Consider the following 55,430-nt stretch of genomic DNA (forward strand, 5'->3'; position numbering starts at 1 on the left):
ACTCTGTGGGAGAGTAGGACGCCGCCGAACAATTTTTACGCTCCGGTCCCCGGAAACCAGTGATGGTTTCCGGGGACCGGAGCATTTTTGCGTTCAGGGTCCGGATTTCGCTGGTCTGCGGGGGCGGGCGCTGCGATGCTGAGGCGATGGCGTACCTGATCAGGCCGGTGACGGCGGACGAGTGGAAGCGGCTCAAAGAGCTGAGGCTGGCGGCGCTGGCTGATCCCGCGGCGCGGATGGCGTTTCACCAGACGTTCGAGGAGGCGGCGGCGCAGCCGGAGGAGTACTGGCGGCGGCACACCGCACGTAACGACGAGAGCGGGAGCACGCGGACGCTCATCGGCGAGGGGCCGGACGGCAGCTGGGGCGGGATGGTCGTGGTGCGGCTGGTCGAGGGGGCCGAGGTGCCGCAGACGGAGGTCGTCGCGGTGTACGTACGGCCCGAGCACCGGGGGACGGGGCTGTCGCGGGAGCTGTTCGAGGCGGCGCTCGGCTGGTCGTGGAGTCTGTCGGAGCCGGTCGTGGCCCGCGTACGGGTGTGGGTGCACGAGGAGAACGCTTCGGCGGAGGGGCTGTACCGGGCGCTGGGGTTCGCGCCGACGGGGCGGACCGCGGCGGATCCGAGGAATCCGGCGGCCGTCGAGCGGGAGATGGCGCTGACCCGGCTGTAGGCGGGTGCCCGCTCGCCGGGGCCGTATGGCTCAGAGGGGCAGGTCGGCGTGGGGCCAGCGGGCGCGGGCCTGTTCCGGGGAGCGCATCGTGGCGAGGGTGAGCAGGCCGCGGGCCGGGTCCGTGCGGAGCAGGTCCGGCAGGGCGGGCAGCGGGGCCAGGGCGGCGATGTCGTCCAGTACGAGGGTGAGCGGCGGGTCGAGGCGGCCGGTGGCGGTGCGGGCGGCGAGCCGACGGGCGTGTTCGACGACGTGTGTCAGGAGCGCGGTGAGCAGGGGCATCGCGCCCGGGTCGGTGCGCGGGTCCTCCAGCGCGTCGCCGACGACGTAGAGGGTGCCGCCCTCGTCGAGGAAGGCGTCGAGGGCGAGGGTGTCGGGGCGCTGGGCGTTGCAGGCGTCGCGGATGTGGACCGAGCCGAGGGCGGACAGGGCGCGGCCCGCCAAGTCCTTCGCGCGGTCGCGGCGTTCGGGGTGGGCGGTCAGCACCGATTCCAGTTCGCCTGCCTGACCGGCGGCGCACTTCGGGTCGGTGCGCAGGATGCGGACCGGTTCCTGGGCGCCGCCGGTGGCGTGCGCCCAGCGGTGCAGCTGGCGGAAGGGGCGTCCGTCCACCGCGGCGGCGTGCAGCCAGCAGCGGAGCAGCGTCCGGGCGGCGTCGGCGACGGCCGCGTCCAGGGTGCTGTGCGGCTGTACGGGGGCGAGCAGCGCGGCGGCGCGGGTGGTGGCGGTGGCGAGGTCCTCGCAGCCGGTCGTCGGGGACCAGCGGAGCCGGGACGGGGTGTCGAGGCGGTGCGCCGGGTCGTAGGCGAGGACCGGGCCGAGCTTGGCGCGGGTGTCCTTGGTGGCCGACCAGAGCGACGGGTCGGTGGTCGCGAGGACGACGGGGCCCGGCGCGGCGGTGACGGTGGTCAGCGCGGCGGCGGTGGCGGCGGACCGGTCGGCGCCGAAGTGCAGGCGGGGGAGGGCGGGTTCGGTGGCCGCGGTGGTGAGGGGCGCCGCGGTGGCCGCGGTGGCGGCCAGGGCGACGGCGGGGGCTTCGGCGGTGCCGGTGCCGGTGGGCGTGCTCGTGCCGGGAGTGGTGCCCGTAGGGGCGCTGAGGGCGGCTGTGGTCGGGCCGGGGAGCGTGGTGGTGGCGAGGGCGGTCGCGGCGGTGCCGGGGGTCGCGGTGCCCGTGGCGCCAAGGGCGGTGCCCGTGACGGCGGGGGCCGATTCGGCGAGGGAAGCCGGGTCGGTGGGGGCGCCGGGAGCCGTACCCGTACGGGTATCTGAGCCTGGGTCAGGGGTCGACGCGGGCCCCGGGGTCGTACCCGGAGACGGGTCAGGGATCGACGCGGGCCCCGGGGCGACAGGGGCCGGTTGTGCGGCCGGGCCCGTAGGGGGTTGTTTCGACGGGCCCGGGAGGGTTCCTGCGCGGCGGGCCCGGCGGAGGGCGCGGTAGCGGGTGAGGGTGCCCAGGGTGAAGAGGGTCAGGACCAGGAGGACCATCAGCTGGCCGACGAGGAGGCCCCAGAAGAGGCCGTAGCCGGAGAGTTGGGCCTTGGGGGTGCCGGGCCAGGCGCCGGGGAGGTCGTGGGGGTCGGTGACGAGGTGGCGCAGGGCCGTGGGGGTGCCGGAGTAGGTGACGCCGTCGGGCCAGGCGCCGTGGCTGAGGAGTCCGGCGAGGCCGGTCGCGGTCCAGATCAGGACGCTCAGACCGAGGAGGAAGAGGAGCAGCCCGATGAGCAGGGAGTCCGGGACGCCGCCGTGCTGGCGTGGGCCGCGGCCGGGCCGGGGGCCGCGTGGGCCGGGGGCGTACCGGTCGTCGTACGCCCCGGACCGCTCGTCGTACGCGCCCGGTTGGCCGCCGCGTGGGTCGTGGCCGTACGGGCCGCCGGGGGGCGCGTAGCCGTTGTCGTACGCCCCCGGGTGGCCGGTCGGGTCGGGGGGCGGGGTCACGCCACCGTCTCGCTCGACTCGCCGTGGAGCTGGCGGGCCAGGGCCAGCGCTTCGGCGCGCTGTTCCGCCTCGGCGTCGGCGGCGGCCTCCAGGGCGCGGGCCTCGTCGGTGGGGAGGGCGGAGGCGGCGGAGACCTCGGACGCCTCGGTCATCGCGCGGTCGGTGTAGACCAGCGGGCGTTCCGCCTCGGTGATGAGGTGTTTGACGACCTGGACGTTGCCGTTGACGTCCCAGACGGCGATGCCGGGGGTCAGGGTCGGGATGATCTCGACGGCCCAGCGGGGCAGGCCGAGGACCTGGCCGGTGGCGCGGGCCTCGTCGGCTTTCTGGGCGTAGATCGTGCGGGTGGAGGCCATCTTGAGGATGGCGGCGGCCTCGCGGGCGGCGGCGCCGTCGACGACGTCGCTGAGGTGGTGGACGACGGCGACGAAGGAGAGGCCGAGGCGGCGGCCGAACTTCAGCAGGCGCTGGAAGAGCTGCGCGACGAAGGGGGAGTTGATGATGTGCCACGCCTCCTCCACCAGGAAGATGCGCTTCTTGCGGTCCGGGCGGATCCAGGTGTGCTCCAGCCACACGCCGACGATTGCCATGAGGATCGGCATGGCGATGGAGTTGCGGTCGATGTGCGAGAGGTCGAAGACGATCAGCGGGGCGTCGAGGTCGATGCCGGCGGTCGTCGGGCCGTCGAACATGCCGCGCAGGTCACCGTCGACGAGGCGGTCGAGGACGAGGGCGACGTCCAGGCCCCATGCCCGGACATCGTCTATGTCGACATTCATCGCCTCGGCGGCCTCGGCCTCCGGGTGGCGCAGCTGCTCGACGATGTCGGTGAGGACGGGCTGGCGGGGCGCGCCGGAGTCGTCGCCTCCGTCGCCGAACTCGCCGAGGACGGTGGAGTGGGCGACCTTGAGGGCGAAGCCGGAGCGCTCGTCCAGACCGCGGCCCATCGCGACCTCGATGATCGTCCGCAGCAGCGCGAGCTGGCCGGTGGTGGTGATCGACGGGTCGAGCGGGTTGAGGCGGATGCCGCCGTTGAGGGCGGCGGTCGGGTCGAGGCGGATGGGGGTGATGCCGAGCTGTTCGGCGATGAGATTCCACTCGCCGACGCCGTCCTCGCCCTGTGCGTCGAGGACGACGACCTGCCGGTCGCGGAAGCGGAGCTGGCGCAGTACGTACGTCTTCTCCAGCGCGGACTTGCCGTTGCCGGACTCGCCGAGGACCAGCCAGTGCGGGGCCGGGAGCTGCTGGCCGTAGAGCTGGAAGGGGTCGTAGATGTAGCCCTTGCCGCTGTAGACCTCGCGGCCGATGATGACGCCGGAGTCACCGAGGCCGGGGGCGGCGGTGGGCAGGTAGACGGCCTGCGCCTGCCCGGTGGAGGTGCGTACGGGCAGCCGCGTCGTCTCCACCTTCCCGAACAGGAAGGTGGTGAAGGCGTCGGTGAGCGCTCCGAGCGGATCGAGCATGGCCATGACGTACGCGCCTCCCAGCGGCTTAGCGGCGGATTCCGGTCGCGAACGGCAGGGTGTTGACGAACGCCCGGTGGTGCTCGCGGTCGCACCACTCCAGCTTGAGATAGGACTTTCCGGCCGAGGCGCGGATGGTGCGCTTGTCGCGGGCGAGCGCCTCGGGCGAGCGGGAGGAGACCGTCAGATAGCCGACGAGGTTGACCCCGGCGGCTCCGGAGGCGAGGTCCTCGCCGCGCTGGTCGACGCGGCCGTGGTGGGCGACGTCGCGGGGGTCGACGACGCGGTTCATCTTCGCGGCGCGGCTGGCCTCGGCGTCGTCGTTGGTCTTCTCCGTCAGCATCCGCTCGATGGCGATCTCGGTGGGCTCCAGGTCCATGCAGACCGCGACGGTGCGGATGACGTCGGGGGTGTGGACCAGCAGCGGGGCGAGGAAGTTGACGCCGACCGGGGTCAGCGGCCACTCCTTGATCCAGGCGGTGGCGTGGCACCAGGGGGCGCGGGTGGTCGACTCGCGGGTCTTGGCCTGGAGGTACGTCGGCTCCACCGCGTCCAGCTCGGCGGGCCAGGCGTTGCGCTTGCTCATCGCCTGGATGTGGTCGATGGGGTGGTCCGGGTCGTACATGGAGTGCACGAGGGAGGCGAGGCGGGCCTGGCCGAGCGGTTGGCGGACGCGGATGTCGGCCTCGGCGAGGCGGGCGCAGATGTCGGTCAGCTCGCGGGCCATGACGACGGCGAGACCGGCGTCGCGGTCGAGCTTGCCGCGGCCCGGACCGCCGCGCTGGGCGGCCGCGGCGCGGGCCATCGTCATCGCCTCGGCGGCCAGCTCGCGGTCGTAGTGCATACAGGCGACGAGGTAGGCGCGGTGCTGCTCGGAGGAGGTGGAGACCATCGACTGGAGCTGGTCGTACGACTCCTGGAGCCAGGCGGGGGAGGCGGTGTCGCCGCGCTGGGCGACGTCCTTGGCGTGCGCGTCCGGGTCGGCGGGCAGGGTGCGGGCCAGCATCTGGAGGCGGGTGACGAAGCCGTCACCGTTGGCGACGTGCTTGAGCAGCGTGCCGAAGCGGTCGACCAGTGCTTCCTGGTCCTCGCTGTCGCGCAGCCCGACGCCGGGGCCCTCGATCTCGATGGCGGCGGTGACGGTGCGGCGGTCGGCGTGGAGGAGGACGGCGATCTCGTCGGGGCCGAAGGGGGCGGCGAGCCAGTTGATACGGCCGATGCCGGGCGGCGGGCCGATCTCCACCTCGCGTCCGTCGAGCCGGGTGCCCGCCTCGGCGGCGGTGGAACGGTAGGCGGTGCCGCGGCGGAGGGTGCGGCGGTAGCTGCGCCGGATCTCGAACCACTTGTAGAACGTGCGGCCCTTGTACGGGACGTACACGGCGGCCAGGCCCAGCATCGGGAAGGCGGTGAGGGCGATGATCCGCATCGCCAGGACCTTGATCGCCAGGCCGCCGACCATGCCGAGGAAGGCGCAGACGATGATCAGGGCGATCTCGCCGGTCTCGCGGTTCTTGCCGATGACGGCGTTGGGCCGGGCGCGGCCGATCAGGTACGTCCTGCGGGGCGCGATCGGATGGGGGGTGGTCACCGCCCCTCACCTCCTGCTGACTTGCCGGTGCGGGAGCCGCCGGGGGCGCCGGAGCCGGGGTTGGTACGGGGGGCCGGTGGGGCGGTGCGGGAGCTGTGGGCGGCGACGCCGCCGGCCACGCCGCCCGCCGGGGACTGGCCGCCGCCGCTCTGGGACTGGCCGCCGCCGTCGGACTTGCGGCTGCTGTGGGTCTTGATGCCCTGGGAGACGAGGGCGGCGGGGGAGGAGACCATGGCGGCCGCCTGACTGCCGTCGGTGGCGCGCCCCTTGTTCGTCCGCGCGGAGACCATCTCGTCGCCGAAGCCGGGGACGAAGCGGTAGATCACCGCGCTGGCGAAGATCGCGAGGACGATGATGGCGAGGCCGGAGACGACGGCGGAGAAGGCGTTGGGGCCCTCGTCGGAGGAGAGCGCACCGGCGATGCCGAGGACGATCACGATCACCGGTTTCACCATGATCACCGCGATCATGATCCCGGCCCAGCGGCGGACGTGGCCCCACATGTTCTTGTCGACGAGCCCGGCGTAGACGACGGTGCCGAGCAGCGCGCCGACGTACAGCAGCGCGGCGCGGATCACCAACTCCAGCCAGAGCACACCGGCGGCGAGCACCGAGACCAGCGAGACGACGATCAGCATGATCGGGCCGCCGCCGATGTCGGTGCCCTTGGTCAGCGCCGCGGAGAACGCCCCGAAGAAGGTGTCGGTCTTCGCCCCGGTGCCCTTCGCGATGATCTCGGTGATGCTGTCGGTCGCGGAGACCACGGTGTAGAGGATCAGCGGCGTGAACGCGGAGGCGAGCACGGTCAGCCAGAGGAACCCGACCGCCTCGCTGATCGCCTCCGTCAGCCGGACACCCCGCACGGCGCGCTTGGCGACGGCGAGCAGCCACAGGACGAGGGTGAGGACGGTCGAGGCGGCGAAGACGACGGCGTACTGGCGCAGGAACGCGGAGTTGGTGAAGTCGACCTGCGAGGTCGCCTTCACGGCGTCGGCCAGCTTGTCGACGATCCAGGCGGCGGCCTTGGCACAGCCCTTGGCGAGGGAGGTGAGGGGGTCCAGGGGGTTGTTGTCGAACGGGGTGCTCGGTGTCGTGCTGCCGCTGCCCGGTGCGTTCTGTTCGCAGTTCTCCTTGGCAGGGCCGCTGAGGATGCTGCAGCGTTCCCTTGTCGGTGACGGATCGGGGCCGGGGGCGGCCATGACGCGGGTGGCGCACATGAACACCGCGGTCTGAACCGCGGCGAGAACCGAGACGACCGAGAACGCGCGGCGGCTGTTACCGGGCATAGGTGAACCCTCCAAACCCTTCGACCGCACCTGCGATCTCCTTCGCTCCGGATGCGGGGACGTCCCCACTGACCGGTGCCGGGCCGTTCTTCTGCGTCTGGGAAACGGCCTTCCAGTCCTTGCCGGTCCAGGTCAGCTTCATCGTGACGGTGAACCACGTGGTGGTCACCGGCTTGGTGGAGCCGCTGCCCGCCATGCCGAGGAGCCCCGTGCACCACACGTCGACGGTGGCCCCGTCGTCGGCGTAGGCCGTGGCCTTGGTGCCGATGGGGATGGTGCGGGAGATGAAGGTCATGCCCGAGGGGACGCTGCCGTCCGGCTTCAGGCCGACGGCCTTGCGGGCGTCGGACGTGTAGGCGTGGTCGAGATCCTTCTGGAACGTGCCGACGACGGAAGGCGCCATGACCGCGCTGACGATCTGGTGGCGCTTCTGGTCGTCGAACATGTCGGAGGATCCCAGCGCCACCGCATAATTCGCCGCCGCCGACTGCGCCCCCTGCTGGGTCTTGGCGAAGCCCTTGGCGATGGTGCCGTTCTTGTCCGTCACCGGGTCGGTGCCGGTGGGGGCGGTGGGTTGGGCGGCGGGGCCGTTCTTGGGGGCGCCGTCCGCGGTGTCGGTGGCGGGGTCGGAGCCGGAGCCGCGGTTGGCGAAGGCGATGGCGGCGATGAGGAGGACCACCACACCGACGACGGCGACGAGGTTGCGGCTGGAGAGCCCGGAGCGGGAGCGGCGCCCCGATCCGTAGGTGTCGCCCTCGCTCTCCGGAAGTCTGGTGCGGGTCTGGCCGGTGGGACTCGTGTAGTCGCCGCCGTAGCCGTCGTCGCTGGTACTCATCGCGTACGTGCCCCCTCAACCGCCATTGCCGTCTCCGCCGTCGTCGCCGTCCCCGCCGTTGTGGGGCCGCCCTCGTATGACCGTAGCCGCGCGGTTGGCGGCTCGGGTGAAGTGGTACGAGTACATCTCACCGTGACGGGTCCTCAGCTGCTGGGCGGTGTGGGTGAATGGGAGACTGTGCGGCTTTTATCCCCTTGGTGTGCACCCGCTTCACCGCCTCCCGCCGTGGCCTTCTTCCTTCCGGACGGACCTGTCCCCACGGGGTGGCCGCCCCAACCGGTCCGCTGGTCGCGGGCGTGCCGGGGTGGACCGGGAGTCCGGCCGTGCAGGGGTGAGCGGACGTCAGCATGGGGCCTCGGCGCGGGAGGTGGGGCCGTCGGGGGGTGGATGGAGGCACAGGGGCGGCGGACGGGGCGCATGCGGTGGGCGCCGGTGGCGGTCCGGCCCGGGGCGCGGCGCGCGGCGGGGGCCGCGGGGCCTGCGCGGTGGGGGAGGTGACGGCCCGTCGGCCGCCGGGAGGGGCGGCCGACGGGCGTCGAGGGCGCGCTACACGGCCATGCCGTAGACGATCGTGAAGAGGGTGCCGAGGGAGCCGATGATGAAGACGCCGGTGAGACCGGCGACGATCAGGCCCTTGCCCTGCTCGGCGCTGAAGGTGTCGCGGAGCGCGGTGGCGCCGATCCGCTGCTTGGCGGCGCCCCAGAAGGCGATGCCCAGGCAGATCAGGATCGCGACGGCCATGATGACCTCGACCATCACGCGCGCCTCGTGGCCCAGCGTGCCGAACGGGCCCCAGTCCGGGGCGATTCCACCGATGATGGTGCTGATGTCGCCCTTGTCGGCCGCAATGAACATTGAACTCACCGCCCCTTTATGGGTAGTTGTGGTCCCCTGAATATCTGACAGGGGTCAGTCTCCATCTTCGCCGACAAAGACACCACCGGATGTCGACTTGGCGGCATTCTTGCGCGGATCTCGTAGGGGTGGGGTGAGGATCGGCCCTGCGACGACCGGCGTCACCCGGGAAACCCGTGTGATGTCACTGTGTGTATCACGTATGATAACCGTGAGCAATGATGGAGTGAAGTCCATCGATGCGTCCATCGATGCGTCCATCAAATGCGTCCATCAATGCGTCTATCGATACGGGGTGTCCGGTGTGCTCGGCGCGGGGGGCCGTGGGTGGGCCGGGTGGGAGCCGAGGTGGGGGCGTCGGGGCAGGTCCGGGGGTGTGCGTCCCTCCCGGGAGGAGGGACGCGGGGCGGGACCGGGTGGTTCCGTTTCGCACCGTCAGGGATCCGGCCGTCGGCGGCTGTCGACCGGCGGGCGTCCGGGCCGTGGGGCGGCGCCCGGGGCTCAGGCGGTGCCGGGTGCGCCGGTAGCCTCTCGGCCGTACGCCGCTCCCCGGTGAGCGCCCCCTGCGCCGAGGTGTGCGCCGCCGTGCGGTGGGAACTTCCAGGGGTGGCGGGGAATCGGCGGCGAAGTGGGCCCGGATGGGGGAGGGTTGAGGCGTGCGGAAACTCTGGATTGCAGGCGGTATCGGGGCGGGGCTGATGCTCGGCCTGATCGCGCTGCTCGTGATCGGCACGTACACCGCGGCCGCCGGGCTGGTCGGTGGGGCCGGCGGGCGGGCGCTCGGGCTGGCCAAGGGCGCGGTGCCCGCCGAGTACCAGGCGCTGGTGCAGAAGTGGGGTCAGCTCTGCCCGGCGATAAGCCCCTCGTTGCTGGCCGCGCAGCTCTACCAGGAGAGCGGCTGGAACCCCAAGGCGCAGAGCCCGGCGAACGCGCTGGGCATGGCGCAGTTCATCCCCGGCACCTGGGCCACCCACGGCATCGACGGCAACGGCGACGGCAAGAAGGACATCTGGGATCCGGCGGACGCCATCGCGTCGGCCGCGTCGTACGACTGTGAGCTGGCGCAGTACGTGAAGGACGCCCCGGGCGACGCCACGCACAACATGCTCGCCGCGTACAACGCCGGTGCCTACCGCGTCATCCAGTACAGCGGCGTGCCGCCCTACGGTGAGACGCAGAACTACGTCAAGACGATCACCACGCTCGCCAAGAGCTTCGAGGCGCCGACCGCGCCGGTCGCCCCGTCGAAGCAGGCCGCCGCGGCGATCTACTACGCGCAGGCGAAGCTCGGCACGCCGTATCTGTGGGGCGGTACGGGCACCGCGGCGCAGAACGGCCGGTTCGACTGCTCCGGGCTGACACAGGCCGCGTACCGCTCGGTCGGCATAGAGCTGCCGCGGGTGGCGAACGACCAGTGGAACGCCGGTCCGCACCCCAAGCGCGATGAGCTGCTCCCCGGCGATCTGGTCTTCTTCGCCAACGATCTGACGGACCCGCGGTCGATCCACCACGTCGGGATCTACGTCGGCGGCGGCTACATGGTCAACGCGCCGCACACCGGCGCGCTGATCCGCTTCGACAAGATCGATGTGCCGGACTACATCGGCGCCACCCGCGTCACCTCCGATGGCGCGAAAGCGCTGCCCGCTGCGAACACCGCGTGAACATGAGGCGCCCGGCGCCCGGGGTGGGTCACGCTGGGACAACAGGCTGGTGATCTTCCGGTGGAGAGCGGAACGACCACAGTGACGAGCGCGTTCTTCTGGCGTCGGGCGGTCCGGACGTGGGGGCGCGCCCGGTGTGGCGGTACGGCGGCACAGGACGACCACGGGGGTCGGCAGCACATACACGGCGCTCGCGCGCGCGGAAGATAAGGGGTCGCAGCAGATGGCTGGACTCGCACTGGTGGGGCCGGACCCGGATGCCGACGTGCTCGGCGGCATCAACGGCCTCGCGAAGGATGCTCCCCGGTGGGTCAACCACACGGTGGAGTATCTCGGCGAATACGGCGTCCTCGCCGCGCTCGCCGTGCTGTGCGTGCTCGCCTGGTGGTCCGTGCGGCGCCGCGCCGGGGCGCCCGCGGCGGTCGCCGGGCTGGTGTGGGCGCCGCTCGCGGGCGGCCTCGCCCTGCTCGCCAACATCCCGATCCGGACCATCGTCGGCCGCCCCCGCCCGTTCCACGACCAGACCGGGCTGGCGGTCCTCGTCCCGGGGAAGACCGACTTCTCGTTCGTCAGCGACCACGCGACGCTCGCCATGGCGGTCGGCGCCGGACTCTTCCTCGTCCGCCGCTCCTACGGCCTGATCGGGATCGGGCTGGCGCTGCTCGAAGGGTTCTGCCGGATCTATCTGGGCGTGCACTACCCGACGGACGTCGTCGGCGGGTTCGCGCTGGGCACCGCCGTGGTGCTGCTGCTCGCACCGCTCGCGCAGGCGGTGCTGGTGCCGCTGATGACGCGGCTGGGCCGCTCGCGCGCGGGGCGGCTGGTGCGGGCGCCCGGGGTGCCGGAGACGGTGCGGACGCCCGACGCGGAGGCGGCGGTCGAGGCGGCGTACGCGCGGACGTTCGCGGAGACCTACGGCGAGCGGTACGCGCCGCAGGACGCGGGCGACGACCTGGCGCTTCCGGCCGGTGCGGCGCTGCCCGGCGGCAAGGGACCGGAACGCGACCTGGCGGCCTGACGGCGGGGCGGCCGGACCCCGGGGCCCGGCCGCGTCCCGTGCCTCGCTCAGAGCGCCTGCGGGAACGTGCTGAACAGCCGCTGCGGATCGTACGTCCGCTTGACCTTGTCCAGACGGCCGGTGGCCGGTCCGTAGTAGGCGGACTTCCAGTCGGTCAGGGACGGGTCGGTGTAGTTCTGGTACGCGGCGCCGGAGGCGTGGCGGCGCATCGCGCCGTGGAAGGAATCGAGCCAGGCGGTGCGGTTGGCGGACGGACCGCCCGCCGGCCAGGACGCCAGGTACTGCGCGAGGAAACGCGAACCGCGGTGGACGAACGCGGTGTCGGTGGCGCCGACGCGGTTGATCGCGCCGCCCAGCGCGGTGAAGGCGACATTGCCGGTCACGCCCTTGTGGCCGCCGTTCTCGATCTGCGCCAGGGCCGTCTGGACACCGGAGGCGGAGAGCGGCCGGTCGTAGAAGTGCGAGCGTGCCGCGTACGTTTCGCGGCCCAGCTGGCCCGGGGCGGTCTGGCCGGGCAGTGCGCCCGGGGCGTGGCACTGGGCCGTTGTCTTGGAGGAGCAGCCCGCGTACGCCTCCATCGCGTCCAGATGGTCGATGGGGGTGAGCCGGACGGTGGCCGCGGGGCCCGGGCCGCCGGGCTGGTCGGCGAGCCGGTCGACGGCGTTCTGCAGGTCGCGGTAGCCGCCCATGGAGAACGCGGCGACGGAGACGGCGGGGGTGTTGCCGGGGCGGGCGTCCAGATGGCAGGCGGACCATATCTCGTCCGCCTGCGAGGGGCCCCACTTCTGCCAGGAGCCCAGCACCTTGGCCGCCTTCGCCCACGGCCACGTCATGTACGCCATGACCGAACGCGGCGCGGGGTGCGTACGGAAGCGGAGGTCGGTGACGACGCCGAAGTTGCCGTTGCCGGCGCCGCGCAGCGCCCAGAAGAGGTCGGGGTGGTGCGAGGCGTCGCACTCGACGGTCTTGCCGTCGGCCGTGACGACCGTCGCGCCGACGAGGGAGTCGCAGGTCAGGCCGTACGCACGGGAGGTGACGCCGTGTCCGCCACCCAGGGTGAGGCCGGATATCGCGACGGTCGGGCAGGAGCCGCCGGGCAGGGTGACGCCGTGCGCGCCGAGCCCGGTGTAGATGTCGATGAGCTTGGCGCCCGCGCCGATCGTGACCTCGCCGCCGGAGGGCGCGCCGACCTTGTCGAGCTTGGAGACGTCGATGACGAGCTTGCCGTCGCCGCTGGAGTAGCCCGCGTAGGAGTGGCCACCGCTGCGGATGGCGACGGGGGTGCGGTAGCGGCGCGCGAAGGAGAGGCACTCGGCGATGTCCGAGGGGTGCGCGACATAGGCGACCGCCGACGGCTTCAGGGAGTCGTAACGGGTGTTGTAGAGCCGTCCGGCCGAGGCGTACGCGGCGTCGGAGGGGCGGATGAGGGTGCCGTCGAGGCTCTTGGCGAGGGCGCTCCAACCGGCCTTGGTGGCGGCCGGTTTCGCGGCCGAGGTGGTGGTGGCGGTGAGCGCTCCGCCGGGCGTCGTCGCGGAGGCGGAGGAGCCGGTGGCCGCGCCGTTCGTGGTGCAGCCGGTGGCCCAGGCGACCGAGGTGGCCGCGAGACCGCCACCGGTTTGCAGGAGTGTGCGGCGCTTCATGGGTGAATGTCCCCTCGTGGTGATCCGGCGTCCCCGTACGGCCACGGGTCCGGCCGGTGGCCGAGGGGTGCGGCGCCGGGCGTCCGGCGCCGCCGTGGGGGCGGCGCTCCGGTGGCGCGGACAGGTCCCGAAGGGCCGTCAGGTCGGCGCGCCGCCGGTGCCCGGTGCCGTCGTTCTCTCCCTACCCAGATGCGGCCGGGGGGTGGACGGTTCCCGGGCGGCGGATCATTCCGGTCGGGCGGCGGCCGTCAGATGGCGTTCGGCGTCCGTACGGGCCTGGGAGCGGGCGCGGCGGGCGGCGCCGCGCCAGCCGCAGGTGCAGCCCGCCGAGATGAAGGAGCCGCGTTCGGAGGTGGAGGTGTGGTGGGCGGCCGTGTCGTCGGCGGCGGGCGCGGGGCCGGGGACGGAGGGGCCCGACGGGTGGGGGTGCGGGGCGCGATCGGTCACCCCGCCACGCTACGCGCCCCGGGTGGCGGGGCGTGACGGGCCCCGGGAACGGTCGTTGAACGGGGCGGTCGGTGGGAATCCGGCCGTCCGGAACGGGCCGCTCGATGCGGGCCGCCGGTGCGCGGAGCGTCCGATCGGCGGCTCCGTACCGGCTGTTCCGGGTCCGCCCAGGGGAAGCGGCCGAAGGGGCTCGTAGGCGATGGTGGCGCAGGTCGGACGGGAGACGGGCGCGGTCGTCGCGGCGCTGGTGTGCGGGGCGGGGCTGCTGACGGCGGGGTGTTCGGCGGTCGGGGCGTCGGCCGACGGGTTGCCGGGAGCGAACTCCCCGGCGGCCGGGCGGGCGGTGCGGGCCAGCGCCGATGCGCTGCTGCGGGCCGGTGGGGCGCGGGTCACCTCGACGATGGAGACGGTCAGCGGCGGCACCCGGGTGGCGATCCGGGGGAGCGGTGAGTACGACTTCCGGCGCGGGACGGGGCGGCTGCGGCTGACGTTGCCGGACGCGGCGGGCGAGGGGCGTGGGCCGCGGCCGCCGGTCACCGAGATCCTGGTGCCGGGCGCGCTCTACATGAAGAACCGCGGCGCCGGGGTGCCCGCGGACAAGTGGGTGCGGATCGATGCGACGGGGCTCGCGGACGGCAATCTCGTCACCGGCGGGGCCACCGATCCGCTGGCCGCGGCCGAACTGCTGCGGGGGGCGCGGGAGGTGACGTACCGGGGCGAGGCGCGGGTCGACGGGGTCGCGGTGCGGCACTACAGCGGGACGGCGGATCTGGTGGCGGCTGCCGGGGCGGCGTCGGCGCGGACCCGGCCGGTGCTGACGGCGGCGGAAAAAGGGTTCACCACGCGGCGGGTGCCGTTCGACGTCTATCTGGACGAGGCGGGGCGGCTGCGCCGGGTCAGTCAGCACTACCGCTTCGCCAACGGGTCGCGGCGCGGTGCGGCGGTGACGTCGACGACCGAACTGGACCACTTCGGCCGTCGCCCGGAGGTGGCGCTGCCGCCGCGGGAGGCGATCTACACGGGGCGGATCGCGGCTTCGGGGGCGTGACGGGGGAGACGCGGGCCGTGAGGTGACGCGCTGTCAGGGCGGCGCGTGCGTACGGGCGTCGGGGTCGGTGGTGCGGGGGCCGGGTCCGTCCGTCGTGTTGGTCGCCGGGGTGGCTTCCGGGGTGGCTCCTCGGGGGCCGTCGGCCCGGGGGATCGGGTTTTTGACCGTCGGTTTTCGGCCGTCTCCGGAACGGTCCGGGGGAGGGCCCGCCACCCGGGCGGGGGTGGCGGAAATGGTCCTTCCGTGCCATGGGCGGCGGGGCGCGCCGTCCCTACGCTGGGCGGTGTCCGCCTCGGAGGGGGAGGCGCGCGAAGGAAGGTGTCGTCCGTGACCGTGACCTGCGACGCGACGGTTCAGGACCGCGTGGCCCTCGTCGAGATCGAGCTGATCGGCGAGCTGATGATCGCCGCGGCGGCCGCGAGCGAGGAGCGGCTGAGCCCGGACCGGATCGATGAGCTGCTGGATGTCGACGGACGGCGGCGGGAGCGGTCCGCCGAGCGGTGACCCGGCGGTCGCGGCGCCGGGCGGTTCAGGTGCGGAGCATCCGCTCGATCGCCTTGGTGGCTTCCTGGACCTTGGCGTCGATGGCCTCGGGACCGTGCACCGCGGCGTCGGCGACGCAGTGGCGCAGGTGCTCCTCCAGGAGCTGGAGCCCGAAGGACTGCAGGCCCTTCGTGCTCGCCGAGACCTGCGTGAGTATGTCGATGCAGTAGACGTCCTCCTCCAGCATGCGCTGGAGGCCGCGGATCTGGCCCTCGATCCGGCGCAATCTCTTGAGGTGGGCGTCCTTCTGGTGGGCGTAGCCGTGGATGCCGCGGTCGTGGTCGGTGACGGCGTTCGGGTCGCCCTGGGGGGCGGTTTTCGGCGCGGGCGCGGGGGTGGCCGGGGCGGTTTCGGTGGTGCCGTCCGTACCGGCGTCCGTGGTCGTCATGGCCGTCTCCCGTGGTATCCCGTCGATCCATATACCCCTGGTGGGTATATGGTACCGAATTTTCCGGGTACCGGAGGTACCCCGTGCAGAGCATGCTGCCCGATGCGCGACACTGAAGGAATGCTGGTAAGCAGTGGCTGGATGATGCGCCTAGCATCAACTCGACCGAAACCGATGCACCCCGAGGATTTCACGTGCGCTTTCGTCTGACCCCCAGGGAGACGAGCTTCTACGACATGTTCGCCGCATCCGCGGACAACATCGTCACCGGCTCGAAGCTCCTGATGGAAATGCTCGGGGCGGACACCTCCGCGCGGGCCGAGATCGCCGAACGGATGCGGGCGGCGGAGCACGCCGGGGACGACGCGACTCACGCGATCTTCCACCAGCTGAACTCCTCGTTCATCACCCCCTTCGACCGCGAGGACATCTACAACCTCGCCTCGTCGCTCGACGACATCATGGACTTCATGGAGGAGGCCGTCGATCTCGTCGTCCTCTACAAGGTGGAGGAGCTGCCGAAGGGCGTCGAGCAGCAGATCGAGGTGCTGGCACGGGCGGCCGAGCTGACCGCCGAGGCGATGCCGAATCTGCGGACGATGTCGAACCTCACCGAGTACTGGATCGAGGTCAACCGTCTGGAGAACCAGGCCGACCAGATCCACCGCAAGCTGCTCGCGCACCTCTTCAACGGCAAGTACGACGCCATCGAGGTGCTGAAGCTCAAGCAGATCGTGGACATCCTCGAGGAGGCGGCCGACGCCTTCGAGCACGTCGCCAACACCGTCGAGACCATCGCGGTCAAGGAGTCCTGAGCCCCGGCCATGGACACCTTCGCGCTCGTCGTGACCATCGCGGTCGCGCTCGGTTTCACATATACCAACGGCTTTCACGACTCGGCGAACGCCATCGCCACCTCGGTGTCGACCCGGGCGCTGACGCCACGGGCGGCGCTGGCGATGGCCGCCGTGATGAACCTCGCCGGTGCCTTTCTGGGCAGCGGGGTCGCCAAGACGGTCAGCGAGGGGCTGATCTCCACGCCCGAGGGCAGCAAGGGGATGGGGATCCTGTTCGCCGCGCTGCTGGGCGCGGTGGTCTGGAACCTCGTCACCTGGTACTTCGGACTGCCGTCGTCCTCCTCCCACGCACTCTTCGGCGGCATGGTCGGCGCGGCGCTCGCGGGGGGCACCGAGGTGATCTGGGCCGGGGTGATCGAGAAGGTCGTCCTGCCGATGTTCATCTCGCCGATCATCGGCCTGGTGCTCGGCTATCTGGTGATGGTCGTCATCCTCTGGCTGTTCCGCGGCGCCAATCCGCACCGTGCCAAGCGGGGCTTCCGCATAGCGCAGACCGTCTCGGCGGCGGGCATGGCGCTCGGCCACGGTCTCCAGGACGCGCAGAAGACCATGGGTGTCGTGGTGATGGCGCTGGTCATCGCCGATGTCCAGGACGCCAGCGCGGCCATCCCGGTCTGGGTGAAGCTGGTCTGTGCGATCACGCTGTCGCTCGGTACGTACGCGGGTGGCTGGCGGATCATGCGGACGCTGGGGCGGCGGATCATCGAGCTGGACCCGCCGCAGGGCTTCGCCGCGGAGACCACGGCGGCTTCGGTGATGTACACCGCGTCGTTCATGTTCCACGCGCCGATCTCCACCACGCACGTCATCACCTCCGCGATCATGGGTGTGGGCTCGACCAAGGGTCCGCGCGCGGTGCGCTGGGGCGTCGCCAAGAACATCGTGATGGGCTGGTTCATCACGATGCCGGCGGCGGCGCTCGTGGCCGCGGCCGCCTACTGGGTGATCAAGCTGGCCTTCGGCTGACCCGCGCCGGGCCCCTGCCCGGCGCACCCGTACGAAGGAAAGGGCCCGCCCCCGATGTGGGGGCGGGCCCTTCGTCGTGCGGTGGCACCGCCATGCAGCACCGCAGGACGCGGGTGGGGCCGCCGGGCGGGCGGCTCAGCCGAAGCGGCCGGAGATGTAGTCCTCGGTCGCCTGGACGGACGGGTTGGAGAAGATCCGCTCGGTGTCGTCGATCTCGACGAGGGTGCCGGGCTGCCCGACGGCCGAGAGGTTGAAGAACGCCGTACGGTCCGAGACGCGCGCCGCCTGCTGCATGTTGTGCGTCACGATGACGATCGTGAAGCGCTCCTTCAGCTCGCCGATGAGGTCCTCGACGGCGAGCGTGGAGATCGGGTCCAGCGCGGAGCAGGGTTCGTCCATGAGCAGGACCTGCGGTTCGACGGCGATGGCGCGGGCGATGCACAGGCGCTGCTGCTGGCCGCCGGAGAGGCCGGAGCCGGGCTTGTTGAGGCGGTCCTTGACCTCGTTCCAGAGGTTGGCGCCCTTGAGGGACCGCTCGACGATGTCGGTGAGATCGCTCTTCTTCGTGGTGCCGTTGAGCCGCAGCCCGGCCGCGACGTTGTCGAAGATCGACATCGTGGGGAACGGGTTGGGCCGCTGGAAGACCATGCCGACGGTGCGGCGGACCGCGACCGGGTCGACGCCGGGGCCGTAGAGGTCCTCGTCGTCCAGGAGCACCTTGCCCTCGACGCGGCCGCCGGGGGTGACCTCGTGCATCCGGTTCAGGGTGCGCAGGAAGGTCGACTTGCCGCAGCCGGAGGGGCCGATGAAGGCGGTCACCGAGCGGGGCTCGACGCTCATGGAGATGTCGTCGATGGCCTTGTGGTTGCCGTAGAAGGCGGAGAGGCCGCTGACATCGATTCGCTTGGCCATGGGGATCACTGCTTCTTTCTGGGGACGCGGTCAGCGGCCGGTTTTGGGGGCCTTCCAGCGGGCGATGCCGCGGGCCACCAGGTTGAGGATCATCACGAAGGCGATGAGGACGAGGGCCGCGGCCCAGGCGCGGTCGTACGACGCCTCGGAGCCCTGCTGCCACTGCTGGAAGACGTAGAGCGGCAGGGACTGCTGGGCGTCCTGGAACGGGTTGTTGTTGATCGTCTTCGCGCCCCACACCAGCAGCATGACCGGCGCGGTCTCACCGGTGATCCGGGCGACGGCCAGCATCACGCCGGTGGTGATGCCGCCGATCGACGTCGGCAGGACGACCTTGAGGATGGTGCGCCACTTCGGCACGCCCAGGGCCAGCGACGCCTCGCGCAGCTCGTTGGGGACGAGCTTGAGCATCTCCTCGGTGGAGCGGACGACGACCGGGACCATCAAGATCGCCAGCGCCATCGACCCGGCGAAGCCGGACGGGCCGAAGCCGAGGATCAGGATCCAGACGGAGAGGATGAAGAGTCCGGCGACGATGGACGGGATGCCGGTCATCACGTCGACGAAGAAGGTGACGGCCTTGGCGAGCCGTCCGCGGCCGTACTCGACCAGGTAGATCGCGGTGAACAGGCCGAGCGGCGCGGCGATCAGGGTGGCCAGGCCCACCTGCTCCAGGGTGCCGATGATCGCGTGGTAGATGCCGCCGCCGGGCAGCGCGTCCGGCAGGGTGCCCATCGAGTGGGAGAGGAAGTAGCCGTCCAGGACCTTGCTGCCGCGGACGACCGTCTCCCACAGCAGGGAGGCCAGCGGGATGACGGCGAGCAGGAAGGCCATCCAGACGAGGCCGGTGGCGAGGCGGTCCTTGGCCTGCCGGGCGCCTTCGACGGCGGCGGACAGCACGAAGGTGGCGACCACGAAGACCAGCGCGGCGATCAGACCCCACTGGATACGGCTGTCCAGACCGGCGCCGAGGCCGATGCCGCAGCCGATCGCGGCCGAGGCGAGGGCGAGGGCCGCCGGGGTCCAGCGGGGGAGCCGGGCCTGCTTGAGGGAGAGGCTCGACACGCCGCCGGGCCGCTCGGCGAGGGCCTGCCGTTCCGTCATGACGTCGCTCACGAGTACTCCTTGCGCCGGGCGATGATCAGGCGGGCCGCGCCGTTGACGAGCAGGGTGATCACGAAGAGGACGAGGCCCGAGGCGATCAGTGCGTCCTGGCCGAAGGTGTCGGCCTCGCTGAACTTCGCGGCGATGTTCTGCGCGAAGGTGCCGCCGCCCGGGTCGAGCAGGCTGGTGTTGATCAGGAAGCTGGGGGAGAGGACGGTGGCGACGGCCATCGTCTCGCCGAGCGCCCGGCCCAGGCCCAGCATGGAGGCGCTGATGATGCCGGAGCGGCCGAAGGGGAGGACCGACATCCGGATGACCTCCCAGCGGGTGGCGCCGAGCGCCAGGGCCGCCTCCTCGTGCATCCTCGGCGCCTGGAGGAAGACCTCGCGGCTGACGCTGGTGACGATCGGCAGGATCATGATCGCCAGCAGGATGCCGACGGTGAACAGCGAGCGGGCGGCGCCGCCGCCGTAGCTGAAGACGCCGGTCCAGCCGAGGTAGTCGTCGAGCCAGCCGTAGAGCCCGCCGAGGTGCGGGACGAGGAAGAGCGCGCCCCACAGGCCGTAGATGATGCTGGGCACCGCGGCGAGCAGGTCGATGACGTAGCCGAGCGGGGAGGCCAGCCTGCGGGGGGCGTAGTGCGAGATGAAGAGGGCGATGCCGACCGCGACCGGGACCGCGATGACCATCGCGATCAGGGCGCTGACGACGGTGCCGAACGCCAGGACCGCGATGCCGAATTTGGGCTCGGTGCCGGTGGCGTTCCAGTCGAGGGTGGTGAAGAAGTTGGCGTGGTCGCCGGATATCGCGAGCACGGACCGGTAGGTGAGGAAGGCGGCGATGGCCGCCATGATCACCAGGAGGGCGATACCGGATCCGCGGGAGAGCCCGAGGAAGATCCGGTCGCCGGGGCGCCGGGCCTTCCCCGAGACGGCGGAGTCGGGGGCCGCGGCCGGTGGCGGCGCGGCGTCAGGTGTCGCGGTTGCTGAGGGGGTCATGGTTTCTCCGGTCTGCGGAGCCCGGGGGCTCCTGGCGCGGCGGTGCACCGGACGGGCGGCGGCCGGGGGCCGTACGGCGGGGTGACCCGGCCGTACGGCGGGCCGCCGCCCGGTGGATCAGGCGAGGGCGGCGACGGTCTTGCGGACCTTGTCGGCGATCTCGGTGGGCAGCGGGGCGTAGCCCAGGTCCTTCAGGGCGTTCTGGCCGTCCTCGCTGGCGATGTAGGTGAGGAAGGACTTGGTGGCCGGGAGGGTCTCGGTCTTGTTGCCCTTGTCGCAGGCGATCTCGTACGTCACCAGGGTGATCGGGTAGGCGCCCTCGGCCTTGGTGGCGTAGTTCAGCTCCAGGGCGAGGTCGTCGCCCTTGCCGACCTGCTTGGCCTCGGCGATGGCCTTGGAGGCGTTGTCGACGGTGGCCTCGACCGGGGACTTGGCGCCGGTGGCGATCTTGACGGTGGGGATCTTCCCGGCCGTCGCGTAGGACAGCTCGAAGTAGGAGATCGCGCCGTTGGTCTGCTTGACCTGCGAGGAGACACCGGCGGAGCCGGAGGCCGCCTGGCCGCCCTTGCCCTCCCAGGTCTTCGCGGGCTCGTGCTTCCAGGCGTCGGGGGCGGCGCCCTTGAGGTACTTGGTGAAGTTGTCGGTGGTGCCCGAGTCGTCGGAGCGGTGGAACGCCTGGATCTTGAGGTCCGGCAGCGAGGCGCCCGGGTTGAGCTTCTTGATCGCCGCGTCGTTCCAGTTGGTGATCTGCGAGTCGAAGATCTTGGCGAGGGTGGGCGCGTCGAGGACGAGGTTGTCCACGCCGGGCACGTTGTAGCCGACCGCGATCGGGCCGCCGACCATCGGCAGGTTGATCGCCTTGCCGCCCTTGCAGACCTTCTCCGACTTGGCGACCTCCTCGGGCTTGAGGGCCGAGTCGGAACCGGCGAACGCGGTCTGGCCCTGGAGGAAGGTGGTGATGCCCGCGCCGGAGCCGGTCGGCTGGTAGTTGATCTCGGTGTCCTTGCAGGACCCGGCGTAGTTCTGCACCCAGACGTCCATGGCGTTCTTCTGCGCCGAGGAGCCGGAGGCGCGCAGCTTGCCCTTGCCCTCGCACTTGATGCTGCCGGTCTTGGCGGCGTTGCCCGCGCCACCGGAGGCGCTGGTGTCGTCGGAGCCGCACGCCGTCAGGGCCAGGGCACCGGTGACGGCGAGAGCGCCCACCGCGAGGGCGCGAACCCGGTTCTTGCGCTGAAGCTTCACTGTCGAGAGTTCCTTCCTGGGGCGCGCCGCTTGCTCGGCGTGCGAGGTGTGTCAGGAGTGTGCGGAGTCAGCCGGAGCCCCTATCGGTTCGCGACGGTGACGCGCACTCGGTACGGCCGAAATTAGGCAGATCAAGTGAAGTGACCGACGGAGAAGAGTGAACGCACGGTGAACCTCACCCGTCAGCTGGGGGCGACTCGTCCTGGCATGTATCGGTCACGCGAAATCGGGGAATTGCCCCGTCCTCTGTCGACTTACCGATCGGTATGGCACTATCCGCGCCAACGACCACGGGGAGACGAAGTGGTGGGCATCGACCGGAGGTGGCGGGTGGGGACCCAGGGGGCGGCGAAGGCCGTACGGGGCGGAGCGGACGCGGGAGACACCGGAGGAGCGCGGGGCGCCGCCGCTCCGGGGGACGGCGCGGCGGCCACGCCCGGCCGCGCCGCCCCGCGGGGCCGGGCGGTCGCCCGCGCCGCCGTGGTGGTCTGCGCGCTCGGACTGCTCGGGCCCCTGGCCCCGGCGGCGTACGCCTCGGCCGGACGGGCGGCCGACGGACCGGACGGGCGCCCGCCCGCGCGGGAGACGGCGGACGGCCCGGACGCGGGCGGCGCGGGCCCCGGCACGGACCGGCTGGCCCGGGTGCACCGGCAGATCGAGGATCTCTACCGCGCCGCGGAGCGGGCCACCGACGCGTACAACGCCGCGCAGGAGCAGGTCACCGGCGAGCAGAAGAAGATCGTCGAGCTGGCCCGGCGGATCGACGCCGCGCAGCGCCGCCGGGACGCGCTCAAGCGGCAGGCGGGCGTGCTGGCCAGTGCGCAGTACCGCGCCGGGGGCATCCCGGACGAGGCGCGGCTGCTGCTCCATGCGGACCCCGAGGGGTACCTCGACAACGTGGTGCTGGCCCGCAAGAGCCAGCGCGCCGCCACGAACGTCGCCGGGGAGCTGAGCCGGTTGGCGGCCGGGCTGCGGGACGACGCGCACTCCGCGACGGTCCGCTGGGAACACCTCGATGCCGAACGCGTGAAGAAGGAAAAAGCGCGGAGTGACATCAGGAAGAAGATCGACGCAGCGAAGAAAATCGAATCCCGGCTGGCCGCCGCGGAAAAGGATCGGCTGAAAGAGCTGGAGGAATCCCGGGCCCGCGCCGAACAGCAGAAATGGCTGGACACCGGCATCCTGAAGGAGATCGACAACAAGGCGTCCGCCGCCGGAAGGAAAGCCGTTTCCTTCGCCACCGCACAGATCGGCAAGGATTATGTGTGGGGCGCCGTGGGACCGGACACCTTCGACTGCTCGGGGCTGACCCTGCGCGCCTGGCAGGCCGGCGGCCGTACCATTCCGCGGACCTCCCAGGAGCAGTGGCGGCAGCTGCCGCACGTCGCCGTCAGGGACTTGCGCCCGGGGGACCTGATCATCTACTTCTCCGACGCCAGCCATGTCGGGATGTACCTCGGGGACGGGGCGGTCGTGCACGCTCCGCGACCGGGTCGGCAGGTCACGATCACCGGCGCCGGATCGATGCCGATCCTCGGTGTCGTACGGCCCGATAAATGACGGAATGCGCGTAACGGCCGCAACCTGTGATTGCCGGTGGCGATGTGGGTGAGACCGTTATCGGACGGTCGCCGGGCCGTGGCACATTGCGATCGGTTCCGGCCCCGGCGGGGTGATGTTCGTCATTCCCTTTCCGGCTTCTCCCGGTCTCTCCAGGTCAAATGGCTTATACCCGGCGGCATATGACGCGTGCCGCGTGCCGCGGGTCATTCCGCACAAGTGTCCGGTGGCGCTATGGTCGCACTCTCGGTGCCCGGTGGCGCACCGCTCTCCCCCACGAGCGGCGCACGACCGGGCACGTTGGTGCGCCGGAGGGCGCGCCGGAACAGCCCTGAGGAAACGCCTTCGCACGTGGTCCCGCGCCCGTCAGGGCGACCACCGGCGAGCCGGGCGTCGAACCGGCCCACCACGACCCAGGGGGAGGGAAGGAAGCAGAGCCATGTCCGTACCCGTTCCGCACCGGCGCACGGCCGTGCTGTCGCAGCAGACGGCCCCGGCCCGTGACGTCTGCGCCGCACGCCGCACGCCGGACGGCGCGGCGGACGTGCCCGCGCACCCTCTCCCCACCGCCGACGCCATGACGGCGGCGATACCGGGCGCCCGCCGCCCCGAGAAGCCCGCCGACAACGGCTCCGGGCCCGGCCTGACCGTCCTCCTCATCGGCGACGACCCCAGCAGCACCGTCCCCGACATGTGGGACTGGGCGGGCCGCAAGGTCCGGCTGCGCACCGCCCGCAACCTCACCGAGGCGGCGCGGCTGCTCACCGACGACGTCGACTGCCTCCTCCTCGACCTCGCCCCGGCCACCGAGGCGGACGTCCCGGCGGACGGCGCCGACACCCTCGGCGCGCTCCACGCGGTGCTGCGGATGGCCCCGGCCCACGCCGTCCTCGTGATGACGCCGGAGACCGACGCCGAACGCGCCGCCGAGGCGGTCCGCGTCGGCGCGCAGGACTACCTCTTCCGCGACGAGCTGGACGGCGCGGTCCTCAGCCGCGCGGTGCGCTACGCCGTCGAGCGCAAGCGCGCCGACCTCGCACAGCGCCAGCTCACCGAGTCGCGGATGCGCGCCCAGGAGAACGCCCGGCTGGAGCGCGGCCTGCTGCCGACCCCGCTGCTCGACGGCTCCGACCTGCGCTTCGCCGCCCGCTACCGCCCCGGTCGCAGCCGCGCGCTCCTCGGTGGCGACTTCTACGACACCGTCCGCACCCCGGACGGCACCGTCCACGCGATGATCGGCGACGTCTGCGGCCACGGCCCGGACGAGGCGGCGCTCGGCGTGGAGCTGCGGATCGCCTGGCGGGCGCTGACCTTCGCCGGGCTCTGCGGCGACGAACTGCTCTCCACCCTCCAGAAGGTCCTGGAGCACGAGCGGGCCGACGACGAGATCTTCGCGACGCTCTGCACCGTCGACATCTCCCCGGACGGCCGCCGCGCCGGACTCTGCCTCGCGGGCCACCCGGCCCCGCTGCTCGCCCGCGCGGGCGGCCCGCCGCGGCTGCTCCCGTACGAGTTCGGCGGCCCGGCGCTCGGCCTGCTGCCGTACGCCCGCTGGCCGCGCCACCAGATCGAGCTGGGCGGCGCCTGGAGCCTGATGATGTACACCGACGGCCTGATCGAGGGGCATGTCGGGGAGGGGCGGCTGCGGCTGGGCCAGGAGGGCATGGCCGAGCTGGTCGCCCGCCGGATGGCCGCGGGCCTGACCGGCGAGGAGCTGCTGGACACCACCCTGAACGAGGTCCGCGACCTCAACGGCGGCGAGCTGACGGACGACGTCGCGGTGGTGTGGCTGGACCGCGGGCACGGTTGAGGCGCCCGGTCCGCACACCGATCGTGCGAACGGGGCGCCCACCCGCGGTGGCGCGCCCCGTGTGCCGGTCAGGTCGCGGTGTGTCCGTCCGGTGTTCAGCGTCCGCCGTTGTACGGCCCGTACGGACCGTCCGAGCTGGAGCCGCCGCGGCGCGGGCCACCGCCGCCGGTGGCGTGGCGGAGGGCCGGGCGGACGTCGACGGTGTAGACGATCACCGCGATCACGCCGATGATCGGCAGGAACGACATCAGCGGCATCACGAAGAGCAGCAGCGTGGCGAGGGCCAGGAAGAGCAGCCACATCGGCTTGGACTGCTTGTCGGCCGCGCGGTAGGCGTCGTCGCGGCGGACCGCCGCGTCGATCAGCATCACCGCGGCATAGATGCCCAGGGCCAGCTGTGCCCAGCCCAGAAGGGACTGGAATCCGTACACCAGCACGCCGCGCACCACCTTGCTTGTCGTCTTGCCCTGTCGTTCGGGGGCCGTAGCGGCCCACCGTACCCGGACAACGGGCCGGGCCGCCGCCGCGTGCCCGGCCCGTGGGGATAACTACGTCACTTCGACGGCGGGGTGCTCCGACGGGTGGCGGGCTTACGGGCCGGGGCCTTCTTCGCGGCCTTCGCCTCGTCCGCCTTGGCGGTGGCGGGCTTCGCGGTGGCGGGCTTCGCCGCGGGCTTGGTGACCGGCTTCGGCACCGCGCCGGTCCGCGACGGCTTCGCCGTGGTCTTGCCGTGGGCGGTGCCGTTCGCCGTGCCGTTGGCCTTCGCGGGCTTCGGGGCGGTCTTCGGCGCCGGGTCCGGCTCGATCACCACGGCCAGCTCCTCGACGTGGTCGGCGGCGTCACCGCGCCAGCCCTGCACCGCGCCGCGGCCCCGCTCGGCCAGCCCGTCGTACGTCTCCCGCGCCCGGACCGCGTACTCGGCGGCCCGGCCGACGCCCTGGAGCGCGAGGACCTGCGCCTGCTCCCGCAGCTTCTTCAGGTCGGTGTCGAGCGAGCCGAGCAGGTCGTTCAGCTTGCCCTGGGCCTCCTTGGCCTGCTGGGTGACGCGCGCCTGGACGTCCTTGGGATCCGTGGCCCGCACCGCCTCGATGTGCTTGGGGGCCTCCGCGCGGATCCGCTCGACCAGCACCGGCACCTCACCGAGCTTCTCGGCCGCCAGGTCGGCGGTACCGGCGAGGGCGTACAGCGGGGTCGGGTCGGTCAGGGTCTTGCGGAGGTCATCGGTGATGGCCATGAGGTGCTTCCTCCTGCATTCGGTGTCCTGATGCGGATGTCGTGGGCTCAGCCGTGGCCCGGGACGTCATCGGCCGGGGCGGCTCCCGGGTCGGTGCTGCCGTATCCGTTCTCCTTGCGGAAGGAGTCGTAGATCTGCAGCAGGACCTGCTTCTGCTTCTCGTTGAGAGAGGGGTCGGTGCGTATCGCGGTCTGCACCTCGACACCGCTCGGCCCCTGCCGCTCGTCGAGGATCCCGGCCTGGACGTACAGCGTCTCGGCGGAGATCCGCAGCGCCTTGGCCAGCTGCTGCAGAATCTCCGCGCTCGGCTTGCGCAGCCCGCGCTCGATCTGGCTGAGATACGGGTTCGACACCCCCGCGGCCTCCGAGAGCTGCCGCAGGCTCAGCTGCGCCGTACGCCGCTGCTCCCGCAGGAACTCACCGAGATTGCCGACATTGAGCGATGCCATGGCCCCATCGTGCCCGCTGGTGCTAACTATTGCAAGCAGGGTGCTTGCGGGAGTGTTACGGGGGTGGGGTGGCTGGTGGAGGTGGAGGACTACTGGCTGGAGTTCGCGGACGCCCGGGGCGAGATCCGTGGCGGGCCGCTTGGGGTGATGTGGTCAGGCCGTTTCGAGTCGGCCGGACCGCCACGGCAACCAGAACGGCAGCGAGTCCTTCACGGACTCTGTCGCAGGCGCCGATACCACCGGATCCTTCCCAACTACGCAGAGTGCGAAGAGTTCTATGGGGCTTTGGCCAAGCACGGGTACGCGGCCGACCGGGTTGAACGCCGTATCAACCTCATCGCCGGACACCACGTGACGTGCATGTCCATCACCGATACCCGTATCAGGAGGCCGCGCTGTTCCCGGACGTAGCCGAGGCCACCAGGCTCTTCGCGTCACGCTTCTGGTGTCGGCAGGTCCTCGGCGGTAAACACGGGGCTCAACTCCTCCGCCAGGAGTTCAAGCGTCGCCTTCCGCCGAACGGCGCTTCCGGACCACTGCGATCCCATGGTTCGAAGCTGAGATCACGCGCCTGGCACACACGATCAGGAAGCGCGTCGATCGAGAACTCACGGACTTGGCGCGAGTGGAAGACGGCCGCCCACACGGCGCACGAGCCATCCTGCGGCGCACCCCGTCTCACGCACGGTGAAACAGCGAGGGGCAGGCGTGGCTTTGTGGACCTGGCCGCTGCTGGTTTCACCGAAGCAGCAGGGCCTGCTGCGCGCCCCGGACGCCGCCGGGTCCGACGAGGGCGAAACGGTACCGAGGCTGACCACGGCCGGGACCGTTTGTGAGAACCGCCCGGCAGGCGAAGGCGAGCACACCGGCCCGGCGGGGCCCCGGAGTGTGCGGGAGGCCGACCGCCGCTGTGTGGGTGCGGTGGGCCTGCGCGGCGGAGTGGTCAGACGATCTTGACATTGGAGCCGACGGCTTCGAGTGCGTCTACCTCTTCGGCGGATGCGGTGGTGTCGGTGACGAGAGTGTGCAGGAGCGTGGCGGGGCCGACGTGGGCGTGGGCGGTGCGGCCGAGTTTGCCGCCGTCCGCGGCGAGGACGACGCGGCGGGCGGATGCGATGCCCGCCTTCTTCACCGCGGCGTCGTCGAGGTCGTAGGCGGTCAGGCCGTCGGCCGCGCTCAGTCCGCAGCAGCCGATCACGGCCGTGTCGAAGCGCAGGGCGGCCAGGGAGGCGAGGGCGAGCGGGCCGGTCAGGGCTCCCTCGGCGGCGCGCGGCCTCCCCCCGGGCATCAGCAGATCTGCGTGGCCGGGTGTCTCGCCGAGGAGGCGGATTGCCTGCAAGGACAGGGGCATGACTGTGACGTGCCGCTCACGCAGGATGCGGGCGACCTCCAGGCAGGTGGTGCCGCTGTCCAGCAGAACGCTCTCGCCGTCGGCAATGAGTGCCGCGACCTCGGCGGCGATCCTGCGTTTGGCGTCGACCGCATCCTGCGCCCGCAGGGCGAACGGGGGCTCCTCGCCCCTGAGAAGAAGGGTGCGTGCGCCGCCCCGGACACGTTCGAGGACCCCCTGCGTGGCCAGGGTGTCGAGGTCTCGCCGGATCGTCATCTCCGAGGCTCCGGTCAACTCGGCGAGTTCCTGAACCGTGGCACCGCCGGAGTCCCGGACCGTCTTCGCGATTAGCCCGTGGCGGTCTGTGTTGCTCATGGAGGGATTGAACACCACATCACTTCGAACACTCAAGGTGTTCATTTAGATGATTTCAAACATCATTCGTGTTCGTTAGAGTGCGTGGCATGGACCGTTCCTTGCGCGCCGCCCGCGTGGCGACCTACGTCTACTTCGTCCTCTGCGGCACTTTGATGGGTACCTGGGTCGTACACATTCCCGCGATCGAGGAGCGCGTGGGCATCAGCCACGCGACGCTCGGCGGCCTGCTGGTCCTGCTCGGGCTCGGGGCTTTTCTCGGGATGCGGGTGGCCGGACGCCTGGCCGACCGCTTCGGTACGCGCATCGTCGTGCCCATCGGCGGTGTGCTGTGCGGCGCGGCCTTGGTGCTGCCCGGTCTTGCACGGGACCCGTTGACGCTGGCCGCGGCGTTGCTGCTCTTCGGCTTCTGCAACGGCTGTCTGGACGTGGGCATGAACGCCCACGCCGTACACGTGGAGAAGGCGTACGGTCGGCCTGTCATGTCCGGCTTCCATGCCACCTTCTCGGTCGGTGGGGTCCTCGCCGCGCTGGGCGCCGCGGCTGCCGCGAGCGTCGGCCTGAGTCCGGCCGCGGGTATGGCGGCCCTCGGGGCAGTGGGCATCGTGATCGCGCTGGCGTCGGCACGCGCGCTGCTGACCGGAGCTGCCTCCGCCGACACCGGACACGCCACCGAGACCACCGAAACACCCGTGGGCGGGGCCGAGGCATCGCCGGTCGGCGTACGTCGGCGTATCTGGCTCCTGGCCGCCCTGGCGCTGATGGTCATGCTGTCCGAGGGAGCCGCCAACGACTGGAGCGCGCTGCACTTCAAGGACATCCTCGGCACGTCCACCAGCACCGCCGCCTTCGCGTACGGCACCTTCGCGGCTGCCATGACCATCGGCCGGCTGCTCGCCGACCGCCTCGCCGACCGGTTCGGTTCGATGGCGATCCTGCGCCACGGGGCCGCCGTGGCCGCCGTCGGCATCACGCTGGTGGCGCTCGGCCCGTGGATATGGACGGCGTTCACCGGCTGGGCACTGTTCGGCCTGGGGCTGTCGGGGTGTGTCCCGCAGTTGTTCAGCGCGGCCGGGCACGCGGACCCGGCCGCTGCGGGCGCGAACGTTTCACGGGTTGCCGGGCTCGGTTATCTCGGCATGCTCGCCGGTCCCGCCGTCATCGGCTGGCTGTCCCATGCCATTGCCCTGAACCACACGTTCCTCCTGCTGACACTGCTTTGTGCGGCCACCGCCGTGGCCGCCGGGGTCCTGCGCACCAGCTCAAACCGCCCGCGCAGAGGTGAGCCCGCGCCCACCGGCGACCGCCCTCACCGCACCTCCGCATGAACGGGCACCGGCCCGGTCCACCGACGCCGTCCCCTCGTCAGGAGCTCCGCAAGGAGTACCGCACCTCGCACACCGCTGCCGCAGCGGATCCGTACCACCGCCAGCAGCGCGCTCTCGGCGTTCTACGCCAAAGGCAAGGCCCTCGCCCCGTTCGATCCGTTCCAGATCGGGTGGCGCCCGCGTCTGCACATGTCCGTGCTGCTCCGCCTGGAGCAGCCGGGCGACCGAGCCCGCCCGCCGCCGGTACCGGGGACGTTGACCGCTGCCTTCCCCCACCTGCGGAAGGAACCGACCATGCCCACCGACCGGCCCATCGTGCTGTTCGATCTCTTCGGCGTCATCGCGTGCCACCAACGCCCCGGTGCCATGGACGAGATGGCCACGCTGAGCGGAGCCCGCACCGTGCCCTTCGCAGACGCCTACTGGGCCTGCCGCCTGCCCTACGACGCCGGACAGCTCTCCGCACCCCAGTACTGGACGGCGGTCCTGAACCAACTGTCACTCACCGCGCACCCCGACACCATCGAGAAGCTGCGGCTCACCGATATCGACAGCTGGTCGCGCGTCGACAACGACATGGTCGACTTCGTGCAGTCCTTGCGGGAGCGCGCCGAAGTCGCCCTGCTGTCCAACATCCCCGCCGACCACGCCGATGCCTTCCTCATCGACCAGCCCTGGGTCCGCCACCTTGACCACGTCGCCTTCTCCGGAAAGGTCAGAGCGGCCAAACCGGATCCCGTGGCGTTCCGCCACTGCATCGACGCCATGCACGCCGCTCCGGCCGATTTCCTCTTCGTCGACGACCGCGACGAAAACGTGCGCGCAGCACAAGCCACCGGTATGAACGGACACATCTTCACCGGGCGCGAGGAACTGACCGGGGCCCTCGGCACCTGGCTACCGGCCCACTGACGCCATACCGTCCGGCGACGGCCAGACCCGAGACACGCGACACGAGTGCGGCGGCTCAAAAACCTTGACGGAGTCCGGCCACCATCCCGGCAACTCCTCCTGCGCGAGGACTACTCCGCAACCCACCAGGCGATCGCCTCATTGGTTTCGGACCGTTCGGCTCGCCGACCGACCTGCCGACCCGTCAGGCCAGCACACCCAAACCCCAATCGCGGACCAAGCCGTCAGCGGCCCAGTTCTGGCTACGAAAACGACAGAACGCCATTCGGCGCCAGGGGCGACGCATGGTCTCCTCCGCATACCTGAACTTGAGCAAGACGTGGCCAACTTCAGCGTCTCGCTCAAGTTGGGGCATCGCAGCTCAGCGAGAGGCGCTGCCCTGGATTGAGTGAGACGGGACAGGTCCGGTGCGGTTTCCGGTCGACCCGAGGAGCGGTCGGGCGCAGTGACGTGCCTCACGCGCAGGGTCGGTGCGGAGTACCCGGCTCGGCAGTACGTTGTGCCGCATCGCTGTTCGGTGCAGGGTCCTCGTGGCCTCGGCTGCCGTCGTTGTGGCAGGCGTCCTGGGGGGTGCGGCGCCTGCGCAGGCCGCTCCGGCGTCCGTGGCGGCGGGCGGTACGGCACCCGCCTGCATCGACCGCAGCGGTGTCAGGAACAACATCGGGGGCGGTATGTCGGGGTACGTCTACAACGAGGGGTGTGGGCCCCCGTCCACGGGCGGGCCGGACGCCGTTCGGTCCGCTCGATGGGGGCGAACGTCGGGGGTTCGCCCCGGAACCACCGCAGGTGACAGTCGTTCAGATACGGGCTGACCTGTGCTTCTCTCTTTCAAGGATGTAAGGGCATGGCGGGAATTGCGGGCAAGGTAGTGGCGATCACGGGGGCCAGTAGTGGCATCGGGGCGGCGACGGCGGAGTATCTCGCGGAGCGGGGCGCCCGGTTGGTCCTCGGGGCGCGGCGGGCGGAGCGGCTGACCGCGGTGGTCGACGACCTCACCGCGCGAGGGGGCGAGGCGGTCGGCGTGGTCGTCGATGTGACCCGCCGGGAGGACCTCGCGCGCCTCACGGACACGGCGGTCGAACGGTACGGGCGGCTCGACGTCCTGATCTCCAACGCCGGGACGATGGCGGTCTCGCCCTTCGACGAGCTGCGGCAGGACGACTGGGACGCGATGGTCGCCACGCACATCACCGGTCTGCTCAACGGCATCGGTGCGGCGCTGCCCGTCTTCCGGCGGCAGGGCTCCGGCCACTTCGTCAACGTCGGCTCCACCGCGGCGCATGTCGTGAAGTCGCCGCAGGGCGTGTACGCGGCGACGAAGGCGGCGGTCAAGGTGTTGACCGAGGGGCTGCGGCAGGAGTCCGGCCCCGACCTGCGGGTCACCCTCATCTCGCCCGGCTTCACCCACACCGAGGGCGTCGGCAAGGGGGCGAGCCCCGAGACGGCGGCAGCGCTGGTCCGGCAGCGCGACGAGATCGCGATGCCGCCCTCCGCCGTCGCCGCCGCGATCGGCTTCGCGATCGAACAGCCGCCGGGTGTGGACGTCGGCGAGATCGTCGTACGGCCGACGGCGCAGGGGTGACGGCCGTGACGGGCCCGTACGTGGTGGGGCGGGCGCGGTGAGTCTGCGGCAGTTCGAGTACGCGCTGGCCGTGGCCGCGGAGGGGTCGGTGACGGCCGCCGCGGAGGTGCTGCGGGTCGCGCAGCCGTCGGTCTCCCAGCAGATCCGGGGGCTGGAGCGGGAGTTGGGCGTCGCGCTGTTCGCGCGTACGCCGTCCGGGCTGGTGCCCACCGTGGTCGGCCGGGCGTTCCTGCGGGAGGCGGAGGCCGCGGTGGGGGCGGCGCGGCGGGCCCGGGCGACGGCGCGGGCAGGTGCCGAGGAGTTGGTGGGCGAGGTGGTGGTCGCGGCGCAGATGGGCTTCGGCACCCGGCAGTTCCCGGGCGCGCTGGCCGCGCTGCGCCGCCGTTTCCCGCGTCTGGAGGTCACCGTCTTCGAGGAGCCGGGCTCCGCGGAGCTGGAGCGGCTGTGCCGCCGGGGCACGCTGGACCTCGCGCTGATGGCGGAGTGCGAGCGGACCCCGGCCGACGCCCACCGCCTCGGCGACGAGGAGTTCGTCGCGGTGCTGGGCGAGGGCCATCCGCTGCTCGCCGCGGACCGGGTCGAGTTGGGCGCGCTGGCGGCCGAGCCGTGGGTGCGGTTCGACCGGGACAGCGCGCTCGACGCCGTCCTCCTGAACGTCCTGCGGGACGGCGGCGTGGATCCGGCCACCGCCGCCCGCGTCTCCCAGACCGCGACCGCCGTGCGCTGGGCCGCCCACGGGCTGGGCGTGACGCTCGTCCCCGCGTCCGCGGTGCCCCAGGGCTACGCCCACCTCGTCCGTCCGGTGTCCCCGGCGGTCTCCCAGCCCGTCATCGCGGTGATCCGCGCCGCCCCGGGCCCGGCGGAGACGGCCCTGCTGGAATTCCTCCGGCGGGAGGAATGGGCGGGGGCGGGCGCCGTTCCGTCGAATTCCTGACGGGTGGCGGAAATCCCCCGACGGACCGGGCGTGCGGCCTTTCCGGGATACCCAGGGGTGCCCCGGAATTCGTCCGCGTCAGCCTCGCGGGAATTCTCCGCCGTCCACGACGAGTGTGCTTCCGGTCAGCCACTCCGCCCGGTCGGAGACGAAGTACAGCACCGCGTGGGCGATGTCGTCCGGGTGGCCCTCGCGGCCCAGCGGCGCGGTGTCGTCGGCGTTGGTCGCGCCCGGTCCCACGGACAGGCGCGCCCACCGCTCCCGGGTGTCCTCGCCGCCGGGGGTGGCGGTCCGGCCCGGCGAGACGGTGTTGACCCGCACGCCGGACGGCGCCAGCTCCGCGGCCAGCCCCCGGCTGTAGTTCTCCAGCGCCGCCTTCGCCGCCGTGTAGTGCAGGAACGGCCCCACCGGCGTGGCGACCGCGGCGGACGAGATGTGCACGATCGCCCCCGAACGCCGCTCCCGCATCCCGGGTGCCAGCAGCGCGTCCAGCCGGACCGACGCCAGGAAGTTCAGGTCCAGCGCGTGCTGCCACTCCTCGTCGGGGATGGCCGCGGCGCCCCGGTACGGCTGCGCCCCACCGGCGTTGTGCACCAGGATGTCCACGCCGCCGAGCCGCTCCTGCGCCGCCGTGGCCAGCGTCTCCGCGCCGGACCGGGTGGCGATGTCCGCCGCGACGAAGAGCGCCCCGTCCGGCGCCGTCCCCGTCGCCGACCTGGCCGTCGTCAGCACCTCGGCGCCCGCCGCCAGCAGTCCTCGTACGACGGCGGCGCCGATACCGCGGGTGCCGCCGGTGACCAGCGCCCGCTTTCCGGCGAGTTCCCGCACTCCGGCGAGTTCCCGCATTTCCGATCCGTTGTTCTCGGCAGTGGTCATTCCGTCGGCCCTTCCGGATTGATTCTCTCTACGTATTTCCCGTGCGGCCCGGCCCGCGATTGCGGAGCTTTTCGGACCGGGTGAATTCACGGTACGTAGAGGGAGGAGGGTGGGGCAAAGACGGAAATTCAGGGGACGGTATAGGGGTTTCCTATAGCGGGCGGGATCGGTTTCCGGGGCGGACGGCTGGGCCGCCGGGCCCCGGACCGCCAGGCCCGCTGGGCGGCTAGGCCGCCGGGTTGCCAGGCTGCCGGACCGCCAGGCCGCCGGACCCCCGGCCCGGGTTCACTCCTCGGGCACCTTCCGTACCGTCGTGTCGCCCGGGGTCACCCGGCGTCCGTCCTCGGCGTGGACCTCCAGTGGGCGCAGCGGGTGGCCCGCGCGGCGGTCGACGAGTTCGGAGTGGGGTTCGCCGGGGGTGAAGAAGTGCTGCTCGCCCCACTGGCGCAGCGCCACGATGACGGGGAAGAGCGCCTCGCCTTTCGGGGTCAGCACGTACTCGCGGTAGGCGCTGCCGTCCGAGGCGGGGACGGAGGCGAGGACGCCACCGGCGACGAGGGCGCGCAGCCGGGTGGTGAGGATGTTCTTCGCCACGCCCAGGCTGCGCTGGAACTCCCCGAAGCGGCGGCTGCCGTCGAACGCGTCCCGGACGATCAGCAGGGACCACCAGTCGCCGATCGCGTCCACGGACCGGGCGACCGGGCAGTCACTGTCGTCGAAGCGGGTCCTGCTCACCATGGCGTCCCTCGTTCCCGTCGATCCGTCCGGTCCGCGCGAGTCCGCGCCGGTCCGTCGATTGTGGTTGCAACATGCTACCAAGCGGGTTAGCGTCGCCCTCGTTCTTCGGTAGCAAGTTGAAACCAGATGGGTCGGAGGGTGGGGAAGCGGATGTCGATGCCCGGTGACGGTGACGGCGACGGTAGCTGCGGTGGCGGCGGTACGGAGGCTGTGGCGTTACGGGATGAGGGCGGGCGCGGGGAGGAGGGCGCCGGGTACGTTCTGTCGCGGGGCGTCGTCGCGCTCTTCGCGGTCGCCTGCGGCGCCGCGGTGGCCAATGTCTACTTCGCGCAGCCGCTGCTGGTGACCATGGGGCGCGACCTCGCCATGAGCCCGGCGCTGGTCGGCGCCGTCGTCACGCTCACCCATGTCGGATACGGCCTCGGGCTCTTCCTCCTCGTACCGCTGGGTGATGTGGCCGACCGGCGGCGGATCATCGTGGGGCAACTGGCGCTGCTGGTCGGGGCGTTGGCCGTGGTCGGCACCGCCGGTACGGCCGCGGCGCTGCTCGCGGGGGTGGCCGCCACCGGGCTGCTCGCCGTCGTCACGCAGACGCTGGTGGCGTTCGCCGCGTCGCTGGCGCCGCCCGCCGGGCGGGGCCGGGTCGTGGGGCTGGTCACCGGCGGGGTGGTCATCGGCATCCTGCTCGCCCGCACCGCCTCCGGGCTCCTCGCCGACCTCGCGGGCTGGCGCTCCGTCTACCTCGCCTCGGCGGCGCTGACCGCGGTGCTGGCGCTGACCCTCCACCGGGTGCTGCCCCGCCGCCCCGCCGCACCGGACGCCCTCCGCTACGGGCAGCTGCTCCGCTCCACGCTCACCCTCTTCGCGCGCGAACCGGTGCTACGGCTGCGGGCGTGCTACTGCCTGCTGGTCTTCGCCGCGTTCAGCACCCTGTGGAGCAGCGTCGCGCTGCCGCTCAGCGAGGCGCCGTACTTCCTGCCGCACCGTGCGATCGGCGCGCTCGGGCTGATCGGGGTGGCCGGTGCGCTGGCCGCGACCGTCGCGGGGCGGCTCAACGACCGCGGGCTCGCCCGCCGCACCACCGGCCTCGCCCTCGCCCTGCTCACCGCCGCCTGGCTCCCGCTGGCCCTCACCCGCAGCTCGCTGTGGGCGCTGGCCGCCGGGGTGATCCTCCTCGACCTCGCGGTCCAGGCGGTCCATGTCACCAACCAGACGGTGATCTACGCCCTCCACCCGGACGCGGGCAGCCGTCTGATCGGCGGCTACATGGTCTTCTACTCGATCGGCAGCGCCACCGGCGCCCTCGCCGCGACCTCCCTCTACGCGGCGGCCGGATGGGGCGCGGTCTGCGTACTGGGGGCCGGGTTCAGCGCGCTGGGGGCGGCGGTCTGGGTGGGCGCGTGGTGGCGGGAGCGGCGCGCGGGGCTCCGCGGCGGGCCCGGGGCACCGGCCGCGGGCGGGCGGCGGCTCACCTCCGGACCCGGTACCGCAGATGGGTGACGCCGGTGCCCTCGACCACCGCGACGGGCCCGTCGAACCGCACCGGCCCGCCGCCGAGCCCGTCGAAGAGCCGTTTGCCGCCGCCCAGGACGACCGGGACCAGCGCGATACCGACCTCGTCGAGCAGTCCGGCCTCCAGACACTGACGGGCCATCTGCCCGCCGTTCACCACCACGTCCTTCTCCCCGGCGAGCGCCTTCGCCCGGGCCACCGCCGCCTCGATGCCGTCGGTGACGAAGACGAAGTCCGCGTCGTCCTCGGGCCGGTCCGCCGGGCGCCGGTGGGTGAGGACGACGGTGGGTACATCCATCGGGTGGCGCCCGCCCCAGGCGTGCGTCAGGTCGTAGAGGTACCGGCCGACGACCAGCGCCCCGGCGTTCCCCCACTCCCGCCGGAGCAGCGCGGCGCTGGCCGCGGAGACATGGAACGGCGGCACGTCCGGGCTGGCCGACGGGATCTCGACATCGCCGTTGCCGTACCACTGGAAGAGCAGGTCGAAGCCGCTCTCGTCCGGACCGGCGATATAGCCGTCCAGCGACATCGTGGTGACGCTGGTGGTGACCTTGCCCATGGGGTGTCTCCTTCGCGGCTCGGTGCCCGCTCGCGGGCCGGTCCGGGCGCCGCGGAGGTGCCGGGACCCGCGGCGCTCGGCACCGTACCCCCGCGCACCGGCAGCGGACCCGCCCCGCGCCGGACACCGTTGACTTCGAGCGCACTTCAGCTCCTACCGTCATCGGGACGGCCACGGTTCCGGGAGGGTCCCGGTGGTGGGCCGTGCCAGGAGGTGGCGGAGATGACGGGGACGGCTACGCGCAGGCTCGGTGCGCTGGAGGTCTCGGCCCAGGGACTCGGGTGCATGGGGATGAGCCACGGGTACGGGGCGTCGGACGACGCCATGTCACTCGCCACCCTGCACCGGGCGCTCGATCTCGGTGTCACCCTGCTGGACTCCTCCGACTTCTACGGAGCCGGACACAACGAGGAGTTGCTCGGCCGACTGCTCGCCGAGCGCCGTGACGAGGTGGTGCTCGCCACCAAGTTCGGCTTCGCCAACCGCCTCGGCGAACCGGCCGTCATCCGCGGCGACGCCGCCTACGTACGCCAGGCGTGCGACGCCTCGCTGCGCCGCCTCGGCGTCGACCACATCGACCTCTACTACCAGCACCGCGTCGACCCGCGGGTGCCGATCGAGGAGACGGTCGGCGCGATGGCGGAGCTGGTCGCGGCGGGCAAGGTGCGCCACCTCGGGCTCTGCGAGGCGGGCGCGGAGACCGTCCGCCGGGCCCATGCGGTCCATCCGATCGCCGCGTTGCAGAGCGAGTGGTCGCTGTGGACCCGCGACCTGGAGCGGGAGATCGCCCCGGTCTGCCGGGAGCTGGGCATCGGCCTCGTGCCGTTCTCGCCGCTCGGCCGCGGCTTCCTGACCGGGCGGTACGCCTCCGTCGAGGGCATGGCGGAGACCGATGTGCGGCGCACCCAGCCGCGGTTCGCCGACGGGAACCTGGAGCAGAACCTCGCGATCGTCCGGAAGCTGGCGGAGCTGGCCGCCGCGCGCGGGGTGACCGCCGGGCAGCTCGCGCTGGCCTGGGTGCAGCACCGCGGCGAGGACGTCGTCCCGATCCCCGGCACCCGGCGCGTGCGGTACCTGGAGGAGAACCTCGCCGCGACGGCCATCGAACTCTCCGCCGACGACCTCGCCGCCATCGACGCCGCCGCCCCCGCCGACCGCGTCGCCGGGACCCGCTACGACGCGGGGAGCATGGAGTTGGTGGGACGGTGAGGGGGAAGCCGACGGGGGAGGTGCCCGGCGGCTCGGCTTCCGGGGGCTCGGCTTCCGGTGGTCCGGCCCCCGACGGCCCCGCCTTCCTCCGTCGTTTCCACGCCGCGTATCCCGCGGTCACCGCCCGGGCCATGGCGCACGGTCGCGGGCCCGACGGCCGGTCCAGCTATGCGCTGCTGCGGGACGCGGTGGCCGGGCGGCGCCGGGTGCTGGACGTGGGCTGTGGCGACGGGCTGCTGCTGGAACTGCTCGCCGCCGGGCCCGGCCGACAGGTCGCCGGTGTCGACCTGTCGGCCGCGGAACTGGCCCTGGCCCGCCGCCGCCCGGGCCTGGACACCGCACCGCTCCACACCGGGAGCGCCGATCAACTCCCGTTCCGCGAGGGCGAGTTCGACGGTGTGGTCTCCCATATGGCGCTGATGCTGATGGACGGTCCCGAGCGGGTCGCCGCCGAGATCGGCCGGGTGCTGGCGCCCGGCGGGACGCTGGCCGCGGTCCTCGGCGGCGGGCCGGGGGAGGGCGAGGCGTACGCGGCGTTCCTGCGGCTGCTGCGGCCGGTGCTCGACGCGGCGCCGCCCGGACGCCGCCTCCCGCGCCTCGGCGACCGGCGGCTGCGCACCCGGGAGGGGTTCGACGCGGTCTTCGGGCCCGCCGGGTTCGCCCCGGTGTCCTGGGAGCGGGTGCCGCTCGACCTGACCGCGCCACCGGAGACGGTGTGGCGGACGGTCGGCTGCCTCTACGACCTGGCGTTACTTGACCTGGCGACCGTCGCGGACCTGCGCGACCGCTTCACCGCCGCCACCGCCCCGGCGGCGCTCCCGGACGGCCGTATCCCGTGCGGGATGACCGTGTACGTGGCGGTGGCCCGGCGCACGGGCTGAGCCGCGGGGCGCGCGCCGGATGCGGACGCGCCCCCGGGTCAGGCCCCGTACGGCCGTGCGGCGCGGCCCTCGCGGAGGGTGAGGGCCCACCAGGTGAGCTGGTTGAGCAGGGCGTCGGCCGCCTCGGTGGCCGGTGCCGGGTCGCGCAGCTCGCCGTTCTCGTCGAAGAGCGACCAGGCCAGCGGGAAGCTGACCGTCTCGCGGACGGTCGTGGCGTGCAACTCCGCGAATACCAGCCGCAGTTGCTCCACCGCCCGCAGCCCGCCGGAGATCCCGCCGTACGAGACGAAGCCGACGGGCTTGGCGTGCCACTGCGGGTTCAGCAGGTCGATGGCGTGCTTCAGCGGCGCGGGGAACGAGTGGTTGTACTCGGGGGTGACCACCACGAACGCGTCGGCCGCCGCGACGCGCCCGGCGAACTCCTCGAACTCCGGCGTCCCGTGGCGCAGTTCGTACGGGCGGACCGCGTCCAGGTCGATGACGTCGACGTCGAGGTGGGGACGGGCGGCGGCGTGCCGGGCGAACCAGCCGCTGACGACCGGCGCGAACCGGCCCTCACGCGTGGAGCCGACGAGCACGGCGAGGGTGTGGCGGGCGGGGGCGTCGGTTGCGGACACGGGGTTCCTCCGGAGGAGCGGGCGCGGATGGCGGCGGCGGGTGCCGCCGTCGGAACCGACGCTAGAACCTCAAGTTGAGTTGAGGTCAAGGGCGCGGGCGGGAGCGAGGCTCGGGGCTCGCCGTCTGGGGCCCGCGGCCTGGGGCTGCCGCGAGCCCGAGCCGCCCCCCGGGCCCGCCGCGAGCCCGAGCCGCCGCCTGGGGTTCGCCGCCCGAGGCTCGAATCCCGGGCCCGCCGCCCGAGCCGCCGCCCGAGGCCGGGCCCCGCACGCAGAACGGGCCCCGCACGCAGAACGGGCCCCACACGCAGAAACGGGCCCCAGGCGGAACACGGCCCCCGCGCCGCTCCGGCGCGCGCCCGTTCCGCCCGGGGCCCGTGCCCCGGAAACCGTCCCGCTCAGGCGGCCTTGAACAGCTTCAGCAGCTCCGTCTTCTCGAACATCCGGGCCGTGTCGATCGCCGACGGCGTGCCCGCGGCCGGGTCCGCGCCATGGGCGACCAGCACCTTCACGACCTCGTCCGCGCCCTTGAAGACCGCGCCCGCCAGCGGCGTCTGGCCGCGGTCGTTGGCGCGGTCGGCGTCGGCGCCGCGGCGCAGCAGCGCCTCCACCGTGGCCGCATGGCCGTGGTAGGCGGCCAGCATGACCAGCGAATCGCCCTTCTCATTGGTCAGATTGGCCGGTACCCCGGCGTCCACGTACGCCGCGACGGTGTCCGTGTCGCCCTGCCGCGCGAGGTCGAACACCTTGGCCGCGAGCTGTAGCACCTCGGGGTCGTGGGCGTGCTCGGTCGCCTCGGGCCCCTGCGGTCCGGTGTGCGCATCGCTCATGATCGCCGGCCTCCTGCTGTGATCGTCCCCAACTGACTGTCGCCGCCACTGTAGGCACGCCCCGCACCCTCTGTGCAGGCCAACGCCGGTACGACGGGGAACACCACGCGACCGGACAGCCGTGGGGCGGACGCCGGGAACCGGCCCCCGCACGTCTCAGAACGCCGCGCGGATCTCCCCGACGCGGACGCCGCCGCCCAGCAGCGGGACATCCGCGATGCGGTCCAGGACCGGCGCCTCGACGCCCATCCCGCGCAGCGTGCGGGCCAGCACCGGGCCCAGCGTGCGGGTGTTGCCGTCGTCGATCTTGAAGGCGAGGGCCCGCCCGTCGGGCAGCGCCAGCGCCTGGACCGCCTCCGCGCCCATCTTCGACAGCGTGCCGGGCAGCTCCCGCATCAGCCAGGTGTCCGGGCGCCGGGTCCCCGCGACGTACTCGGGGTGCGCGCGCATCGCGTCGGCGACCCGCCGCTCGGGCGTGCCCGGCTCGGCCAGGACAAAGGTCCGGAACGACCGGGCCAGACCGGTCAGCGACAGCGACATCAGCGGCGCCCCGCAGCCGTCCGTGCCGATGTGCGCCACCTCCTCACCGCTCGCCGCGCGCACACACGCAAGGACCAGCTGCTGGAGCGGGTGGTCCTGGTCGAGGTAGCTCTCCGTCGGCCAGCCGTTGGCGACGCAGGCGGCGAGCATCGCGGTGTGCTTGCCGGAGCAGTTCATCGTCAGCGGCGAGCGGACCTGCCCGGACGCGAGGTACCGCTCGGCCTCCTCCGGGTCCAGCGGGAGGTCCGGCGGCGTCTGCAGCTGCGCCGGGTCGAGCCGGAACTCGTCCAGCATCGTCCGCACCAGCTCCAGGTGGAACGGTTCGCCGGAGTGGCTGGCCGCCGCCAGCGCGAGCCGCTCGCCGGACAGCTCCAGGCCCGCCCGCAGCAGCGCCGCGGCCTGCATCGGCTTGTTGGTGGAGCGGGGGAAGACCGGCGCGTCGACGTCACCGAGCGCGGTCTCGACGCCACCGTCGGCGGCCAGCACCACCACGGAGCCGCGGTGGCGCCCCTCGACGAAACCGGAGCGGACGACCTCGGCGAGGACCGGGGAGTCCGGTGCCGGGCGGTCGGATATCGGGCGGGACGGAGACATCGATGAGCCTTCCGGGAACGTGACCGGCCCTCCCCGGAAGGCTTGTGGCCCAGGTCAGGACAGCAGGTCGTCTACTTGTGCTTCCCCTTCACGGTACCTGCGGGCGATTTCGGTACTGCAATCGTCGGCCATCCGCTGCAACGACTGCCGCCGCCCGGAGACCTGCTGCTCGTACCGGACCAGCCGGGTCATCGCCTCCGTCAGCTCACCGTCGGTCCGCGCGCCCAGATCGGACAGCTCCACCTCGCCGAGCATGTCGTCGGCGAGCCGCCGGTACTCCTCGCCGTGCGGGGTGCCGACCGTGACGTGCCGGGCGGAGGAGCGGTGGCGGGACGGGACGTCCGCGAGGATCTCCGGCAGCCGGTCGAGCAGCGGCGGCAGCGGCGCCGCCCGGCGGGCCAGCTCCGCCCGCAGGATGTCGATCCGGCCCTGGAGCAGCCGCCGCAGATAGCTGAGATCGGCCTCCTCGCGCTGTGCGTCACGCCGCAGCACCCGCAGCTCGGGCAGGCCCGGGGCGGTCAGATCCGGCTGGACGACGGGGCGGAAGCGGTCGCGCTGCTGCGGTGGGCGGTGCGGCGACGGGCCGGCTTGGAGCATGGGGCCATCCTCGGTGCGGGCGCCGTCGGCAGGGGCCGTCGCCATGGTCGTCCAACGGGCGACGGGCGGCGCCGGAGCGGCACCCGGGGTCGTACGGGCGGGTGGTACGGGACCGGGGATCCGCCCGGCGCCGGCAGTGCTCATGAGTGGTTGTCCCCTCGTCCGGTGCGGCATCCAGGGCATGTTGTCCATGAAACGCACCACGTGCACGCATCGTGCCACTCTGGGCGGTCCGTATGCAGGGCCATGACACCCGAACGGCCCCTGGAGGGGCACGGCTGTCCGAACGGTTCCGGGGCCCGGCATGATGGCGGGTATGCGAGCAGTGGTGCAGAGAGTGGACGGCGCACGCGTCGTCGTGGACGGCGAGACGGTCGGCGAGATCGTCGGCGAGGGACTGTGCGTGCTGGTCGGGGTCACGCACGACGACACCGCCCAGAAGGCGGCGCAGCTCGCCCGGAAGCTGTGGTCGGTGCGGATCCTGCCGGGCGAGAAGTCGTGCTCGGACACGGCCGCCCCGCTGCTGGTCATCAGCCAGTTCACTCTCTACGGTGACGCGCGCAAGGGCCGCCGCCCCACCTGGAACGCGGCCGCGCCCGGCCCGGTCGCCGAACCCCTCGTCGACGAGGTGGTCACTCAGCTGCGGGCGCTCGGCGCCCAGGTGGAGACCGGCCGCTTCGGCGCCGACATGAAGGTGTCGCTGACCAACGACGGTCCGTTCACGGTCCTCGTCGAGGTGTGACGGCAGCCTTTCCCGCCCGGACACGGCGACGGCCGCGGCCCCTCGCGCGAGGGACCGCGGCCGTCGCCGTGCGGAGAGCGGTCTACGGCGCGACCACGACCTCCTGGGCCGCGGCGGTGCCCTCGGCGTCCAGCGGGGCGTCGACGGGGACGTTCCGCTTGATCAGACCGAGCGCGATCGGGCCCAGCTCGTGGTGGCGGGCCGAGGTGGTGACGAAGCCGATCTGACGGCCCTCGGGACCGTCCGCGGCGAGCCGCAACGGCGTGCCGTGCGGCGGCAGATGCACCTCGCTGCCGTCCAGGTGCAGGAAGACCAGGCGGCGCGGCGGCTTCCCCAGGTTGTGGACGCGGGCGACGGTCTCCTGGCCGCGGTAGCAGCCCTTCTGCAGATGGACCGCGGTCTCCAGCCAGCCCAGCTCGTGCGGGATGGTGCGGTGGTCGGTCTCCAGACCGAGCCGCGGGCGGTGCGCCTCGACGCGCAGCGCCTCCAGCGCGAGCACACCGACCGCCGGGCCGTGCGCCGCGGCGAACGCGTCCAGCGCGGCGCGCGGCAGGAAGAGGTCCCGGCCGTGCGGCGTCTCACGGACCGCGGTGCCCTCGGGCGCCTCGGTGATCGAACCGGCCGGGAGGTGCACCACGGCGATGTCCGCGGTGCGGTCGGCGACCTCGACGCGGTAGAAGAACTTCATGCTCTCCAGATAGGCGATCAACGCCTCCTGGGTGCCCGGCTCGGCGTGCAGCCACGTCGTCTCCCCGTCGTCGACGAGGTACAGCGCATGCTCGACATGGCCGTGCGGGGAGAGGATCAGCGCCTCGGTGGCCTGCCCCGGCGGCAACTCGCTGACATGCTGGGTGACCAGCAGATGGAGCCAGCTCAGCCGCTCCGCCCCGGTGACGGTGACGACGGCGCGGTGCGAGAGGTCCACGAAACCGGAGCCGTCCGCCAGCGCGCGTTGTTCACGGAAGAGGTCACCGTAGTGCGCGGCGACGCCTTCGTCGGGGGCCTCGGCGGGGACGGCGCCGGGCAGCGACAGCAGGGAACTCTTCATGCCGCCAGCCTACGGCCCACGCCGCTACGCCTCGCCGCCCGCCGTCTCCGCGGCACCCTCCGGCCGCGCCGCCTTCTCCGTACAGGCGCGGCAGCGGCCGAAGATGGCGAAGTGCTTCAGATCGGTGGTGAAGCCGAACTGCTCGCGGAGCGTGGCGGCGAACGGCTCGGCCACCGACAGATCCGCCTCGATCACCTCCGTGCAGTCCCGGCAGACCAGATGCATGTGGTGGTGGCGGTCGGCGAGGTGGTAGGTGGCCGAGCCGTGGCCGAGGTGGGCGTGGCTGACCAGGCCCAGCTCCTCCAGCAGCTCCAGGGTGCGGTAGACGGTGGAGATGTTCACGCTGCCCGCGGTCTTGCGCACCTCGGTGAGGACGTCGTCCGGGGTCGCGTGCTCCAGTCTGTCGACGGCTTCCAGCACGAGCTGACGCTGGGGCGTCAGCCGGTAGCCGCGTTTGCGGAGGTCGCTCTGCCAGTCGGTGCTCACCACACGCCCAGTGTAAGGAGCGCCGGGCCGCCCGAGGAGTCAGCCGACGTGCCCGGCGGCGAGATAGCGGGCCAGCGAGCGGACCGCCGCCGGGTTGCGGGGCGATTCGACGAGGTCGGCGTAGTCGAGCGTGTAGATCCGGTGGTGCTTGACGGCGGAGACGTTCGCCAGCGGCTTGTAGTGGAGCAGGAAGTCCTTCTTCTGCGCGGCGGTCGGCGAACCGTAGTCGTTGATCACGATGACGTCGGGGTTCCGCTCGACGACGGTCTCCCAGCCGACGGTGGTCCAGGTGTCCTTGAGGTCCTTGGTGATGTTGACGCCGCCCGCCTTGGTGATGATGTCGTCCGGACCGGCGAAGGCGCCCGCGGTCAGCGGCTTGTCGGTGCCGCTGTCGTAGAGGAAGACGGACGGCTTCTTCCCGTCCTTGGCGTGTCCGGCGCGGACCTCGGCGATCTCCGCCCGGTACTCCTTGACCAGCTTCGCGGCGCGGTCCTCGACGTGGAAGATCTTCCCGAGGTTGGTCAGGTCGGCGTAGAGCGCCTCCAGCGGCGGCATCACCCCGCGGGCACTCCCGGCGCCGCCGTTGCGGCACGACTCGGTCAGGACGTACGAGTCGATGCCGAGCTTCTTGAGGGAGGCGGGCGTGAGGTCGTTGCCCTCGCCGAAGCCGTAGTTCCAGCCCGCGAGGACGAGATCGGCGTGCGCGTCGAGCGCGATCTCCTTGGTGATCGCCTTCTTCGACAGCCACGGCACCTTGTCGAACGCGTCCCGCCAGGCCACCTTGTCGATCCGGCCCCGGTACGACGGCGTCACGTACCCGGCCATCCGGTCCTCCAGACCGAGCGCCAGCATCAGATCGGTGATGCCGATGTCGTTGGTGACGACCCGGGACGGCTTCTTGTCGAAGGTCAGATCGGTGCCGCAGTTCTTGACGGTGACCGGGTAACCGGCCGCGTCCTTGCGGTCGGCGTCCTTGTCGGCGGCGACCTTCGCCCCGCATCCGGTGAGGGTCAGGGCGAGGGCGGAGACCGCGGCGAGCGCGGGGAACAGGGCGGCGGGGCGGCGGGACATCGGGGGCCTTATCTGGGGGAGGGGAGGGAGGGGGAATCTGCGGCGCCGTCCGGGCCGGGCGGTGGCGGACCGTCGCCGTCCGGGGCGCCCGGTGGGGCGGCCTCCGGGGTGTCCGGTGGGGCGGCCTCCGGGGTGTCCGTCCGCTGCGGCAGCCGGTCGAAGAGCAGCTGTACGGCGCCGGTCTCGGGGTGGCGGACGCGGTGGGCGCGGACGCCGAAGACCTCGGCGAGCAGCTCGGCGGTGAGCACCTCGTGCGGGGCGCCGGAGGCGACGATCCGGCCGCCGTCCAGGACGTACAGCGCATCGCAGTGCTGCGCCGCGAGGTTGAGGTCGTGCAGCGCCGCCAGCACCGTCAGACGGCTGTCCCGGACCAGTGCCAGGACCTCCAGCTGCTGGGCGATGTCGAGGTGGTTGGTGGGCTCGTCCAACACCAGCACCCGCGGCTGCTGGGCGAGCGCGCGGGCGATCAGCACCCGCTGCTTCTCACCGCCGGACAGCCCGGGGAAGCCGCGGTGCGCCAGATGCCCGGCGCCGACCCGGGCCAGCGCCCGCGCGCAGATCTCCTCGTCGGCGGCGGATGCCCGGCCGGAGCCGCGCTGGTGCGGCAGCCGCCCCATCGCCACGATCTCGGCGACCGTGAAGTCGAAGGTGGCCTGGCCCTCCTGCGGCAGCGCGGCCAGCAGCCGGGCGCCCTCCCGGGCGTCCATGGCGTGCAGATCGGCGCCGTCCAGCCGGACCGTGCCGCCCGCCGGGCGCAGCGCCCGGTAGACGCAGCGCAGCAGCGTGGACTTACCGCTGCCGTTCGGGCCGATCAACCCGATGAGCTGTCCTTCGGCCGCGCGGAGCGTCACCTCGTGGATCAGCCGCCGCCCGGCGACCTCCACGGCCAGACCGTCGATGTCGACGCGCATCAGACGCCCCCTCCGAAGCTGTAGCCGTTCCGCCGCATCAGCAGCACGAAGCCGGGCACACCGAGCACCGCGGTGATCGCCCCGACGGGCAGTTCGACGGGCGCGATCAGCACCCGCGACAGCACATCCGCCCAGACCAGCAGCACCGCGCCGAGCAGCGGCGCGACCGCGATCACCCGGCGGTGGTCGGCGCCCACCAGCATCCGCGTCACATGCGGCACCAGCAGCCCGACGAAGCCGATCGCCCCGCTCACCGCGACCACCGCCCCGGCGACCGCAGCCACCACCAGGAACAGCTCCCGCCGCAGCCGCCCCGCGTCCACGCCGAGCGCCGCGGCCGTCTCGTCGCCCATCGCCAGCGCGTTCAGGCGCCCCGCGGCCAGCCGCAGATAGAGCACCGCGGCGGCCACCGCGGCGGCGGCGAGCGGCACCGACGGCCAGCCCGCGCCGCTCAGGGAGCCCAGCAGCCACATCACCGCGGACCGGGCCGCCTCGCCGCGGTCGGCGGAGAACACCATCAGTGTCGTCACGGCGGAGAAGCCGTAGTACATCGCGGTACCGGTGAGGACCAGCCGCAGCGGGGTGAGGCCGTGCGCGGTGCGGGCGGCGGCGTACACCAGGGCCATGGCGAGCAGCGCGCAGACGAACGCGGAGGTGGAGAGCGCCCAGACGCCCAGCGCCCCGGCGGCGCCGAAGAGCAGCACCGCGTTGGCGCCGACGGCGGCGCCGGAGGAGATCCCGAGGACGAACGGATCGGCGAGCGCGTTGCGGACCAGCGCCTGTACGGCGACGCCGATGGCGGAGAGCCCCGCGCCGACGACGGCGGCCAGCAGCGCCCGAGGGAAGCGCAGTTCCCAGACGACGGTGTAGCCCGCGGAGTCCTCGGCGGGGAGCGTCCCGCCGGTCACCCCGGCGGTCAGATAGTGCACCACCTGGCTCCAGCTCACCCCGGCGGAGCCCAGGCCGACGCCGCAGACGACGGAGCCGAGCAGCGCGACGGTGAGGGCCGCGACCAGCGGCGGGAGGGGGAGGCGGCGCACCGGCGCGGGCGCCTCGTACGGGCGCGCGGTGCGGGGCGCGGTGGCCTGGGAGGGCGTCGGTTCCACGGACGGTCCGCCTTCGGCTCGGGCCGTCCTACGGGTGAAGGCACGGCCCGGCGACTGCGGCGGGCGTCCCCTCGCAGTCCACGGCGAGTTCTACAGGTGCGGACGCCACCGCGGGTGATCGGGCTCGCGGACGCTCCCCGGGACGGGGGCTCCGCTTACCGTTGCGGGTCAGCGCCGGACTCTCACCGGACTTCCCCCGCGGGGCGCGTCATACGTATGCGGTTGTGGGACGTACGGGGCACCCGGCCCCGTACGCCGTCGGGCGGTGCTCAGCCCTCGTACGGGGTGCCGTCCGCGTTGAAGAACGAGACACCGTCGGGGGTGTCGGCCGGGAGGCTCTCCGCCCACTCCTTGAGGTCGGCGACCTTCTTCAGGTGCGCGGACATGTACGGCCGCAGCGGCACCTCGGGGGTGGCCTTCTCGCCGACCCACATCAGATCGCTCTTGACGTAGCCGTAGAGGCGCTTGCCACCGGTGTACGGACCGGCGGCCGCGGTGCGGGCGACGGCGTCGGTGGCGAGGTCGATCTGCGGCTTCTGGTCGGCCAGCTCGCCGTACCAGACCTCGACGATGCCCTGGTCGCGGATCATGACGACCTCGACCTTGCGGTCCTTGTCGATCCGCCAGTAGCCGCTCTCGGTCTCCAGCGGGCGGACCTTCTTGCCCTCGCCGTCCAGGACCCAGCTGTGCGAGGTGTACTCCAGGAAGTCACGGCCGTCATGGGTGAACGTGACCTCCTGCCCGAAGTTGCACTTCTCGGTGCCGGGGAAGTCCGCGACACCCGCGCCTTCCCAGTTGCCGAGGAGGAAGGCCAGGGGGACCAGGGCCGGGTTCAGGTCGGACGGGATCTCGATCATCAGCTCAGGCGATCTGTGGGGAGGGACAAGACGGCACGGCGGGAGGCGGTCGTCAGCGCTGACCCTGGTAGAGCTTCTTGAAGGTCAGACCGGCGAAGGCGATGACGCCGACGCCGACCAGGACGAGCAGGGTGGTGAAGACTGCCTCAAGCACGTCGTGCTCCTTGGACGGAGTGGGGTGGAACGGACCGGGGACGAGTCTAGTCGTCGTACCGGACGGCGGCGCTGTGAGGTTCCCCGCGCGGGGCCTGGAGCGGTGACGACGGGCCGGAGGGCCGTCCGTTCAGTGCGAGTGGTGGTCGTCGCGGTCGTCCAGCTCACGCCACCAGCGGTCCGACTCCGGGTCGCCGGACTCGTCCCACCAGCGCTCGTAGGGGCCCCGGCGGTTGGCGACGATCGCCGCGACGGGCGGGATGACCATCGCGATCACGCACATCACCACCGCCGCCGTCACCGACCACATCCGCACCACGCTCCAGGCGAGCACGAAAAGGGTGAGGCAGACCCCCATCATCACGAAGTACCAGCGATGACGGCGTCGGGGAGGCAGCCAGCCGGGCATACCTCCACGGTAAGTCCGTACCGCCCCGGAAAGAAGTCCCGGCGGCCCGTTCGCGACACGGCCCGCCGGTCCGTACACAGCGCGGAGGGCCGCACCACCGCCAAGGCGTCCAACCCCGGGGTACGGCCCTCCGCCGGTGGGTGCGCGACCGCTGCCGCGCACCCACCGCACGCTGTCGTCAGACGGCGATGGCGACCTCCGCCAGGCCGCCCTTCTGCGCGACCACGGTGCGGTCGGCGGTGGCGCCGGGGACGAGGGCGCGCAGCGTCCAGGTGCCCTCCGCCGCGTAGAAGCGGAACTGTCCGGTCGCGGAGGTGGGGACCTCGGCGGTGAACTCGCCGGTGCTGTCCAGCAGGCGGACGTAGCCGGTGACGGGCTCGCCGTCGCGGGTCACGCTGCCCTGGATCGTGGTCTCACCGGGCTTGATGGTCGACGCGTCGGGGCCGCCGGCCTGTGCTCCACACATGGGATTCCTTGAGGGGTAGAGGGGTGGGGCGGGCTTACTTGTTGGCGCCGAGCTCGATCGGCACGCCGACCAGCGAGCCGTACTCGGTCCAGGAGCCGTCGTAGTTCTTGACGTTCGTCTGGCCGAGCAGCTCGTGCAGGACGAACCAGGTCAGGGCGGAACGCTCACCGATACGGCAGTAGGCGATGGTGTCCTTCGCCAGGTCGACCTGCTCGCCCTCGTAGAGCGCCGTCAGCTCGTCGTCCGACTTGAAGGTGCCGTCGTCGTTGGCGTTCTTCGACCACGGGATGTTGCGGGCGCTGGGCACGTGGCCGGGGCGCTGCGACTGCTCCTGCGGGAGGTGCGCCGGGGCGAGCAGCTTGCCGCTGAACTCGTCGGGGGAGCGCACGTCGACGAGGTTCTCGGCGCCGATCGCGGCGACGACGTCGTCCCGGAAGGCACGGATGGAGGTGTCCTGCGCCTGCGCCTTGTAGGCGGTGGCGGGGCGCTGGGGGACCTCGGAGCCGTCGACCAGGTCGCGGGAGTCCAGCTCCCACTTCTTGCGGCCGCCGTCGAGCAGCTTCACGCTGTCGTGGCCGTAGAGCTTGAAGTACCAGTAGGCGTACGAGGCGAACCAGTTGTTGTTGCCGCCGTAGAGGACGACGGTGTCGTCGTTGGCGATGCCCTTGGCGGAGAGCAGCTTCTCGAAGCCCTCCTGGTCGACGAAGTCACGGCGGACCGGGTCCTGGAGATCCTTCTGCCAGTCGATCCGGACGGCGTTCCTGATGTGGTTCTTGTCGTACGCGGCGGTGTCCTCGTCGACCTCGACGAGGACGACCTTCGGGTCGTCGAGGTGGGCCTCGACCCAGTCGGCGTCCACCAGAACGTCGGTGCGGCTCATGTTCTTCTCCTCCGGGGCAGTTGCGGGGGTGTGCTTGCGGGACGGGCACGCGGATACGCCGGGGAAGCGCGGCGGCTGGGGCGGCGCGCGGCGCGGCGTGGCACAACGGGAACGGCGATCAGACGGAGCGGCCGGGGGGCGGACCGGCCGACGACGGGGGCGGACCCGTCAGACAGGGCGACAGAGCATGGTGGCGACGCGGCACAGGTCGACTGCCCGCCGCTTCGTGAGGTTCGCCTGTCCCCTGAAACGGGGACCGCTCGATGCGCTCTGCATGGCCTCGATCGTAGGGACGGACACCGGGACCTGTCACCGGTGTGTCATATGACGAGACGTGATTGTCCGCGATACGGAACGTAGACCGCCGCCCGGCACTCCCTCGCGGGGGCCGGGCGGCGGTGGGGCGGTGGGGGGTCTGTCGTACGGGACGTGTCGTCTCAGCGGCTGGACGTGGGGGCAGCCGGGCGGTGGAGCGGTCAGCCGGGGAGCTTGACGTCCGTACCGGTCGCGGTGATCTTCACGCCGCCGGGGCCGGTGGTGACCTTGTCGAGCTTGAGGTTGGCGGGCAGCTGGTCGAGCTTCCACTCGTGGTCGGTCTGCTCGCGGACCTTGTCGGCGCAGCCGGGGAGCAGTCGGCACATGGTCGGGATGGAGTCGGCGCGCAGCCGCAGGGTGTTGCCCTGCGCGGTGACCGAGCCGGTCACCTCCAGCGAGCTGAGCAGCGGAATGGTCGGCGAGATCTTCACCTGACCCTGGCCGTCCTTCTGCCCGCCGTACGCCACCTGCACATTCGCGCCGGACGCCGAGGTCAGGTCCGGGTAGGAGAGGGTGGCGGTGGCGGTGGCCGATGCGGCCTTCTCGATCGAGCTGTAGTCGTCCGAGAGCCGTACGTCGTGGAAGGTCGCCTTCAGCTTCTCGACCCGGAGGGTGTGGCCGTCGGCGCGGGCCTTGAGGTCGCCCAGCGAGGTGTCGACCTCGTCCAGGCTGCGCCCGGCGACCTGGGTCAGGAACGGGAAGCCCTTGATCGAGACCTCCGGGTCGACCGGGAGGCCCAGGCTCGCGCGGATCTTCTCCGCCGCCTTGTCCTCGGCGAGATTGACCGCCACCCGGTCGGCGGCGACGAACAACCCGCCGACCACCAGGACCAGCACCAGCAGCACCTTCAGTGCGCGCATCGAACCCTTCCCCCACACCCGGCCGGTCCGCCCGGCACGTCGCTTCGTCTTCCGTACGCCGCGAGCCCCCTGCCCGCGCACCGGCGAGCCTAGACGACCCGCCGCCGGGAACGTCCGGGACGACCGGTTCCCGCCGTACGGCCCGTACGGCCCCGGGAAAGCGCACGGCCGCCGGAGGCGCGGAGGGCGCCCGGCGGCGGCCGGTCGGGGAGGCGGGCGGTCAGCCGAGGACCGGCCCCAGCAGATGGACGGCCGGGGCGGCGAGTGCCAGCGGCAGCGCGACGCCCGCGGTGAGGTGGACGAAGCGGGACGGGTAGTCGTAGCTCGCCACCCGCAGACCGATCAGCGCACAGCAGCCGGTCGCCAGGCCCAGCGCGGCGCCCGTGGTGCCGAAGGCGTTGAGCTGTCCGGCGGCGGCGCCCGCACCGGCGGCGGCGAGCAGCGCGAGGACCGCGGAGACCGGGCCCGGCAGCGGCAGCGCGCGGACCAGGACGGCCAGTGTGACACCGGCGGCGCCCACCACGACCGCGTCCGAGAGGGCGGAGAGCTGTCCGGCGGCGAGCACCGCAAGCGCCGTGGAGGTCAGCCCCGCGGTCAGCGCGTACATCCGCTCGTCGGCGCTGCTGCGGTTGCGGAGCTGGAGGACGAGGACGAGCAGACACCAGACGCCGAGCGTGCCGAGGACCACCAGCGGGGCGTCCGCGCGCTCCGTCGCGAGCAGCGCGACATCCGTCGTCACGCCCGCCAGGAACGCCAGCGCGATGCCCTGCCGGGCCGGCCACATGCCGTTCAGCCGGAACCATCCGGCCGCGGTGACCGCCTGGAGCAGCACCACCGGCACCGCCCGTACGGCCTCCGGCAGCGGCGCGGTGACCGCGATCAACAGCGCGAGCACGGCGGTGAGCGCGGCCGGTTGGAGCCCCGGCGCGATGATCGGCGACCGGCCTTCGGCCCGGGCCCGCTGGTTGGGCGCGAGACCGGAGAGGTCCTGGGGGGCGTCCGGCTGCGGGGCGGCCCGGGGCGCACCCGCCGCCGCGCCACCGGGGGCCGGAACGGTGGCCGCGCCCGGAGGGTACGGCGCGGTGGCGGCCGGAGCCTGCTCGTACGGGGCGGCGGCCGGTGCAGCCTGCTGCTGCCCGTACGGCGCCTGGCCGGGGTGAGCCTGCGGGGGCTGCCCGGGGTGGCCCTGCGGGGGCTGACCCGGATGGCCCTGCGAGGGCTGACCGGTCTGCCCGTACTGCTGCCGCGCCGCGTACTGCTGCGGCGCGGGCGTCCGGTCGTACGGCGTATGGGCCTGCCCGTACGGCTCCTGCCCGTAAGGCTCCTGGCCGTACGAGGGCTGCCCGTAGGGCGTCTGGCCCTGGGGGGCCTGACCGGCGTAGCCCTGGCTGTAGGGCTCCTGGCCGTAGGGCTGCTGCCCGTACTGCTGCTGCGGGGCGTGGCCCTGTCCGTAGGGGGGCTGGGCGTGGCCCTGGGGGTCGGGGTACGGGCCGGGGGCGGCGTACGGGGCGGGGCCCGGCTGCTGTTCCGGGGTGCCGTAGGGCTGCTGCGGGGAGTCGTTCATGATCGTTTCCTCAGCCTCCCGCGAACGGCGGCAGGACCTCGACGGTGCCACCCTGGACGAGCGGGACGGCCGCGTGGTCGCGGGTGCCGACCGGGTCGCCGTCCACCAGGAACGAGCTGCGCCGCAGGACGCGGGCGAACTCCGGGTGCGCGGCGTGCGCGGTGCGCGCCGCCTCCAGCGCTTCGGCGAGCGTCTCCGCCGCGTACGGCTCCTCGGCCGTGCCTGCGGCGGCCTTGGCGGCAGCCCAGTAGCGCACGGTGCCAGTTGGTGTCACGGCCGCCTCTTTTGGTCGTGGATGTTGTGGATGTCGTGGGTGCGGCGCCGGAACAGGGGCCCCCGGACCGCGCCGTCCATGATGGCGTACGCGCGGCCGGGCCCGGCGCGGCCGGGGGCCGGGCGGGCGGCTGCGGCACACGGTCGGCGCAGGCGCGTGCCCCCGTGCGTCCCGTGGTGTCGTCGATATCCGGTTGCCGCGGGCAAGTGTTCGCATAAGGTCGTACGGTGTTGGTCCGACTCGCGCGGGCGCATCTGCGGCCCCACAGGCGCGCTATATCCCTGATCGTTCTCCTCCAGCTCATCCAGACGCTGGCCACCATCTCCCTGCCCACCCTGAACGCCGACATCATCGATCACGGTGTCGTCCGCGGGGACACGGGCTACATCCTGCGCGTCGGCGGCTTCATGATCGCCATCGCGCTGCTCCAGGTCGTCTGCGCGACCGGCGCCGTCTACTTCGGCGCCCGCACCGCCGGTCGACTGGGCCGGGACGTCCGGGCGGCGGTCTTCGACCGGGTGCAGACGTTCTCCGCCCGGGAGGTGGCCGCCTTCGGCGCGCCCTCGCTGATCACCCGCACCACCAACGACGTCCAGCAGGTCCAGATGCTGGTCCTGCTGACGTTCACGATGATGGTGTCCGCGCCGATCATGTGCGTCGGCGGCGTCGTCATGGCGCTCAACCAGGACGTCCCGCTCTCCGGTCTGCTGCTGGTGATCGTCACGATCCTGGGGACCTTCGTCTCGCTGATCGTGCGCCGACTGCGGCCGCTGTTCCGCAGCGTCCAGGAGCGCATCGACACCGTCAACCGCGTACTGCGCGAGCAGATCACCGGCATCCGCGTCATCCGCGCCTTCGTCCGCGACCGCCACGAACAGCAGCGGTTCCGCGCCGCCAACCGCGATCTCTACGACGTGTCGCTGCGCTCCGGCAAGCTGATGTCCACGATGTTCCCGCTGGTCATGATGATCGTGAACCTCTCCAGCGTCGCCGTGGTCTGGTTCGGCGGGCTGCGCATCGACTCCGGTGAGATGCAGATCGGCGCGCTCACCGCGTTCCTCAGCTACCTCATGTACATCCTGATGTCGATCATGATGGCGACGTTCATGACGATGATGCTGCCGCGCGCCGAGGTCTGCGCCGAGCGCATCCAGGAGGTGCTGGACACCGACAGCAGCGTCGTCCCGCCCGAGCGGCCCGTCACCACCCTCCGCCGCCCCGGCGAGCTGGAGCTGCGCGGCGTGGAGTTCCGCTTCCCCGGCGCCGAGGAGCCCGTCCTCAAGGACATCTCGCTGCTCGCCCGGCCCGGTGAGACCACCGCCGTCATCGGCTCCACCGGCAGCGGCAAGTCCACCCTGATCGGCCTGGTGCCGCGCCTCTTCGACGCGACCGGCGGCACCGTCCTGGTCGGCGGCGAGGACGTCCGCACCCTCGACGAGACGACGCTGGCCCGCACCATCGGCCTCGTCCCGCAGAAGCCGTACCTCTTCTCCGGCACCATCGCCTCCAACCTCCGCCACGGCGACCCGGACGCCACCGACGAGGACCTGTGGCGGGCGCTGGAGACCGCGCAGGCCAAGGAGTTCGTCGCGGCGATGGAGGGCGGTCTCCAGGCGCCCGTCGCCCAGGGCGGCTCCAACGTCTCCGGCGGCCAGCGCCAGCGCCTGGCCATCGCCCGCGCGCTGGTCGGCAAGCCGGACCTCTACCTCTTCGACGACTCCTTCTCGGCCCTCGACTACGCCACCGACGCCGCGCTGCGCGCCGCACTGACCCGCGAGACCGGCGGCGCCAGCGTCGTCATCGTCGCCCAGCGCGTCGCCACCATCCGCGGCGCCGACCGGATCCTCGTCCTCGACGAGGGCCGCGTCGTCGGCAGCGGCACCCACGCCGAGCTGATGACGGACAACGCAACGTACCGGGAGATCGTGCTCTCCCAGCTCACCGAGCAGGAGGCGGCGTGACCACCGCGGACAAGGAGACGGAGACCCGCGGCGAGGACGCCGCGGAGGCGGCGGAGGCGCACCGCACCGCGCGCCCCGCCGGACCGGCCCGCGCCATGGGCGGCCCGCCGATGGTGAAGTCGCTGGACTTCAAGGGCTCCGGCAAGCGGCTGCTGGGCCAGCTGCGGCCGCAGCGCGCCGCGCTCCTGGGCGCACTGCTGCTGACCATCGCCTCCGTGGCGCTCACGGTCACCGGCCCGCGCGTCCTCGGGCACGCCACCGACCTGCTCCTGGCCGGGCTGGTCGGCCGCGATCTGCCGTCCGGCGTCACCAAGGCGCAGGCGGCCGAGCAGCTGCGCGCCCACGGACAGGGCGGTCTCGCCGACCTCATCGGCACCCTGCCGCTCGTCCCCGGCCACGGCATCGA

57 protein-coding genes and 1 riboswitch (1 of these 58 running past the window's edge) are annotated in these 55,430 nt (G+C 72.4%); of the genes, 19 read left to right on the forward strand and 38 right to left on the reverse strand.

Features of this window, described 5'->3' with window-relative positions; all coding sequences use genetic code 11:
- Positions 1-146 precede the first annotated feature (146 nt).
- Complete coding sequence (locus IF23_RS0121790; RefSeq protein ID WP_030286196.1) at positions 147-671, forward strand: GNAT family N-acetyltransferase; 525 nt, start codon at positions 147-149, stop codon at positions 669-671.
- A gap of 30 nt (positions 672-701) precedes the next feature.
- Here IF23_RS0121790 and IF23_RS0121795 read toward each other — a convergent pair whose 3' ends face one another.
- The 7 genes from IF23_RS0121795 to IF23_RS34140 form a co-directional block, all read right to left on the reverse strand.
- On the reverse strand, positions 702-2,603 hold the full coding sequence (locus IF23_RS0121795) for a type IV secretory system conjugative DNA transfer family protein (RefSeq protein WP_245655054.1): 1,902 nt from the start codon (positions 2,601-2,603) through the stop codon (positions 702-704).
- On the reverse strand, positions 2,600-4,066 hold the full coding sequence (locus IF23_RS0121800; RefSeq protein ID WP_030286199.1) for an ATP-binding protein: 1,467 nt from the start codon (positions 4,064-4,066) through the stop codon (positions 2,600-2,602). The genes IF23_RS0121795 and IF23_RS0121800 overlap by 4 nt, the downstream gene beginning before the upstream one ends.
- A 28-nt stretch (positions 4,067-4,094) precedes the next feature.
- Positions 4,095-5,654 (reverse strand): SCO6880 family protein, encoded by a 1,560-nt coding sequence (locus tag IF23_RS0121805; RefSeq protein WP_030286201.1) that lies wholly within the window; start codon positions 5,652-5,654, stop codon positions 4,095-4,097.
- Positions 5,651-6,940 (reverse strand): hypothetical protein, encoded by a 1,290-nt coding sequence (locus IF23_RS0121810; RefSeq protein WP_030286202.1) that lies wholly within the window; start codon positions 6,938-6,940, stop codon positions 5,651-5,653. Before IF23_RS0121810 ends, IF23_RS0121805 begins: the two co-directional genes overlap by 4 nt.
- The gene (locus IF23_RS0121815; RefSeq protein WP_030286204.1) at positions 6,930-7,775 is read right to left on the reverse strand and encodes a DUF8175 domain-containg protein; all 846 of its coding nucleotides are present in this window, start codon (positions 7,773-7,775) and stop codon (positions 6,930-6,932) included. The genes IF23_RS0121810 and IF23_RS0121815 overlap by 11 nt, the downstream gene beginning before the upstream one ends.
- Positions 7,776-8,321: 546 nt before the next feature.
- Complete coding sequence (locus IF23_RS0121820) at positions 8,322-8,630, reverse strand: hypothetical protein (protein WP_030286206.1); 309 nt, start codon at positions 8,628-8,630, stop codon at positions 8,322-8,324.
- 54 nt (positions 8,631-8,684) lie between these two features.
- A complete protein-coding gene (locus IF23_RS34140; protein ID WP_157848054.1) occupies positions 8,685-8,891 on the reverse strand; it encodes a hypothetical protein in 207 nt (68 codons plus the stop codon).
- A gap of 395 nt (positions 8,892-9,286) precedes the next feature.
- On the opposite strand from IF23_RS34140, the gene IF23_RS0121825 reads away from it, so the two are divergent.
- On the forward strand, positions 9,287-10,294 hold the full coding sequence (locus IF23_RS0121825; RefSeq protein WP_037679188.1) for a C40 family peptidase: 1,008 nt from the start codon (positions 9,287-9,289) through the stop codon (positions 10,292-10,294).
- A 223-nt stretch (positions 10,295-10,517) separates the two neighbouring features.
- Positions 10,518-11,312, forward strand: coding sequence for a phosphatase PAP2 family protein (locus IF23_RS0121830; RefSeq protein WP_078654161.1), 795 nt, complete (start codon positions 10,518-10,520; stop codon positions 11,310-11,312).
- 47 nt (positions 11,313-11,359) lie between these two features.
- Here the strand turns inward: IF23_RS0121830 and IF23_RS0121835 are convergent, their stop codons facing one another.
- The gene (locus tag IF23_RS0121835) at positions 11,360-12,952 is read right to left on the reverse strand and encodes an FAD-binding oxidoreductase (protein ID WP_030286212.1); all 1,593 of its coding nucleotides are present in this window, start codon (positions 12,950-12,952) and stop codon (positions 11,360-11,362) included.
- A gap of 225 nt (positions 12,953-13,177) precedes the next feature.
- Positions 13,178-13,399, reverse strand: coding sequence for a hypothetical protein (locus IF23_RS31520; protein WP_037679192.1), 222 nt, complete (start codon positions 13,397-13,399; stop codon positions 13,178-13,180).
- Between the two features lie 199 nt (positions 13,400-13,598).
- On the opposite strand from IF23_RS31520, the gene IF23_RS0121845 reads away from it, so the two are divergent.
- The gene (locus tag IF23_RS0121845) at positions 13,599-14,447 is read left to right on the forward strand and encodes an SCO4651 family lipoprotein (RefSeq protein ID WP_030286213.1); all 849 of its coding nucleotides are present in this window, start codon (positions 13,599-13,601) and stop codon (positions 14,445-14,447) included.
- Between the two features lie 318 nt (positions 14,448-14,765).
- Positions 14,766-14,951: a hypothetical protein gene (locus IF23_RS34520; RefSeq protein WP_386459375.1), complete on the forward strand. Its 186-nt coding sequence runs from the start codon at positions 14,766-14,768 to the stop codon at positions 14,949-14,951.
- A gap of 25 nt (positions 14,952-14,976) precedes the next feature.
- Here the strand turns inward: IF23_RS34520 and IF23_RS0121855 are convergent, their stop codons facing one another.
- A complete protein-coding gene (locus IF23_RS0121855) occupies positions 14,977-15,378 on the reverse strand; it encodes a metal-sensitive transcriptional regulator (protein WP_030286217.1) in 402 nt (133 codons plus the stop codon).
- Between the two features lie 194 nt (positions 15,379-15,572).
- Here IF23_RS0121855 and IF23_RS0121860 point away from each other — a divergent pair, with 194 nt between their 5' ends.
- Positions 15,573-16,193, forward strand: coding sequence for a DUF47 domain-containing protein (locus IF23_RS0121860; RefSeq protein WP_030286220.1), 621 nt, complete (start codon positions 15,573-15,575; stop codon positions 16,191-16,193).
- A gap of 9 nt (positions 16,194-16,202) precedes the next feature.
- On the forward strand, positions 16,203-17,201 hold the full coding sequence (locus IF23_RS0121865; protein ID WP_030286222.1) for an inorganic phosphate transporter: 999 nt from the start codon (positions 16,203-16,205) through the stop codon (positions 17,199-17,201).
- Positions 17,202-17,336: 135 nt separating this feature from the next.
- Here the strand turns inward: IF23_RS0121865 and pstB are convergent, their stop codons facing one another.
- The 4 genes from pstB to pstS all read right to left on the reverse strand — a co-directional run bounded on the left by pstB (position 17,337) and on the right by pstS (position 21,457).
- On the reverse strand, positions 17,337-18,113 hold the full coding sequence (gene pstB / locus IF23_RS0121870; protein WP_030286224.1) for a phosphate ABC transporter ATP-binding protein PstB: 777 nt from the start codon (positions 18,111-18,113) through the stop codon (positions 17,337-17,339).
- Positions 18,114-18,143: 30 nt separating this feature from the next.
- Positions 18,144-19,229, reverse strand: a complete 1,086-nt coding sequence (pstA, locus tag IF23_RS0121875) for a phosphate ABC transporter permease PstA (RefSeq protein ID WP_425423866.1) — start codon at positions 19,227-19,229, stop codon at positions 18,144-18,146.
- Complete coding sequence (gene pstC, locus IF23_RS0121880) at positions 19,226-20,215, reverse strand: phosphate ABC transporter permease subunit PstC (RefSeq protein ID WP_030286228.1); 990 nt, start codon at positions 20,213-20,215, stop codon at positions 19,226-19,228. Before pstC ends, pstA begins: the two co-directional genes overlap by 4 nt.
- Positions 20,216-20,332: 117 nt before the next feature.
- A complete protein-coding gene (gene pstS / locus IF23_RS0121885; protein ID WP_030286230.1) occupies positions 20,333-21,457 on the reverse strand; it encodes a phosphate ABC transporter substrate-binding protein PstS in 1,125 nt (374 codons plus the stop codon).
- 330 nt (positions 21,458-21,787) lie between these two features.
- Between pstS and IF23_RS0121890 the strand changes: the two genes are divergently transcribed.
- Both IF23_RS0121890 and IF23_RS0121895 read left to right on the forward strand, forming a co-directional pair.
- A complete protein-coding gene (locus tag IF23_RS0121890) occupies positions 21,788-23,017 on the forward strand; it encodes a C40 family peptidase (RefSeq protein WP_030286232.1) in 1,230 nt (409 codons plus the stop codon).
- Positions 23,018-23,456: 439 nt separating this feature from the next.
- Positions 23,457-24,827, forward strand: a complete 1,371-nt coding sequence (locus tag IF23_RS0121895) for a PP2C family protein-serine/threonine phosphatase (protein ID WP_030286233.1) — start codon at positions 23,457-23,459, stop codon at positions 24,825-24,827.
- 95 nt (positions 24,828-24,922) lie between these two features.
- Here IF23_RS0121895 and IF23_RS0121900 read toward each other — a convergent pair whose 3' ends face one another.
- The 4 genes from IF23_RS0121900 to IF23_RS0121920 all read right to left on the reverse strand — a co-directional run bounded on the left by IF23_RS0121900 (position 24,923) and on the right by IF23_RS0121920 (position 28,215).
- Entirely contained in the window at positions 24,923-25,264 is a 342-nt protein-coding gene (locus tag IF23_RS0121900; RefSeq protein ID WP_030286235.1) for a DUF2516 family protein, read from the reverse strand.
- 116 nt (positions 25,265-25,380) lie between these two features.
- Positions 25,381-26,061, reverse strand: a complete 681-nt coding sequence (locus IF23_RS0121905; RefSeq protein ID WP_030286237.1) for a hypothetical protein — start codon at positions 26,059-26,061, stop codon at positions 25,381-25,383.
- A gap of 47 nt (positions 26,062-26,108) precedes the next feature.
- A complete protein-coding gene (locus tag IF23_RS0121910; RefSeq protein ID WP_030286239.1) occupies positions 26,109-26,510 on the reverse strand; it encodes a helix-turn-helix domain-containing protein in 402 nt (133 codons plus the stop codon).
- Between the two features lie 943 nt (positions 26,511-27,453).
- Positions 27,454-28,215 (reverse strand): DeoR/GlpR family DNA-binding transcription regulator, encoded by a 762-nt coding sequence (locus IF23_RS0121920; RefSeq protein WP_030286242.1) that lies wholly within the window; start codon positions 28,213-28,215, stop codon positions 27,454-27,456.
- Positions 28,216-28,304: 89 nt separating this feature from the next.
- Between IF23_RS0121920 and IF23_RS0121925 the strand changes: the two genes are divergently transcribed.
- From IF23_RS0121925 to IF23_RS0121940, 4 genes are all read left to right on the forward strand, one after another.
- Positions 28,305-29,543: an MFS transporter gene (locus tag IF23_RS0121925; RefSeq protein WP_030286244.1), complete on the forward strand. Its 1,239-nt coding sequence runs from the start codon at positions 28,305-28,307 to the stop codon at positions 29,541-29,543.
- Between the two features lie 189 nt (positions 29,544-29,732).
- Entirely contained in the window at positions 29,733-30,455 is a 723-nt protein-coding gene (locus IF23_RS0121930) for an HAD family hydrolase (protein WP_342667931.1), read from the forward strand.
- Positions 30,456-31,299: 844 nt separating this feature from the next.
- On the forward strand, positions 31,300-32,037 hold the full coding sequence (locus IF23_RS0121935; protein WP_030286247.1) for an SDR family oxidoreductase: 738 nt from the start codon (positions 31,300-31,302) through the stop codon (positions 32,035-32,037).
- A 37-nt stretch (positions 32,038-32,074) separates the two neighbouring features.
- A complete protein-coding gene (locus tag IF23_RS0121940) occupies positions 32,075-32,971 on the forward strand; it encodes a LysR family transcriptional regulator (protein WP_030286249.1) in 897 nt (298 codons plus the stop codon).
- 78 nt (positions 32,972-33,049) lie between these two features.
- Here the strand turns inward: IF23_RS0121940 and IF23_RS0121945 are convergent, their stop codons facing one another.
- Together IF23_RS0121945 and IF23_RS0121950 are read right to left on the reverse strand one after the other, a co-directional pair.
- On the reverse strand, positions 33,050-33,847 hold the full coding sequence (locus IF23_RS0121945; RefSeq protein WP_030286251.1) for an SDR family oxidoreductase: 798 nt from the start codon (positions 33,845-33,847) through the stop codon (positions 33,050-33,052).
- A gap of 285 nt (positions 33,848-34,132) precedes the next feature.
- Positions 34,133-34,585: a winged helix-turn-helix transcriptional regulator gene (locus IF23_RS0121950; protein WP_030286253.1), complete on the reverse strand. Its 453-nt coding sequence runs from the start codon at positions 34,583-34,585 to the stop codon at positions 34,133-34,135.
- A gap of 210 nt (positions 34,586-34,795) precedes the next feature.
- On the opposite strand from IF23_RS0121950, the gene IF23_RS0121955 reads away from it, so the two are divergent.
- Entirely contained in the window at positions 34,796-36,085 is a 1,290-nt protein-coding gene (locus IF23_RS0121955; RefSeq protein WP_245655055.1) for an MFS transporter, read from the forward strand.
- Here the strand turns inward: IF23_RS0121955 and IF23_RS0121960 are convergent.
- On the reverse strand, positions 36,054-36,656 hold the full coding sequence (locus tag IF23_RS0121960) for a dihydrofolate reductase family protein (RefSeq protein WP_030286257.1): 603 nt from the start codon (positions 36,654-36,656) through the stop codon (positions 36,054-36,056). The two genes, IF23_RS0121955 and IF23_RS0121960, sit on opposite strands and share 32 nt — an antisense overlap.
- A gap of 222 nt (positions 36,657-36,878) precedes the next feature.
- Between IF23_RS0121960 and IF23_RS0121965 the strand changes: the two genes are divergently transcribed.
- Complete coding sequence (locus IF23_RS0121965; RefSeq protein ID WP_030286259.1) at positions 36,879-37,865, forward strand: aldo/keto reductase; 987 nt, start codon at positions 36,879-36,881, stop codon at positions 37,863-37,865.
- Positions 37,866-37,996: 131 nt separating this feature from the next.
- On the forward strand, positions 37,997-38,746 hold the full coding sequence (locus tag IF23_RS0121970; RefSeq protein WP_037679224.1) for a class I SAM-dependent methyltransferase: 750 nt from the start codon (positions 37,997-37,999) through the stop codon (positions 38,744-38,746).
- Positions 38,747-38,784: 38 nt separating this feature from the next.
- Here the strand turns inward: IF23_RS0121970 and IF23_RS0121975 are convergent, their stop codons facing one another.
- The 4 genes from IF23_RS0121975 to IF23_RS0121990 form a co-directional block, all read right to left on the reverse strand.
- Positions 38,785-39,363 (reverse strand): NADPH-dependent FMN reductase, encoded by a 579-nt coding sequence (locus IF23_RS0121975; protein ID WP_030286263.1) that lies wholly within the window; start codon positions 39,361-39,363, stop codon positions 38,785-38,787.
- Positions 39,364-39,758: 395 nt separating this feature from the next.
- Entirely contained in the window at positions 39,759-40,190 is a 432-nt protein-coding gene (locus IF23_RS0121980) for an ankyrin repeat domain-containing protein (RefSeq protein ID WP_030286265.1), read from the reverse strand.
- A gap of 156 nt (positions 40,191-40,346) precedes the next feature.
- Positions 40,347-41,324 (reverse strand): asparaginase, encoded by a 978-nt coding sequence (locus tag IF23_RS0121985; RefSeq protein WP_030286267.1) that lies wholly within the window; start codon positions 41,322-41,324, stop codon positions 40,347-40,349.
- A gap of 54 nt (positions 41,325-41,378) precedes the next feature.
- Positions 41,379-42,065 (reverse strand): RsiG family protein, encoded by a 687-nt coding sequence (locus IF23_RS0121990; protein WP_425423867.1) that lies wholly within the window; start codon positions 42,063-42,065, stop codon positions 41,379-41,381.
- 172 nt (positions 42,066-42,237) lie between these two features.
- Between IF23_RS0121990 and dtd the strand changes: the two genes are divergently transcribed.
- Positions 42,238-42,663, forward strand: coding sequence for a D-aminoacyl-tRNA deacylase (gene dtd / locus IF23_RS0121995; protein WP_030286273.1), 426 nt, complete (start codon positions 42,238-42,240; stop codon positions 42,661-42,663).
- 82 nt (positions 42,664-42,745) lie between these two features.
- Here the strand turns inward: dtd and ygfZ are convergent, their stop codons facing one another.
- The 13 genes from ygfZ to IF23_RS0122060 form a co-directional block, all read right to left on the reverse strand.
- Positions 42,746-43,711: a CAF17-like 4Fe-4S cluster assembly/insertion protein YgfZ gene (gene ygfZ / locus IF23_RS0122000; protein ID WP_030286275.1), complete on the reverse strand. Its 966-nt coding sequence runs from the start codon at positions 43,709-43,711 to the stop codon at positions 42,746-42,748.
- 24 nt (positions 43,712-43,735) lie between these two features.
- The gene (locus tag IF23_RS0122005; protein WP_030286276.1) at positions 43,736-44,200 is read right to left on the reverse strand and encodes a Fur family transcriptional regulator; all 465 of its coding nucleotides are present in this window, start codon (positions 44,198-44,200) and stop codon (positions 43,736-43,738) included.
- Between the two features lie 36 nt (positions 44,201-44,236).
- Positions 44,237-45,268: an ABC transporter substrate-binding protein gene (locus tag IF23_RS0122010; RefSeq protein WP_030286278.1), complete on the reverse strand. Its 1,032-nt coding sequence runs from the start codon at positions 45,266-45,268 to the stop codon at positions 44,237-44,239.
- A gap of 8 nt (positions 45,269-45,276) precedes the next feature.
- Positions 45,277-46,179, reverse strand: coding sequence for an ABC transporter ATP-binding protein (locus IF23_RS0122015; RefSeq protein ID WP_107126992.1), 903 nt, complete (start codon positions 46,177-46,179; stop codon positions 45,277-45,279).
- A complete protein-coding gene (locus tag IF23_RS0122020; RefSeq protein WP_030286282.1) occupies positions 46,179-47,285 on the reverse strand; it encodes a FecCD family ABC transporter permease in 1,107 nt (368 codons plus the stop codon). The genes IF23_RS0122015 and IF23_RS0122020 overlap by 1 nt, the downstream gene beginning before the upstream one ends.
- Before the next feature lie 112 nt (positions 47,286-47,397).
- Positions 47,398-47,482, reverse strand: a riboswitch (cobalamin riboswitch).
- 72 nt (positions 47,483-47,554) lie between these two features.
- Positions 47,555-48,142: a heme-binding beta-barrel domain-containing protein gene (locus IF23_RS0122025; RefSeq protein ID WP_030286284.1), complete on the reverse strand. Its 588-nt coding sequence runs from the start codon at positions 48,140-48,142 to the stop codon at positions 47,555-47,557.
- Between the two features lie 283 nt (positions 48,143-48,425).
- Complete coding sequence (locus IF23_RS0122035; protein ID WP_030286288.1) at positions 48,426-48,704, reverse strand: DUF3099 domain-containing protein; 279 nt, start codon at positions 48,702-48,704, stop codon at positions 48,426-48,428.
- Between the two features lie 178 nt (positions 48,705-48,882).
- Positions 48,883-49,170: a DUF1416 domain-containing protein gene (locus IF23_RS0122040; RefSeq protein WP_030286290.1), complete on the reverse strand. Its 288-nt coding sequence runs from the start codon at positions 49,168-49,170 to the stop codon at positions 48,883-48,885.
- Positions 49,171-49,204: 34 nt separating this feature from the next.
- The gene (locus tag IF23_RS0122045; RefSeq protein WP_030286292.1) at positions 49,205-50,050 is read right to left on the reverse strand and encodes a sulfurtransferase; all 846 of its coding nucleotides are present in this window, start codon (positions 50,048-50,050) and stop codon (positions 49,205-49,207) included.
- 168 nt (positions 50,051-50,218) lie between these two features.
- Positions 50,219-50,326, reverse strand: coding sequence for an Ms5788A family Cys-rich leader peptide (locus tag IF23_RS35645; RefSeq protein ID WP_351323616.1), 108 nt, complete (start codon positions 50,324-50,326; stop codon positions 50,219-50,221).
- 200 nt (positions 50,327-50,526) lie between these two features.
- Positions 50,527-51,225: an LmeA family phospholipid-binding protein gene (locus tag IF23_RS0122050; protein ID WP_030286294.1), complete on the reverse strand. Its 699-nt coding sequence runs from the start codon at positions 51,223-51,225 to the stop codon at positions 50,527-50,529.
- 220 nt (positions 51,226-51,445) lie between these two features.
- Complete coding sequence (locus IF23_RS0122055) at positions 51,446-52,789, reverse strand: membrane protein (protein ID WP_030286295.1); 1,344 nt, start codon at positions 52,787-52,789, stop codon at positions 51,446-51,448.
- Positions 52,790-52,799: 10 nt separating this feature from the next.
- A complete protein-coding gene (locus IF23_RS0122060) occupies positions 52,800-53,045 on the reverse strand; it encodes a MoaD/ThiS family protein (protein WP_030286296.1) in 246 nt (81 codons plus the stop codon).
- 245 nt (positions 53,046-53,290) lie between these two features.
- Between IF23_RS0122060 and IF23_RS0122065 the strand changes: the two genes are divergently transcribed.
- Entirely contained in the window at positions 53,291-55,024 is a 1,734-nt protein-coding gene (locus tag IF23_RS0122065) for an ABC transporter ATP-binding protein (RefSeq protein WP_030286297.1), read from the forward strand.
- Positions 55,025-55,119: 95 nt separating this feature from the next.
- Positions 55,120-55,430: the 5' end (the start) of an ABC transporter ATP-binding protein gene (locus IF23_RS0122070; protein ID WP_030286298.1), read on the forward strand. 1,591 nt of this gene lie beyond the right edge of the window; the window shows 311 of its 1,902 coding nt (coding positions 1-311); it begins with the start codon at positions 55,120-55,122; the stop codon falls past the right edge of the window.

Source organism: Streptomyces catenulae (assembly GCF_000718015.1).
GTDB classification, from domain to species: domain Bacteria; phylum Actinomycetota; class Actinomycetes; order Streptomycetales; family Streptomycetaceae; genus Streptomyces; species Streptomyces catenulae.

Coding starts and splice junctions, on each gene's coding strand:
- IF23_RS0121790 (WP_030286196.1), top strand. CDS start 147: ATGGCGTACCTGATCAGGCCGGTGACGGCGGACGAGTGGAAGCGGCTC.
- IF23_RS0121800 (WP_030286199.1), bottom strand. CDS start 4,066: ATGCTCGATCCGCTCGGAGCGCTCACCGACGCCTTCACCACCTTCCTG.
- IF23_RS0121810 (WP_030286202.1), bottom strand. CDS start 6,940: ATGCCCGGTAACAGCCGCCGCGCGTTCTCGGTCGTCTCGGTTCTCGCC.
- IF23_RS0121815 (WP_030286204.1), bottom strand. CDS start 7,775: ATGAGTACCAGCGACGACGGCTACGGCGGCGACTACACGAGTCCCACC.
- IF23_RS0121820 (WP_030286206.1), bottom strand. CDS start 8,630: ATGTTCATTGCGGCCGACAAGGGCGACATCAGCACCATCATCGGTGGA.
- IF23_RS34140 (WP_157848054.1), bottom strand. CDS start 8,891: ATGGACGCATCGATGGACGCATCGATGGACTTCACTCCATCATTGCTC.
- IF23_RS0121830 (WP_078654161.1), top strand. CDS start 10,518: ATGGCTGGACTCGCACTGGTGGGGCCGGACCCGGATGCCGACGTGCTC.
- IF23_RS0121835 (WP_030286212.1), bottom strand. CDS start 12,952: ATGAAGCGCCGCACACTCCTGCAAACCGGTGGCGGTCTCGCGGCCACC.
- IF23_RS0121845 (WP_030286213.1), top strand. CDS start 13,599: ATGGTGGCGCAGGTCGGACGGGAGACGGGCGCGGTCGTCGCGGCGCTG.
- IF23_RS0121855 (WP_030286217.1), bottom strand. CDS start 15,378: ATGACGACCACGGACGCCGGTACGGACGGCACCACCGAAACCGCCCCG.
- IF23_RS0121865 (WP_030286222.1), top strand. CDS start 16,203: ATGGACACCTTCGCGCTCGTCGTGACCATCGCGGTCGCGCTCGGTTTC.
- pstB (WP_030286224.1), bottom strand. CDS start 18,113: ATGGCCAAGCGAATCGATGTCAGCGGCCTCTCCGCCTTCTACGGCAAC.
- pstC (WP_030286228.1), bottom strand. CDS start 20,215: ATGACCCCCTCAGCAACCGCGACACCTGACGCCGCGCCGCCACCGGCC.
- IF23_RS0121895 (WP_030286233.1), top strand. CDS start 23,457: ATGTCCGTACCCGTTCCGCACCGGCGCACGGCCGTGCTGTCGCAGCAG.
- IF23_RS0121905 (WP_030286237.1), bottom strand. CDS start 26,061: ATGGCCATCACCGATGACCTCCGCAAGACCCTGACCGACCCGACCCCG.
- IF23_RS0121910 (WP_030286239.1), bottom strand. CDS start 26,510: ATGGCATCGCTCAATGTCGGCAATCTCGGTGAGTTCCTGCGGGAGCAG.
- IF23_RS0121920 (WP_030286242.1), bottom strand. CDS start 28,215: ATGAGCAACACAGACCGCCACGGGCTAATCGCGAAGACGGTCCGGGAC.
- IF23_RS0121925 (WP_030286244.1), top strand. CDS start 28,305: ATGGACCGTTCCTTGCGCGCCGCCCGCGTGGCGACCTACGTCTACTTC.
- IF23_RS0121930 (WP_342667931.1), top strand. CDS start 29,733: ATGTCCGTGCTGCTCCGCCTGGAGCAGCCGGGCGACCGAGCCCGCCCG.
- IF23_RS0121935 (WP_030286247.1), top strand. CDS start 31,300: ATGGCGGGAATTGCGGGCAAGGTAGTGGCGATCACGGGGGCCAGTAGT.
- IF23_RS0121945 (WP_030286251.1), bottom strand. CDS start 33,847: ATGACCACTGCCGAGAACAACGGATCGGAAATGCGGGAACTCGCCGGA.
- IF23_RS0121950 (WP_030286253.1), bottom strand. CDS start 34,585: ATGGTGAGCAGGACCCGCTTCGACGACAGTGACTGCCCGGTCGCCCGG.
- IF23_RS0121960 (WP_030286257.1), bottom strand. CDS start 36,656: ATGGGCAAGGTCACCACCAGCGTCACCACGATGTCGCTGGACGGCTAT.
- IF23_RS0121965 (WP_030286259.1), top strand. CDS start 36,879: ATGACGGGGACGGCTACGCGCAGGCTCGGTGCGCTGGAGGTCTCGGCC.
- IF23_RS0121970 (WP_037679224.1), top strand. CDS start 37,997: ATGGCGCACGGTCGCGGGCCCGACGGCCGGTCCAGCTATGCGCTGCTG.
- IF23_RS0121980 (WP_030286265.1), bottom strand. CDS start 40,190: ATGAGCGATGCGCACACCGGACCGCAGGGGCCCGAGGCGACCGAGCAC.
- IF23_RS0121985 (WP_030286267.1), bottom strand. CDS start 41,324: ATGTCTCCGTCCCGCCCGATATCCGACCGCCCGGCACCGGACTCCCCG.
- IF23_RS0121990 (WP_425423867.1), bottom strand. CDS start 42,065: ATGAGCACTGCCGGCGCCGGGCGGATCCCCGGTCCCGTACCACCCGCC.
- dtd (WP_030286273.1), top strand. CDS start 42,238: ATGCGAGCAGTGGTGCAGAGAGTGGACGGCGCACGCGTCGTCGTGGAC.
- ygfZ (WP_030286275.1), bottom strand. CDS start 43,711: ATGAAGAGTTCCCTGCTGTCGCTGCCCGGCGCCGTCCCCGCCGAGGCC.
- IF23_RS0122010 (WP_030286278.1), bottom strand. CDS start 45,268: ATGTCCCGCCGCCCCGCCGCCCTGTTCCCCGCGCTCGCCGCGGTCTCC.
- IF23_RS0122015 (WP_107126992.1), bottom strand. CDS start 46,179: ATGCGCGTCGACATCGACGGTCTGGCCGTGGAGGTCGCCGGGCGGCGG.
- IF23_RS0122025 (WP_030286284.1), bottom strand. CDS start 48,142: ATGATCGAGATCCCGTCCGACCTGAACCCGGCCCTGGTCCCCCTGGCC.
- IF23_RS0122035 (WP_030286288.1), bottom strand. CDS start 48,704: ATGCCCGGCTGGCTGCCTCCCCGACGCCGTCATCGCTGGTACTTCGTG.
- IF23_RS0122040 (WP_030286290.1), bottom strand. CDS start 49,170: ATGTGTGGAGCACAGGCCGGCGGCCCCGACGCGTCGACCATCAAGCCC.
- IF23_RS0122045 (WP_030286292.1), bottom strand. CDS start 50,050: ATGAGCCGCACCGACGTTCTGGTGGACGCCGACTGGGTCGAGGCCCAC.
- IF23_RS35645 (WP_351323616.1), bottom strand. CDS start 50,326: ATGCAGAGCGCATCGAGCGGTCCCCGTTTCAGGGGACAGGCGAACCTC.
- IF23_RS0122050 (WP_030286294.1), bottom strand. CDS start 51,225: ATGCGCGCACTGAAGGTGCTGCTGGTGCTGGTCCTGGTGGTCGGCGGG.
- IF23_RS0122055 (WP_030286295.1), bottom strand. CDS start 52,789: ATGAACGACTCCCCGCAGCAGCCCTACGGCACCCCGGAACAGCAGCCG.